General features: G+C 67.4%; 41 protein-coding genes (1 of these 41 cut by a window edge). 20 read left to right on the top strand and 21 right to left on the bottom strand.

The genetic code is table 11. The features are described from left to right. Positions 1 to 557: tripartite tricarboxylate transporter substrate-binding protein (locus AC5RW2_RS22960; RefSeq protein ID WP_494074680.1), on the bottom strand; the 557-nt coding region annotated here is incomplete at its 3' end. A 160-nt stretch (positions 558 to 717) separates the two neighbouring features. On the opposite strand from AC5RW2_RS22960, the gene AC5RW2_RS22955 reads away from it, so the two are divergent. The 5 genes from AC5RW2_RS22955 to AC5RW2_RS22935 all read left to right on the top strand — a co-directional run bounded on the left by AC5RW2_RS22955 (position 718) and on the right by AC5RW2_RS22935 (position 6,817). Further along, positions 718 to 1,602 carry a LysR family transcriptional regulator gene (locus AC5RW2_RS22955; RefSeq protein ID WP_494000868.1) on the top strand — a complete coding sequence of 295 codons (885 nt, stop codon included), beginning with the start codon at positions 718 to 720 and terminating at the stop codon, positions 1,600 to 1,602. A 155-nt stretch (positions 1,603 to 1,757) separates the two neighbouring features. Next, a complete protein-coding gene (kdgD, locus tag AC5RW2_RS22950; protein WP_494000869.1) occupies positions 1,758 to 2,702 on the top strand; it encodes a 5-dehydro-4-deoxyglucarate dehydratase in 945 nt (314 codons plus the stop codon). Between the two features lie 93 nt (positions 2,703 to 2,795). After that, complete coding sequence (locus tag AC5RW2_RS22945) at positions 2,796 to 4,403, top strand: aldehyde dehydrogenase (NADP(+)) (protein WP_494074679.1); 1,608 nt, start codon at positions 2,796 to 2,798, stop codon at positions 4,401 to 4,403. After that, positions 4,400 to 5,728, top strand: coding sequence for an enolase C-terminal domain-like protein (locus AC5RW2_RS22940; protein WP_494074678.1), 1,329 nt, complete (start codon positions 4,400 to 4,402; stop codon positions 5,726 to 5,728). The genes AC5RW2_RS22945 and AC5RW2_RS22940 overlap by 4 nt, the downstream gene beginning before the upstream one ends. A 120-nt stretch (positions 5,729 to 5,848) precedes the next feature. Further along, a complete protein-coding gene (locus AC5RW2_RS22935) occupies positions 5,849 to 6,817 on the top strand; it encodes an AEC family transporter (RefSeq protein WP_494074677.1) in 969 nt (322 codons plus the stop codon). Between the two features lie 50 nt (positions 6,818 to 6,867). On the opposite strand, the gene AC5RW2_RS22930 is transcribed toward AC5RW2_RS22935, so the two are convergent. Both AC5RW2_RS22930 and AC5RW2_RS22925 read right to left on the bottom strand, forming a co-directional pair. Continuing rightward, positions 6,868 to 7,188, bottom strand: a complete 321-nt coding sequence (locus AC5RW2_RS22930; protein WP_494074685.1) for a dienelactone hydrolase family protein — start codon at positions 7,186 to 7,188, stop codon at positions 6,868 to 6,870. Positions 7,189 to 7,504: 316 nt separating this feature from the next. Then, complete coding sequence (locus tag AC5RW2_RS22925) at positions 7,505 to 9,007, bottom strand: CitMHS family transporter (protein WP_494074676.1); 1,503 nt, start codon at positions 9,005 to 9,007, stop codon at positions 7,505 to 7,507. A gap of 160 nt (positions 9,008 to 9,167) precedes the next feature. Here AC5RW2_RS22925 and AC5RW2_RS22920 point away from each other — a divergent pair, with 160 nt between their 5' ends. The 3 genes from AC5RW2_RS22920 to AC5RW2_RS22910 all read left to right on the top strand — a co-directional run bounded on the left by AC5RW2_RS22920 (position 9,168) and on the right by AC5RW2_RS22910 (position 12,436). Then, positions 9,168 to 11,045 (top strand): sensor histidine kinase, encoded by a 1,878-nt coding sequence (locus tag AC5RW2_RS22920; RefSeq protein ID WP_494074675.1) that lies wholly within the window; start codon positions 9,168 to 9,170, stop codon positions 11,043 to 11,045. After that, entirely contained in the window at positions 11,038 to 11,694 is a 657-nt protein-coding gene (locus AC5RW2_RS22915; protein ID WP_494000877.1) for a response regulator, read from the top strand. The genes AC5RW2_RS22920 and AC5RW2_RS22915 overlap by 8 nt, the downstream gene beginning before the upstream one ends. 109 nt (positions 11,695 to 11,803) lie before the next feature. Further along, positions 11,804 to 12,436 carry a trimeric intracellular cation channel family protein gene (locus AC5RW2_RS22910; RefSeq protein ID WP_494000878.1) on the top strand — a complete coding sequence of 211 codons (633 nt, stop codon included), beginning with the start codon at positions 11,804 to 11,806 and terminating at the stop codon, positions 12,434 to 12,436. A 174-nt stretch (positions 12,437 to 12,610) separates the two neighbouring features. On the opposite strand, the gene AC5RW2_RS22905 is transcribed toward AC5RW2_RS22910, so the two are convergent. Both AC5RW2_RS22905 and AC5RW2_RS22900 read right to left on the bottom strand, forming a co-directional pair. Further along, a complete protein-coding gene (locus AC5RW2_RS22905) occupies positions 12,611 to 13,657 on the bottom strand; it encodes a Gfo/Idh/MocA family protein (protein WP_494074674.1) in 1,047 nt (348 codons plus the stop codon). Positions 13,658 to 13,710: 53 nt separating this feature from the next. Then, positions 13,711 to 14,472, bottom strand: coding sequence for an IclR family transcriptional regulator (locus AC5RW2_RS22900; protein WP_494013716.1), 762 nt, complete (start codon positions 14,470 to 14,472; stop codon positions 13,711 to 13,713). 264 nt (positions 14,473 to 14,736) lie between these two features. On the opposite strand from AC5RW2_RS22900, the gene AC5RW2_RS22895 reads away from it, so the two are divergent. From AC5RW2_RS22895 to AC5RW2_RS22885, 3 genes are read left to right on the top strand one after another with little or no spacing between them, the layout of a single operon-like run. Next, positions 14,737 to 15,453: a CoA transferase subunit A gene (locus AC5RW2_RS22895; RefSeq protein WP_494074673.1), complete on the top strand. Its 717-nt coding sequence runs from the start codon at positions 14,737 to 14,739 to the stop codon at positions 15,451 to 15,453. 25 nt (positions 15,454 to 15,478) lie between these two features. Continuing rightward, complete coding sequence (locus AC5RW2_RS22890) at positions 15,479 to 16,189, top strand: CoA transferase subunit B (RefSeq protein WP_493978990.1); 711 nt, start codon at positions 15,479 to 15,481, stop codon at positions 16,187 to 16,189. Beyond that, a complete protein-coding gene (locus AC5RW2_RS22885; protein WP_494074672.1) occupies positions 16,189 to 17,379 on the top strand; it encodes an acetyl-CoA acetyltransferase in 1,191 nt (396 codons plus the stop codon). The genes AC5RW2_RS22890 and AC5RW2_RS22885 overlap by 1 nt, the downstream gene beginning before the upstream one ends. A gap of 184 nt (positions 17,380 to 17,563) precedes the next feature. Here the strand turns inward: AC5RW2_RS22885 and AC5RW2_RS22880 are convergent, their stop codons facing one another. Together AC5RW2_RS22880 and AC5RW2_RS22875 are read right to left on the bottom strand one after the other, a co-directional pair. Beyond that, entirely contained in the window at positions 17,564 to 18,226 is a 663-nt protein-coding gene (locus tag AC5RW2_RS22880) for a uracil-DNA glycosylase (RefSeq protein WP_494000883.1), read from the bottom strand. 269 nt (positions 18,227 to 18,495) lie between these two features. Further along, positions 18,496 to 19,098 (bottom strand): biotin transporter BioY, encoded by a 603-nt coding sequence (locus AC5RW2_RS22875; protein ID WP_494000884.1) that lies wholly within the window; start codon positions 19,096 to 19,098, stop codon positions 18,496 to 18,498. A gap of 153 nt (positions 19,099 to 19,251) precedes the next feature. Here AC5RW2_RS22875 and AC5RW2_RS22870 point away from each other — a divergent pair, with 153 nt between their 5' ends. Beyond that, entirely contained in the window at positions 19,252 to 20,886 is a 1,635-nt protein-coding gene (locus tag AC5RW2_RS22870) for a LuxR C-terminal-related transcriptional regulator (protein WP_494074671.1), read from the top strand. Between the two features lie 182 nt (positions 20,887 to 21,068). Further along, on the top strand, positions 21,069 to 22,157 hold the full coding sequence (locus AC5RW2_RS22865; RefSeq protein WP_494074670.1) for a class I SAM-dependent methyltransferase: 1,089 nt from the start codon (positions 21,069 to 21,071) through the stop codon (positions 22,155 to 22,157). Positions 22,158 to 22,172: 15 nt separating this feature from the next. Here AC5RW2_RS22865 and AC5RW2_RS22860 read toward each other — a convergent pair whose 3' ends face one another. After that, positions 22,173 to 23,159: an LLM class flavin-dependent oxidoreductase gene (locus tag AC5RW2_RS22860; protein WP_494024201.1), complete on the bottom strand. Its 987-nt coding sequence runs from the start codon at positions 23,157 to 23,159 to the stop codon at positions 22,173 to 22,175. Between the two features lie 161 nt (positions 23,160 to 23,320). Between AC5RW2_RS22860 and AC5RW2_RS22855 the strand changes: the two genes are divergently transcribed. Then, positions 23,321 to 23,965, top strand: coding sequence for an SAM-dependent methyltransferase (locus AC5RW2_RS22855; protein WP_494074669.1), 645 nt, complete (start codon positions 23,321 to 23,323; stop codon positions 23,963 to 23,965). Between the two features lie 84 nt (positions 23,966 to 24,049). Here the strand turns inward: AC5RW2_RS22855 and AC5RW2_RS22850 are convergent, their stop codons facing one another. The 3 genes from AC5RW2_RS22850 to AC5RW2_RS22840 form a co-directional block, all read right to left on the bottom strand. Next, positions 24,050 to 24,238 carry a DUF1918 domain-containing protein gene (locus AC5RW2_RS22850; RefSeq protein WP_494074668.1) on the bottom strand — a complete coding sequence of 63 codons (189 nt, stop codon included), beginning with the start codon at positions 24,236 to 24,238 and terminating at the stop codon, positions 24,050 to 24,052. 54 nt (positions 24,239 to 24,292) lie between these two features. Continuing rightward, positions 24,293 to 24,844, bottom strand: a complete 552-nt coding sequence (locus AC5RW2_RS22845) for an acyl-CoA thioesterase (RefSeq protein ID WP_494000890.1) — start codon at positions 24,842 to 24,844, stop codon at positions 24,293 to 24,295. An 84-nt stretch (positions 24,845 to 24,928) separates the two neighbouring features. Beyond that, entirely contained in the window at positions 24,929 to 26,692 is a 1,764-nt protein-coding gene (locus AC5RW2_RS22840; RefSeq protein ID WP_494000891.1) for a BCCT family transporter, read from the bottom strand. Positions 26,693 to 26,789: 97 nt separating this feature from the next. On the opposite strand from AC5RW2_RS22840, the gene AC5RW2_RS22835 reads away from it, so the two are divergent. Both AC5RW2_RS22835 and AC5RW2_RS22830 read left to right on the top strand, forming a co-directional pair. Beyond that, the gene (locus AC5RW2_RS22835) at positions 26,790 to 27,416 is read left to right on the top strand and encodes a cob(I)yrinic acid a,c-diamide adenosyltransferase (protein ID WP_494074667.1); all 627 of its coding nucleotides are present in this window, start codon (positions 26,790 to 26,792) and stop codon (positions 27,414 to 27,416) included. A 57-nt stretch (positions 27,417 to 27,473) separates the two neighbouring features. Continuing rightward, complete coding sequence (locus tag AC5RW2_RS22830) at positions 27,474 to 28,262, top strand: IclR family transcriptional regulator domain-containing protein (RefSeq protein WP_494074666.1); 789 nt, start codon at positions 27,474 to 27,476, stop codon at positions 28,260 to 28,262. Positions 28,263 to 28,446: 184 nt separating this feature from the next. Here the strand turns inward: AC5RW2_RS22830 and AC5RW2_RS22825 are convergent, their stop codons facing one another. Together AC5RW2_RS22825 and AC5RW2_RS22820 are read right to left on the bottom strand one after the other, a co-directional pair. Next, on the bottom strand, positions 28,447 to 30,486 hold the full coding sequence (locus tag AC5RW2_RS22825; RefSeq protein ID WP_494025177.1) for an ABC transporter ATP-binding protein: 2,040 nt from the start codon (positions 30,484 to 30,486) through the stop codon (positions 28,447 to 28,449). Continuing rightward, positions 30,483 to 32,216, bottom strand: coding sequence for an ABC transporter ATP-binding protein (locus AC5RW2_RS22820; protein ID WP_494074665.1), 1,734 nt, complete (start codon positions 32,214 to 32,216; stop codon positions 30,483 to 30,485). The genes AC5RW2_RS22825 and AC5RW2_RS22820 overlap by 4 nt, the downstream gene beginning before the upstream one ends. Before the next feature lie 233 nt (positions 32,217 to 32,449). Here AC5RW2_RS22820 and putP point away from each other — a divergent pair, with 233 nt between their 5' ends. Continuing rightward, positions 32,450 to 33,961, top strand: coding sequence for a sodium/proline symporter PutP (gene putP, locus AC5RW2_RS22815; protein WP_494074664.1), 1,512 nt, complete (start codon positions 32,450 to 32,452; stop codon positions 33,959 to 33,961). 283 nt (positions 33,962 to 34,244) lie between these two features. Next, positions 34,245 to 35,651, top strand: a complete 1,407-nt coding sequence (ligM, locus tag AC5RW2_RS22810; RefSeq protein WP_494074663.1) for a vanillate/3-O-methylgallate O-demethylase — start codon at positions 34,245 to 34,247, stop codon at positions 35,649 to 35,651. Between the two features lie 204 nt (positions 35,652 to 35,855). Here the strand turns inward: ligM and AC5RW2_RS22805 are convergent, their stop codons facing one another. Then, the gene (locus AC5RW2_RS22805) at positions 35,856 to 36,158 is read right to left on the bottom strand and encodes a hypothetical protein (protein WP_494074662.1); all 303 of its coding nucleotides are present in this window, start codon (positions 36,156 to 36,158) and stop codon (positions 35,856 to 35,858) included. 346 nt (positions 36,159 to 36,504) lie between these two features. Next, positions 36,505 to 37,371 carry a methylenetetrahydrofolate reductase gene (locus AC5RW2_RS22800; protein WP_494074661.1) on the bottom strand — a complete coding sequence of 289 codons (867 nt, stop codon included), beginning with the start codon at positions 37,369 to 37,371 and terminating at the stop codon, positions 36,505 to 36,507. Between the two features lie 160 nt (positions 37,372 to 37,531). Between AC5RW2_RS22800 and AC5RW2_RS22795 the strand changes: the two genes are divergently transcribed. Both AC5RW2_RS22795 and AC5RW2_RS22790 read left to right on the top strand, forming a co-directional pair. After that, the gene (locus AC5RW2_RS22795) at positions 37,532 to 38,839 is read left to right on the top strand and encodes an MFS transporter (protein WP_494074660.1); all 1,308 of its coding nucleotides are present in this window, start codon (positions 37,532 to 37,534) and stop codon (positions 38,837 to 38,839) included. Between the two features lie 133 nt (positions 38,840 to 38,972). Beyond that, the gene (locus AC5RW2_RS22790; protein WP_494000901.1) at positions 38,973 to 39,605 is read left to right on the top strand and encodes a PadR family transcriptional regulator; all 633 of its coding nucleotides are present in this window, start codon (positions 38,973 to 38,975) and stop codon (positions 39,603 to 39,605) included. Between the two features lie 112 nt (positions 39,606 to 39,717). Here the strand turns inward: AC5RW2_RS22790 and AC5RW2_RS22785 are convergent, their stop codons facing one another. From AC5RW2_RS22785 to AC5RW2_RS22760, 6 genes are all read right to left on the bottom strand, one after another. Beyond that, a complete protein-coding gene (locus AC5RW2_RS22785) occupies positions 39,718 to 41,271 on the bottom strand; it encodes an acyl-CoA synthetase (RefSeq protein ID WP_494074659.1) in 1,554 nt (517 codons plus the stop codon). Between the two features lie 361 nt (positions 41,272 to 41,632). Continuing rightward, complete coding sequence (locus tag AC5RW2_RS22780; protein WP_494025169.1) at positions 41,633 to 42,622, bottom strand: ABC transporter substrate-binding protein; 990 nt, start codon at positions 42,620 to 42,622, stop codon at positions 41,633 to 41,635. 164 nt (positions 42,623 to 42,786) lie between these two features. Beyond that, positions 42,787 to 43,782, bottom strand: coding sequence for an ABC transporter substrate-binding protein (locus AC5RW2_RS22775; RefSeq protein ID WP_494074658.1), 996 nt, complete (start codon positions 43,780 to 43,782; stop codon positions 42,787 to 42,789). Positions 43,783 to 43,944: 162 nt separating this feature from the next. Further along, positions 43,945 to 44,400, bottom strand: a complete 456-nt coding sequence (locus AC5RW2_RS22770; RefSeq protein WP_494074657.1) for a MaoC family dehydratase — start codon at positions 44,398 to 44,400, stop codon at positions 43,945 to 43,947. 28 nt (positions 44,401 to 44,428) lie between these two features. After that, positions 44,429 to 45,640: an acyl-CoA dehydrogenase family protein gene (locus AC5RW2_RS22765; RefSeq protein ID WP_494074656.1), complete on the bottom strand. Its 1,212-nt coding sequence runs from the start codon at positions 45,638 to 45,640 to the stop codon at positions 44,429 to 44,431. Beyond that, positions 45,637 to 45,887: the final stretch of an amidohydrolase family protein gene (locus AC5RW2_RS22760; RefSeq protein WP_494074655.1), read on the bottom strand. Its footprint extends 652 nt past the window's final position; only the last 251 of its 903 coding nucleotides appear in the window; the start codon falls outside the window, past its right edge; its stop codon occupies positions 45,637 to 45,639. The genes AC5RW2_RS22765 and AC5RW2_RS22760 overlap by 4 nt, the downstream gene beginning before the upstream one ends.

Raw genomic sequence — 45,887 nt, 5'->3', positions numbered from 1 at the left:
TCGGCCTGGGCGAACAGGATGGCCTGGGACAGCTGCGAGCCGGTGCCCACGCCGGTGGTGCCGAAGGTCAGCTTCTTGGAGCTGTTCTTGATATCGTCCAGGTTTTCAAAACCGGATTCGGCGCTGGCAACCAACACGTAGTCGTCCTGAGAGAGGCCCTTGATGACATCCAGGTCGTCAAGGCTGACGGCTTCGTCTTCAGATACTGCCAGCGGAGTGATAGTGATCAGCGAGGCATTCAGCAGGACGAGGTTCTGTCCGTCGGGCTCCATTGCCGCGACTTCCTGCGTTGCCAGGGCGCCGTTGGCACCGGGCTTGTTCACCACCGGAACAGCGACGCCGAGCTCGTCGGCCATACCTTCGGCCGCGGTGCGCGCGATCAGGTCGGTCGACCCGCCCGGAGCCTGGCCGACGGTCAGAGTAATGGGGCCGTTGGGGAAGCTGTCCCCCTCGGCGGCAGTGCCGCCCCCAACGTTGCCGCCGCAAGCGGTCAACGCCAGCGCAGCAGAGGCAGCGGTCAGACCTAGAACGGTCCGGCGGATGGAGAGTGCTTTCACTTCGGGCTCCTTGCTCGATGAACAGCGATGTTCGAACGGGTCTCGGCCGTGACCCGACTCATATGAGACAGGTCACTAGTGGCTCGGACATCGAGCTTAGAAAGAGACTATGATGCATGTCCAAGCCCATTAGTGCATTGAATGATACTTGAAAGGCATCATGTTCACCCTGGACCAGGCCCGAAGTTTCATCGCTGTCGCCGAAGAGTTGCATTTCGGCCGCGCCGCCGAACGGCTGAGCATGACCCAGCCCCCGCTCAGCAGGCAGATCCAGAAACTGGAGCGCAGCATCGGCGTCGAACTCTTGGAGCGGGACAACCGCAAGGTGGCATTGACCGCCGCCGGACACGCCTTTCTCTCCGAGGCGCGGAAGCTGGTGGTGTCGGCAGACCGGGCGCCCCGAACGGCACGCCGCATCGCCGCCGGCCGGGCGGGTGAGATCCGGATCGGCTTCACTGCCGCCACCGCCTTCAGCGTACTCGGACCCCTGCTCGCCGAGATTGCACTGGAACTGCCCGATGTCGACGTCGAACTCGAGGAACTGGTGACCGGGGAGCAGGTTCAAGCCATTATGGACGGCGACCTTGACCTGGGGCTGGCCCGCCCGCCCTTCGACACAGACCTCTTCGAATCGCACCTGATGCTGTCGGAAAACCTGATGCTCGCAGTTCCCAGCGGGCACCCGCTGGATCAACTGGCACGTCCGCTGGCCGTGGCCGACCTCAAAGACGTGCCGCTCATCATGCATTCACCGATCAAGGCGCGCTATTTCTACGATCTGGTGGTGCGCCAAATCCCGATCGAGCACGGCAACGTCGTGCACACCGTCAGCCAGATCCTGACCATGGTGGCGCTGGTGGCGGCCGGCCGAGGTGTGGCCTTCGTGCCCGAATCGGCACAACTGCTGGGAGTCGATGGCGTCAGCTACTTGCATCTGCCCGAACTCGCGCCGGACTCGGTGGAACTGCATGCCATTTGGAACCGGAACTCGCACAACCCCGCGCTACGCAGGATGCTGGAGAGCGTGTGGGCCAAAGCCTCCTAGCTGCCAGCCGACCACCACCGCGTCTCCGAACGTCAATACTCTTAGTGCATCAATCCATACAAAAGAGGGCTTGGACAGGCATCACGTTGTCTTCCTAGGGTGGAGCCAACGCATTCAACCCGCCGCCCGCGGCACCATCGCAAAGGAAGATGCACGTGGCCCAGTACACGCCCCATGAACTCGCAGACAAGCTCAAGGACGGGCTGTTGTCATTCCCAGTGACGGCGTTTGATGCGGAGTTGAACATCGACGAAGCCGCCTACCGCAACCACCTGGACTGGCAGTCCAGCTTCGATGTCGCAGGCCTGTTTGCCGCCGGCGGCACCGGCGAAGGCTTCAGCCTGACTCCGGCCGAGTCCGCCCGCGTGGTCCGGATGGCCGTTGAGGAGGCCGGCAGCCGGGTTCCGGTGCTTGCTTCGGCCGGCGGCTCCACCGCCCAAGCCATCCAGAACGCCAAGGACGCGGAGGCCGCGGGAGCCGAGGGCCTGCTGCTGCTGCCGCCATACCTGACCGAATGCGACCAGGCCGGCCTGCTGGCGCACGTTTCGGCCGTATGCGCCGCCACCAACATCGGCGTCATCGTCTACAACAGGGCGAACGCCATCTACGCCGCGGACACCGTGGCGGCCCTGGCCGACCGGCACGCGAACTTCATCGGCTTCAAGGACGCCCTGGGCGACATCGAGCACCTTACCAAGGTCTACGCCAAGAACGGCGACCGGTTGTTCTACCTGGGCGGGCTGCCGACGGCGGAGACCTTTGCCCTGCCGCTGCTGCAGCTGGGCATGAGCACCTACTCCTCCGCCATGTACAACTTCGTGCCGGAGTTCGCCCTGGATTTCTACCGCGACGTCCGCAACCAAGACCGCGATGCCGTGACCGAGAAGCTCAACCGCTTCGTGCTCCCCTACCTGGACATCCGCGACCGGGTTAAGGGATACGGTGTTTCCATCGTCAAGGGCGGCCTGAAGGCCGTCGGCCGCGACGCAGGCTTCGTCCGCCCGCCGCTGCAGGACCTAACCGAGAAGGACATCGCCGACCTGTCGGCCCTGATTGAGGCCGCCGGCATCCGCCCGGCAGACGTCCGGCAGAACGCCTAGGTTCCGCGCCCGGGAAGCGGCCGCCCTGCACGGGGCGGCCGCTTTCCGCCCAGCAGCCACCGCAGACCATCCCCAGTCCAGAAGGAGCATCCGATGCCCAGCACGCAGACAACTCTGACAGGCCATTCGATCATCGCCGGCGAAGCCGTGACCGGTACCGGCGGCACTGTCAACGGCTTCGACCCTGCCACCAACGAAGTCCTCGAACCGGCCTACAGCCTGATCGACGCTGCCCAGCTGGCGACCGCCACGGCCGCGGCCGAGGAAGCTTTCGCCTCCTTCAGCACACTGGATCCGGAAACGCATGCCGCCTTCCTGGAGAAGATCGCCGAGAACATCGAAGCCGTCGGTGACGAGCTGGTCGAACGCGCGATGGCCGAAACCGGTCTCCCCGCCGCCCGGCTGAACGGCGAACGCGGCCGCACCACCGGCCAGCTGCGCCTGTTCGCCGCGGTAGTGCGCCAGGGCGACCACCGCGGCGTGCGCATCGATCCGGCCCAGCCGGACCGCCGGCCGATGCCCCGGGCCGACATCCGCCAGCGCAAGGTCCCGCTGGGCCCGGTCGCCGTGTTCGGTGCCAGCAACTTCCCGCTGGCCTTCTCCACCGCCGGCGGCGACACCGCCTCCGCCCTGGCCGCGGGCTGCCCGGTGGTGTTCAAGGCCCACAACGCCCACCCCGGCACCAGCGAAATCGTCGGCCACGCCATCGCCGCCGCGGTGGCCGAGGCCGGTCTGCACCCGGGCGTGTTCTCCCTGGTCTACGGCCCCGGCGCCAGCATCGGGCAGGCGCTGGTCGCCGATCCGGTCATCAAGGCCGTCGGGTTCACCGGGTCCCGCTCCGGCGGCACCGCCCTGGTGGCCACGGCCGCGGCACGGCCGGAACCGATCCCGGTCTACGCGGAGATGAGCTCGATTAACCCGGTGTTCTTCTTCGACGGCGCGCTCCAGGGCGACCTGGATGCGCTGGCCGCGGCCTACGTCGGCTCGGTCACCGGTTCCAGCGGCCAGCTGTGCACCGCTCCCGGGCTTGCCTTCGTGCCCGCCGGGGAGGCCGGGGACGCGTTCGCGGCCGCGGTGGGCCGGGCCCTGGCCCCGGCCGCCGGCCAGACCATGCTGACCCGCGGCATCGCCGACTCCTGGATCGCCGGCGTCGACTCCCTCGGGAAGCAGGACGGGGTGGACCTGGTGGCCCGCGGCCAGGACGGCGCCACGCAGAACGCCCCCGCCCCGGCCGTGTTCGGCACCGACGTCCGCACCTTCCTGACCAATGAAGTGCTGCACGAGGAAATCTTCGGCGCCGCCTCGCTGATGGTCCGCTACACCTCCAGCCAGGACCTGCTGGCTGCGGCCAAGCGGCTCGAAGGGCAGCTGACCGCCACCCTGCACATGACCGACGAGGACCACGCCACGGTGGCCCCGCTGCTGCCGGTGCTCGAGCGCAAGGCCGGCCGCATCCTGGCCAACGGCTGGCCGACCGGCGTCGAAGTCGGGCACGCGATGGTCCACGGCGGCCCCTTCCCGGCCACCTCCGACACCCGCACCACCTCGGTGGGCACCCTGGCGATCGAACGGTTCCTGCGCCCGGTGGCCTACCAGAACATTCCCGATGCCCTGCTGCCGGCACCGGTGCAGCAGGAGAACCCCTGGAAGCTGAACCGCCGGATCGACGGCGCGCTGGAACTGGCCGGAGAGCAGGCATGAGCAACCAACCCACCATTGCCGCCGTCGAGGTGGTCCCGGTCGCCGGGCACGACTCGATGCTGCTGAACCTCTCCGGCGCGCACGGGCCGTTCTTCACCCGCAACGTGGTCATCGTGACCGACTCCGACGGCCGCACCGGCCTGGGCGAAGTCCCCGGCGGGGAGAAAATCCGCACCACCATCGAAGACGCCGGCGCCCTGATCACCGGCCGCCCGGTGGCCCGCTTCCGCAGCCTGCTGCGGGAAATCGCCGCGGCCTTCGCCGACCGCGACGCCGGCGGCCGCGGGCTGCAGACCTTCGACCTGCGCACCACCGTGCATGCCGTGACCGCGATCGAATCCGCGCTGCTTGACCTGCACGGCCAGTTCCTGGGCGTGCCCGTGGCCGAACTGCTCGGCGACGGCCAACAGCGTGACGCGGTGCCGATGCTCGGCTACCTCTTCTACGTGGGCAACCCGGACGCCACCGACCTGCCGTACCTGCGCGAACCCCACGGCGCGGACGACTGGGAACGGGTGCGCCGCGAAGAAGCCATGACCCCGCAGGCCGTGGTCCGCCTGGCCGAAGCCGCGCAGGCCCGCTACGGCTTCCAGGACTTCAAGCTCAAGGGCGGCGTCCAGGCCGGGGACCTGGAAGTCGACGCGGTCACCGCCCTCAAACAGCGGTTCCCCGACGCCCGGATCACGCTGGATCCGAACGGCGGCTGGCTGCTGCAGGACGCCATCCGGCTGGGCCAGCGCATGCAGGCCGTGGTGGCGTACGCCGAGGACCCCTGCGGCGCCGAAGGCAAGTTCTCCGGCCGCGAGGTCATGGCCGAGTTCCGCCGCGCCACCGGCCTGCAGACCGCCACGAACATGATCGCCACCGACTGGCGCGAAATGGCCCACGCAGTGCGCACCAACGCCGTCGACATTCCGCTGGCCGATCCGCACTTCTGGACCATGGCCGGCTCCGTCCGCGTCGCACAACTGTGCCACGAGTTCGGGCTGACCTGGGGCTCGCACTCGAACAACCACTTCGACATCTCACTGGCCATGTTCACCCAGGTCGGCGCCGCCGCCCCGGGCGAAATCACCGCGCTGGACACGCACTGGATCTGGCAGGACGGCCAAGGCCTGACCAAGGAACCGCTGCCGATCCGCGACGGCCAGATCAAGGTCCCGCAAGCCCCCGGCCTCGGGATCGAACTGGACCGCGAACGCCTCGCCGAAGCCAACGCCCTCTACCTGGAACACGGCCTCGGCGCCCGCGACGACGCCGCCGCCATGCAATACCTGGTACCCGGCTGGGAATTCGACCCCAAACGCCCCTGCCTGGTCCGCTAGTACCCGCCGCCCGCTCCGCACCCTGCGGGGCGGGCGGTCTTCTTGTGTCCCGCCGTTTGACCTCTGCCCGGCCGCGCGTTTTGCGCCGGCCCGGGCAGAGCCGTGACTTCAGGAGGTTCCGTGGAAGGAGTGCTGCTCGGCTTCGGCGTAGTGCTGGTGATCGTTGCCGTCGGCTTTGCCGCCGCAGCCATCGTCCCGCAGAAGGCGCCGGAGATGCAGCGCGGACTGACGCCGGTGATTTACTACATCACCAATCCGGCGCTGATGCTGGTGCTGCTGTCCGAGACGGATCTCGCGTCGGTCGTCGGCGTCTACACGCCGATCGCGCTGATGACCGCCGCCCTCGCGGGAGCGGTCTATGCGCTGTTCAGCCGCTTCGTGCTGCGCCGCCCGGCAGCGCAGACGGCCGGTGGCGCCATGGCCTCCACCTACGTCAACGCGGGAAACATCGGGGTGCCGATCGCCCTCTACGCCGTGGGCAGCGCCGACCCGGTCGTTTCGGTGCTGCTGGCGCAGCTGCTGGTCATCGCGCCCGTGTACCTGACCGTCTTCGCCTGGTGCCAGCGGAAGGCGGCTGCGGGAAAGCTTTCACCGGACGACGGCGGTGCTGCCGCGGCTGTCCCGCTCTGGCGCACCGTGATCAAGTCCATCCTCAATCCGGTCACCGTCGCCACCGCCGTCGGGGCGCTCATCTCCGTGACCGGGCTGCGCCTGGCGGAAGTGCTCTGGACGCCGGTGGAAATGCTCGGCAACGCGTCCATTCCGTTGCTGCTGATGCTGTTCGGCATGAGCCTGCGCGGGCAAAAGCCGCTGACCCAGCGCGCCCTGCGGGCCGACGTCGCGCTGGGCTCCGTGGTCAAGCTGGCCCTGATGCCGGCCATCGCGTGGGCGCTGGCGCACTTCGTGTTCGATGTCGGCGGCGTCCCGCTGCTGGGCGTGGTCGTCATGGCGGCCTTGCCGACGGCGCAGAACGTCTTCCTGTTCACCAGCCAGTTCCGCATGCAGTCCACGCTGGTGCGGGACATCATCTTCCTGAGCTCCCTGCTCTCGCTGCCCGCCGTCCTGCTGGTCGCCCTGCTGCTGGGCTGAGCCCTCCGGCGGAACTCGGACGCTCGTGGACTCGGCGAGGCGTTGGAGGTTCAAGACCTGACGGGTCTGCATGACCCAAGGGGAGCCGGCGTGGCCGCACAACTGACGTGTAGCCGGCGGTGAAACCGGCTGCAGCCCGCGCTGCCCGTAGCGCTCCCTTCAGGCTGCGGTATGTCATCGCGCTTCCCCCCCCTCAGGCCAGGGTGCAGGCGTTCCTGGAAAAAGGCGAGGATGCGCCTGCGCGCGTCCTCGGCAGACGGCTCGTGATAGCCAGCGGCAACCAGCTTGGCGAGCACCTTGTCCCCGAATGTCAGCTCCGACGGGCCATGGTTGTTGAGGAAGCCGTGGCCGGCGCCGGGATAGACCTTGATGTCATGGTCTGGTCTATCCCGGCGTCGGCGAGCAGCGGCTCAAGACGGGCCGGAACCTTAGGCACTCCAGGCCAGCGGTCCCTACCTCAGCTGCGTCTGGTCTTTGCTCGCCAACGCCCGTGTAGCCTTCACCGTGGTCACAGCGGCCCACTTCTCGGCTTTCTCCTTTTCATGGTTGGGGGCCTCCTTCATTGCGGCCGCGGAACCGGTTTTCCGGACAATTATCGGGACCGGTTTTCTGCAAGGTTGAGCGGTGGCGCCCACTGTCCGGTGGTCGAAACCAGACGGCGGCGCCGCGTCGTATTTGGCTAGCGGCTCAGCCCCAGGGGATGGCGCCCAGCAGGACACCGACGGCCAGCATCACCAGCGAAACGACGGTGGCACGCCACAGCACCTTCTTGTGGTGGTCGCCCAGTTCCACGCTGGCCAGCGACACCAGCAGCAGGATCGCAGGGACGAGCGGGCTCTGCATGTGTACGGGCTGGCCTGTGATGGAGGCCCGTGCCATCTCGGCGGGGGCGATGCCGAAGTGGGCGGCAGTTTCGCTCAGCACCGGCAGCACACCGAAGTAGAACGCGTCGTTGCTCATGAAGAAGGTCATGGGGATGCTGAGCACCCCGGTGATCACGGCCATGAACGGCCCCATCGAGTCCGGAATGATGTCCACCAGCCAGGCTGCCATGGCGTCGACCATGCCGGTGCCGTTCAGCACGCCGGTCAGGACCCCGGCTGCCATCACCATGGAGACGACGGCGACGATGCTCTTGCTGTGCGCGACCAACTGGTTGGCCTGTTCCTTGACGTTCGGGAAGTTGACCACCAAGGCAATGGCGGCCCCGACCATGAAGACGTAGGCCAGCGGAACGACGTCCAGCACCAGGATCACCATGACGGCCACGGTCAGGGCCAGATTGAACCAGAACAGATGCGGACGCAGGGTGGCCCGGTTGGGGTCCAGGGCGGAGTCGGTCAGGGATCCGCCCACCGGGCCTTCCTCTGCAGCCTCCAGAACAGCGACAGAGCCACCGGCCGGAGCGCCGACCGGCGAGGTACCCGGGACGGGCTTCCCGGACCCGGCTCCGCGCCTGCCGCGGCCCCTGCCAACGCCGGAGTTTCCAGCGGAGCTGCCGGCACCGCCGTCGTCGTCCCGGGCAGCATCCGCCCACAGATCGGGCTTGCCCTTGGCGGTGGCCTTGGGATTGCCGCCCGCCAACCGCTTGCGCTCGCTCAAACCGAGCGTCCAGGCGAAGACCATCACGACAAGGATGCCTGCCAGCAGGGATGGAATCATCGGCACAAACACGTCGGTCGGGGAGACATCCAGGGCGGCAGCAGCGCGTGCCGTCGGACCCCCCCATGGAACAATGTTCATGGTGCCGTTGGCTAGGCCGGCGACGCAGGTGAGCACCACCGGGCTCATGCCCAGCCGCAGGTAGATCGGCAGCATGGCCGCCGTCGTCAGAATGAAGGTGGTGGAACCATCGCCGTCCAGCGAGACGACGGCGGCCAGCACCGCGGTGCCGAGCACAACCTTGGCCGGGTCGTTGCCCAACGTGCGCAGGATGAAGCGCACCAGTGGGTCGAACAGTCCGACATCGATCATCAGGCCGAAGAAGATGATGGCGAACATCAGCAGCGCCGCTGTGGATGTCAACGACTTCATCGACTCGAGGATCATGTCGCCCAGGCCGAGGCCGGCCCCTGCGAAGAGGCCGAAAACAGTCGGCACAATGATCAGGGCTAAAACAGGCGTCAGTTTCTTGGTCATGATCAGCGCCATAAAGACCGCGATCATTGCGAAGCCGAGGAAAACCAGCACAGCAACTCCTTTGTCTAATGCAGCCGGTGTGACCGGCTTTACAGACATTAGGGTGGTCCGGGTCACGAATGGCGGTTAAACGCCCTTCAGGTGCATACTGCTTATTGAGCACGTTTTGCTCATTTAGCTCACAGGCCGAGGGCCGCACCCGGGAGGCACCATGGAGAACGGGGGCAGGCGACCGCCCCGGATGGGCTTTTCGGCCCGCATGCTGTTTCTCCAACTGGCCGTCGTGGCCGTGGTGCTCCTTCTCTCCGCCGCCGTTCTGGGCTGGCTGACCTACCAGCGGCTGGGCGAAGACGCCGAAGGCCAGGCCCTCGCCGCGGCACGGGCCGTCGCGGCGTCCGGCGACGTCCGCGCCGAGACCGCCGCGCTGGTCGATGCCGGGCCCGATCAGCTGTCCGCAAGGGCGCTGGAGAACGGACCGCTCCAAGCACTGGCCGAGGACGTCCGGCTCCGGACCGGAGCCCTGTTCGTTGTGATCACCGACGACACAGGCCTGCGGCTGGCCCACCCCAATCCGGCCGAGCTGGGCCGCATGGTCAGCACCGACCCATCGGAAGCACTGGCCGGCCGCGAGGTCACCGAACAGGAACAGGGCACGCTGGGGCATTCCGCGCGGGCCAAGGTTCCCGTGTACGCTCCCGGGTCCGCATCCGTGGTGGGCGAAGTCAGTGTGGGATTCTCCAGCCAGGACGTGCTGCAGTCCCTGGCCCGGAGCATCCTGCCCATCGCGCTTACGACTGCCGGGGCTCTGGCGCTGGGGATGACCGCTTCCCTGCTGCTGGGCCGCAGGCTCAAGCGCCTGACTCTCGGACTCGAACCGGAGGAGATCGCGGCGCTGGCCCAGGACCAGGAGGCGGTGCTTCGCGGCGTGGACGAGGGCGTCATCGGTGTTTCCGCGGACCGCAGGATCACCGTGTTCAACCGCGAGGCCAAACGGCTGCTGGGCTTTCCCATCGACGCGGACCTCGTCGGCCGGCCGCTGGCCGAGCTGGAGATCCCCGGCGCCGGGGCATCTGTGCTGCCCGATGCCTTGGCCGGGCTGCTGGACGCCGCCGATCCGCAATCGCCCACCGTGGAGCTGGTGGTTGGTTCCCGGGTGCTGATCCTATCCGCGCGCGAAGTCCAGGCCAGCCGCACCCCGGGCAGGCGCGGCTACCGTCCCGGAACGGGCACCGGCGCCGTAGTTCCGCGTGCACCCGAACTGGGCTGGGTGATCATGCTGCGCGACCGCACGGCCGTCCAGTCGCTGACCCGCCAGCTGGACGCCGTAGGCGCGTTGAGCACCGCGCTGCGGGCACAGCGGCACGAATTCGCCAACCGGCTGCACACCATTTCCGGCCTGCTCGCCACGGGGCACCCGGACCGCGCCCAGGAATACCTCACGTCCATCATGCAGACCGGACCGCTGAACTACCCGGCCGAACAGGCCGACCTGCTGCGGGACGCCTACCTGCAGGCTTTCATCGGAGCGAAGAGCATGGAGGCGGCCGAGCGCGGCGTGGTGCTCCGGGTCGGTCCCGAGACGCTGGTGCGCGGCCGGGTCACCGACCCGCAGGATGTCACCACGGTGATCGGGAACCTGGTGGACAACGCCGTCCGGGCCGCTGTGCTCGGGAGCAACCCGGACCGCTGGGTGGAAGTCGAGGTCATGGACGAGTTAACGGAAGACGGTGGAACGCTGCACCTGGTGGTGGCAGATTCAGGAGACGGGCTGTCCGGCCTCGCCGCCGACCACCCGGCCGCCGGAGAAGCGGCCGCCGGCATTGACCAGATCTTCGCCGAGGGCTACTCGACGGCAGACCCTTCGAGAGACCACCCATCGATCAAGACCGCGCCGCCGGACGACGTGTCGGGCCTGCCCGACATCCACGGCCAAGGCTTCGGGCTGTCGTTGAGCCGCCGGCTGGCTCGGCGCCGCGGCGGGGACGTCTGGGTGGCAGATCCAGGGCGCACGTTCGGGCCGGGAGCCGTATTCTGCGCGAGGCTGCCGGGCACGGTCGAACCTGTACCACCAGGAGGAAACCATGACTGATCTACAGGTGCTGATTGTCGACGACGATTTTCACGTGGGGCGCCTGCATGCCGGATACGTTGATTCCGTCCCCGGGTTCAGCGCGCTGGCGCCTGTCGGAAGCGCCGAGCAGGCGCTGCGCTCGGCTCACGGCCAGGCACCGGACCTGATGCTGCTGGATGTGTACCTTCCCGATGCGTTGGGACTGGACCTGCTGCGGAAAGTCGACGTGGACACGATCATGCTGACCGCCGCTGCTGACGCAGCGTCCATCCGCAAAGCACTGCGCCGCGGCGCGCTCGGCTACCTGATCAAGCCGTTCACGTCGGAGCAGCTGGCGAGAAAACTGCGTGCCTACGCGCGCTACCGCCGCCTCTTGGCTGAGCAGCCGGCCGTGGACCAAGATACGGTGGACCGCGCGCTGCACGCCCTGCACCCGGCCGAGGCCGCCGTGGCGGCCCGGACCCGGTCGGCCACGGAGGCCGCCGTACTGGAGTCGTTGGCACCCGGGCTGCAGCGGTCCGCGGCGGAAGTAGCGCAGACGGTTGGCATCTCCCGGGCCACTGCCCAGCGGTACCTGTCTGCTTTGGCGGACGACGGCGCCGTCGAAATCCATTTGCGCTATGGCAGCACCGGGCGCCCAGAGCACCGTTACGGCCGGGCCGGGTGACTCAGGGCGGGGCCGTCGGCCGGTCCGGGGCACCACCGGACTGGTTTTTGTGGCCGCGCAACGGCGGGCAAAGGCAGGAACAGGGGCGGGCAATGATTGGATGGCAGGCATGACCGTTGGCTTGGTACTGGATCTTTTCGGCACCTTCTTTTTTGCCATGTCCGGTTGCCTGTTGGCGGCCCGCCGGAAATTCGACATCATCGGTTCCGTGTTCCTTGGCTCCCTGGCCGGTCTGGGCGGCGGCATCATCAGGGACGTAATTCTGGATACCGTCCCCAGTGCCTTCAACAATCCGCTGTACTTCGTCCCGCCGGTGGTGGCAGCGCTGGTGGTCTTCTTCCTGTTCCGCAGCGTGGAACGCATGCAGCGTCCATTGCTGATCTTCGACGCCGGCGGGCTGGCACTGTTCTGCATCACCGGGACGGTCAAGGCCCTGAGCCTGGGCATGAACCCTGTCGCCTCGGCGCTGCTGGGCCTGACCACTGCCGTGGGCGGCGGCATACTGCGTGACGTCGTGGCCAACCGGGTGCCCCAACTGTTCAGCCCGGACGATCTGTATGCCGTGCCCGCCATGTTGGGTTCGGCCTTGGTGGTGGTGCTGTGGTTTGCCGGGGTCTACGGAACGCTGGCCGCCGTGGGCGTGGCCGCGGTGGTGTTCGGGCTCCGTGTGGTCTCCCTGCACTATGGCTGGCACATTCCGCACGCGGCCCCGGTATCGCGCCTGCCGCAGGACGACGGCTGATCAGGGAACACCCGCGGCTGGGCGGAAGCCGCGGCTGGGCGGAAGCCGCGGCGGGACGGCTGCGGCGGCTGGACGGAAGCGGCGGCCCTGGCCCCACGCGGCGGCCGGACGGAAGCCGCGGCTGGGGGCCCACGGCCGCTCTGGGGCATCTTGTGTCGGCGCCGCTGCCCGCCCTTATGTCCGGTTTTGCCGGTGGATCTCCTCGATGATGCGGATGGCTGCCACGGCGTCCGCGGGCTCGACGGGAACCGGGGCGCCCTCGTGGATGGCCGCGGCCAGCTGCCGGTAGTACTCCGGGTAGGCGCCGGCGACGGAGCGAACCCTGCGGGTGTGGCCTGGCGTGCCGAGGGTTCCCCAGCGCTCTTCGGGCTCCTCGCCGTATCCGGCTGCCCCGGGAACCGCGCCCGCCGCCAGCGCGGCCTCCTGGCTGTCCAGCCCCCAGGAGGTGAAGGCGGCGGCCGAGCCGAGCACATGGAACCGCGGCGCGGGCAGCGCTGAGATGAGGTTCATCGACAACCGCGAGCGCACCCCAGATTCGTGCAGCAGGGAGACGAAGGCATCCTCGTCGGCGGCGGATGCTGCGGGGGCGGTGTGGCGGGCGATTTCGCCGTAGACCGTGGCGGCCGGCCCGAAGAGCGTGAGCGCCTGGTCAATCAGGTGGACGCCAAGGTCGAAGAGGATGCCGCCGCCACCGGCGACGCCGGCCGTTGCCTTCCAGGCCCGCAGACCCTCCGGCTTCCAGCGCTCAAAGCGGGACTCGAAGGTGTGGACCCGGCCGAGTTCGCCGTCGCCGATCAGCTGTTTCAGGGTCAGGAAATCCGAATCCCAGCGGCGGTTGTGGAAGACGGAGAGCACCACGCCGGCCCGTCCGGCCTTGGCCAGCAGGGCGTCGCCCTGGGCGGATGCGGGGACGAAGGGCTTGTCCACCACCACGTGCAGGCCGCGGTCCATCGCGGCGTCGGCGAGCGCGTAGTGGCTGGCCGGCGGGGTGGCCACCACCACGACGTCGAGCGGCTCCGGCGCCGCGAAGAGTTCTTCCGCCGTTGCCACGATCCGGGCGCGCGGGTGCCCGGCCGCCGCCTGTGCGGCCCGCTCGGGGTTGGCCGTGACGATCGCGTCCAGCGAGTACCCGCCCGCGGCCTCCAGCAACGGCGCGTGGAAGACCCTCCCGGAGAGTCCGTAGCCGATCACGGCGGTGCGCAGCGGGTGGTGCCCGGCCATCGTTGCTCCTAGGGTGTTCTGGTGCCGGCCGAAAGTGCCCGGCTGCCTCGAGCCTAACGGCGGACCTGCGGCTGTTCACGCAACTGCTGCGTGAGGATGTGCGCCTCCTCCAGGAGCAGCTTGCCGAGGAACTCCTGCCGGTCGGACCGGAACCGTTGTTCGATGCCGGTCAGCGACAGCGCCCAGGCCGGCTGGCCGTGCCGGTCGAAGACGGCCGCGCCCATCCCCCAACTGCCCTCCAGGATCAGCCCCGGGTTGACGGTATAGCCCCGCTGCCGGGTTTCGGCCAGGTTCGCGCGGATCTTGTCCGGCGCATGCGCCGGGCCGAAGCGCTCAACCCGGGCACCGCCGTCGTCGAGCAGCCGGTCGATTTCCCCGTCCTCCAGAAAGGCCATGATGGCCAGCCCGGCCGAAGCGATGCCCAGCGGGAAGCGGACGCCTTCGTGCAGCACAAAGGAGCGGACCGGAAAGCTGCCTTCCACCCGGACCAGGCAGACGGTTTCGTCGCCCCGCCGGATGGACAGAAAGGCGCTCTCGCCCGTTTCGTCCGCCAACCGCTGCAGGCGCGGCCGGGCCAGGTCCTCGATCGCAAAGCGGCCAGCGGCCACCGACCCGAGCACATAAAGCTCCGGGCCCAGATGCCAGGTGCCGGTCTCCGCATGATGGTCCAGCAGGCCCTCGGCGGCGAGGGAGTTCAGTAGCCGGTAGACCGTGGGCCGGGTCAGGCCCGAGGCCCGGACGATGTCCGCCAGGGCCGCGCCGGTCTCCGGGGCGCGTCCGACGATCCGCAGCAGCCGGGCTACCCGGCCGACCACTTGGGCTCCTTGTACCTGCTTGTCCGGCAATTGTCCTCCTGGCGGTCTGGCGGCCGGGCCGGGTCGGTTATGCCGCCCCGCCGATCCACAATGTGGACAGTCTACCCGCCGCTGTCCACACTGTGAATGCAGTTCTTGGCCGCCCGTTGACGGTTGCGCGGCGGCCACACTAGTCTGCCGGATAACAGCTGTCCACAAGATGGACAAGTTCCGCGCCAGGTCAGGACGAGTGGCTGCGGACGGCACTCAACGAGGAGGAAGCATATGTCCAAACTGACCGCAGGACCCGCCGCCGCTCTGGCAGGCGTGCTGCATGACGGCATGACCATTGCGGTGGGAGGATTCGGGCTCTCCGGCATCCCCGCGGACCTGATCGACGCGGTGCGCGATTCCGGCGTCAAGGACCTGACGGTGGTCTCCAACAACATGGGCGTCGACGGCAAGGGTCTGGGCGTGCTGATCGAGGCCGGGCAGGTCCGCAAGGTGCTGGCCTCCTACGTGGGCGAGAACAAGCTGTTCGCCCAGCAGTTCCTGGCCGGCACGCTGGAGGTCGAGTTCAACCCGCAGGGCACGCTCGCCGAGCGCCTCCGCGCCGGCGGCGCGGGCATCGCGGCCTTCTACACCAAGACCGGGGTGGGCACGGTGATCGCCGAAGGCAAGCCGCACGAGGAGTTCGACGGCGAGCTTTACGTGCAGGAGCGCGGGATCGTAGCTGACCTGTCCCTCGTCCACGCCCACACCGCCGACACGGACGGCAACCTGGTCTACCGCTACACCGCCCGCAACTTCAACCCGGTGGTGGCCACGGCCGGCCGCGTCACCATCGCCGAGGCCGAGGTGATCGTGGAGCCGGGTGCGCTGGACCCGAACCACATCGTCACCCCGGGCGTGTATGTCCAGCGCCTCGTGCAGGCCTCGGACCGCGCCAAGGACATCGAGCAGCGTACCGTCCGCCCCCGCCCCGCCGCCGTCGGCGCCTGAAATTTAAGACCAGAAGGAGCACATCATGGCTTGGACACGAGACGAGATGGCGGCCATCGCGGCCGCCGAACTGAACGACGGAGACTACGTCAACCTGGGCATCGGCATCCCCACGCTGGTGGCCAACAACCTGCCGGACGGCGTGCGGGTGGTGTTGCAGAGCGAAAACGGCCTGCTGGGGATGGGCCCGTTCCCGTACGAGGGCGACGAGGACGCGGATCTGATCAACGCCGGCAAGCAGACCGTGACGGTGCTGCCCGGCGGTTCCATCTTCGATTCGGCCACCAGTTTCGGCATGATCCGCGGCGGCCACGTGAAGACAGCCGTCCTGGGCGCCATGCAGGTCTCCGCCGCGGGCGACCTGGCCAACTGGACCATCCCCGGGAAGATGGTCAAGGGCATGGGCGGCGCCATGGACCTGGTCGCCGGTACCCCGCGCGTGGTGGTGCTGACCGAGCATGTGGCCAAGGACGGCACGCCCAAGATCGTCAACGAATGCTCGCTGCCGCTGACCGGAGTGAAGGTGGTCAACCGGATCATCACGGACCTCGCCGTCTTCGACATTGACGACGACGGCGGTGCCCTCCCGCTGCGGCTGGTCCGCCTGGCGCCGGGGGTCACCGTGGCCGAGGTGCGGGAGAAGACCGAGCCGGACTTCGCCGTCGCCCCTGAACTGGACGAAGCCGCCGCCGAACCGGCCGGCGCACGGGAAACAGCGCTGGAAGGAACTCACTGATGAGCCTGAAGCAACATTTCGGCCGGGACATCCTGCTGACCGGATGGGGGCACTCCCCCTTCGGCAAGCTGGCCGACGAGACGCTGGAATCGCTGATTGTCGGGGTGGCCCGGGAGGCCATCGCCAACGCCGGGTTGGAGCCGGGGCAGATCGACGAGATCTACCTGGGCCAGTTCAACTCCGGCATGGTGCCGCTGGGCTTTGCGTCCTCGCTGGCCCTGCAGGTCTCCGACGACCTGGCGAACGTGCCGGCCACGCGGGTGGAGAACGCCTGCGCGTCCGGTTCGGCGGCCGTTCAGCAGGGTGCCAAGTCGCTGCTGGCCGGCACGGCGCACAACGTGCTGGTGATCGGCGCCGAGAAGATGACCCATGCCGGCGCCGACGTGGTGGGCGCTGCCCTGCTGGGCGCCGACTACGAGGCCGCCGGCAAGCCGAGCTCCACCGGGTTTGCCGGCCTGTTTGCCGAGACCGCCAAGCACTACCAGAAGCGCTACGGCGAGGTGGGCGACGTCCTCGGCTCGATTGCCGCGAAGAACCACCGCAACGGTGTGGCCAACCCCTACGCGCAGCTGCGCAAGGATCTGGGTGAGGAGTTTTGCCGGACGGTCTCGGACAAGAACCCGGTAGTTGCCGAGCCGCTGCGCCGCACGGACTGCTCTCCGGTCTCCGACGGTGCCGCCGCCGTGGTGCTCAGCACGGAAGCGCCGCGTTCCGGAGCCGCAGCTGCTGCCGTGCGGCTGGCCGGCTTCGGCCATGCCAACGACTTCATGCCGGCAGAGAAGCGCGATCCAACCGCCTTCGCCGGCAGCCGCGCCGCCTGGCAGCGCGCCCTGGAAATGGCCGGGGTGGGGCTGGATGACCTTGACCTGGCGGAGGTGCACGACTGCTTCACCATCGCCGAGCTGATCATGTACGAAGTCATGGGGCTGACCCCGGCCGGCGAGGGCCGCCGCGCCATCGAGGAAGGCTGGGTGTACCGGGACGGCAAGCTGCCGGTGAACCTGTCCGGCGGGCTGAAAGCCAAGGGCCACCCGGTCGGCGCCACCGGCGTCTCGCAGCACGTGGTGGCCGCCATGCAGCTGTCCGGCACTGCCGGCGACATGCAGCGCCCGGGTGCCCGGCGGGCGGCAGTGCACAATATGGGCGGCCTGGCGATCGCCAACTACGTCAGCGTGCTCGAAGCGGTGTAGTCCCTCTCTGGGTTGGCGGCAACGGGCGCCCGGCGACCGGCCGGGTGCCCGTTCGCGTCCCTGGCTGGTTTGCTTTCCGGCCCCCGTGGCTCCCGGTGCCGGAGACCGCGTTCGGAAAGCGGCCGTGCAGCCTTGCCGCCGGGCCGACCTGACGTCGGGCAGGCCCCCGGATGATCATAGTGACCTACGTCGCCGCGCCGTGGTTGATGCCGGCCTCCAGCAACTCCTGCAGCCCCCGGCGGAACAGCTCCCTGCCGCCGTGGGCCGGGTGGCGGACCTTCGGCACGTTGAGCCCGGCCGCCGCGACGCTGCGGTGCCCTATGTTCCCCACGGCAACGACCGTGTCGATGCCGAAAATGCGGGCCAATTCCTGCCAGAGCGGCAAGCCGGCCCGGATTTCGGCGCTCGAGGGCGTCCGGTTGGAGTGCGGCCGTCCGGGCTGGTGCGGGTGGAACGGGTACGCGCTCCAGAGCAATGGCAGGAAGTCCAGATCGGCCAGCACGTTCCACATCACCGTTGCCGTCGGCTCCGCCGGCACGGTCAGGACCTCCGGCGGAACCACGTAACCGTTGCCCGGGCCGAACATGCCGAACGGGTCACGGCCTGAAATCAGCGCCTTGTTGGTGAAGGGGACTCCGGTCACCGTCATGCCGCGGTACCCGGGCGCCTCCCCGACCAGCAGGACCTTGGGCCGGCGTTCCAGCATCTGTTCCAGGTACCTGGCGATGTTGTGCCGGCGCGCTGCGTTCGCCGGCACGGATGACGAGAAGAAGTTGCGGCTCGCCGGGCCCGTCTCGAACTCCCCCAGCCGCACCACAAAGTCCCTGATTTCCTGCTGCGCCGTCACCATCCCAACCTAAGCGATCAGCGCGGCGACGGTGGAACCTGAACCTGCGAACCCGGATCGCTCACCATCCAGTGGCGGGAAGATGCAGCGAAACGGCCCTGTTCGCTGCATCTTCTCACCACTCGAATGCGCAGGGAGATAGCAACGACGCCGGTGCCCGGGCGAGGAAGAATCCCCACCCGGGCACCGGCGTCGCGCTGTGAAGTTGTCAGGCTGCAGCGAGCGCGAAAGCCCGCAGCCCGCCACCCAGCCGCTTGGCCACCCAGCCGCTAGGCGCGGGCGGAGTCCTTGGGCAGTCGGGCCGCCAGCTTCCACGCGGCCGGCATGGCGGCTGCCGCGATCAGCGACTTCACGATGCCGCCGATGATGAACGGGTACAGGCCCCACTCGAGCGTCTGCTGCAGGTCGGCGCCCAGGGAAATGGCCAGCCAGGCCATGCCGAAGACGAAGGTGATCACGGTGCCCGCCAAGAATGAAACGGTGGCGCCCAGGAACTTTTTGTCCCAGTTGCGCTTGGCCAGCCAGCCGGTCAGCCCCGCGGCGGCGATGAAGCCCACCAGGTAGCCGCCGGTCGGGCCAACGGCGGCGGCCAGGCCGGAGGATGCGTCGCTGAACACCGGCATGCCGGCCACGCCGGCCACCCAGTACAGTGCCATCGACAGCATGCCGCGGACCGGGCCCAGCGTGCTGCCGACCAGCAGGACGGCCAGGGTCTGGCCAGTGATCGGGACCGGCCACAGCGGCACGGCCAGCTGCGCCATGACGGCGGTCAGGCCTGCCCCGCCGACAACCAGCGCGGTGTTGGCCAAGGCGGTGCTGGGGACCAGGGCGTCGGCCAGGACACCCTGTCGCGCAACGGCGGCTGAACTCATGTTTGCTCCTTCTCGGGGACATTTCCTTGCGGAAACTGTGGTCCGGTTTCGGCACCACTGTACCGGCAGCACTCCGCTGCAAAGCCGATTATGGCGATGATTACGCAGTTCCCTGCCGGCTGCGGGAGGACTACCCTGAAATGCAGGAGCGCTATGGAGCCAATCGAAACACTGCTGGCTACTGCACGCGATGCCTACGCGCGCGGGGAATGGCGCCCAGCCTATGACGGATTCGAGCAGGCCCGCAGCCTCTCGCCACTGGACGTGGAGGATCTGGCCCGGCTGGGCGACGCCGCCTGGTGGGTGGGGGATGTCCGCGAATCGGTAATGGACTCCGAGGAAGTCTTCCACCGCTACGAGAACGACGGCGAAAAACTCGCTGCCGCCATGAAGGCCCTGGATCTGGGACTGCTGTGGACGCTGCGCGGGGACCTGATGATCGCCTCCGGCTGGATCAACCGCGCCAGGCGCATGCTGCTGGATGCCCCGCAGAGCCCGGTCCACGGTTTCCTGCTGTATCTGGACACCGTCAACGCGCTGCTGTTTGCCGAAGACCCGGAGCCGGCCTTGGCCGCCGCCGAGGAGCTGCAACAGATGGGGCGGAGGTTCAACGCGCCCGTGCTGCATTCCTTCAGCCTCACCCTGACAGGTTTGGCCGATCTGCGGGCCGGGCGGACGGCCTCGGGCTTCGCGGCCTTGGACGAGGCGATGCTCCCGGTCCTCGCCGGGCAGGTGCCCCCAACCTGGTCGGGAGACATCTATTGCACGGTACTCCACGCCTGCTACCAGCTGGCTGACCTGCCGCGGATGCGGGCATGGACCGAAGCCACCGAGCGCTGGTGCGAGCAATTGGCGGGCGGCATGGTCTTTTCCGGCGTGTGCCACATCCACCGGCTCCAAATCCGCAGCATAGAAGGCAATTGGGACGGAGTGGAACGCGAGATCGCCCAAAGCAGCTCGGAACTGGCAGACCGAAACGTGTGGGCCGCCGGTGAAGGGTACTACCAACTCGGCGAGCTGCGCCGGCTGCGCGGCGACCTGCAGGGCGCCACCGACTCCTACGCCAGGGCGCGGGACTTAGGTGTTGAGCCACAGCCCGGCGAGGCCAAACTCCTGGCCGCGCGCGGACATCTCGACGCCGCGTGGGCCGGCCTGTCGGCAGCACTCGAGTCCAACGATCGGCTGACCCGGGCACAAATGCTGCTCCCCGCGGTAGAACTCGCCGTGCAGCTGAAGTTGACGGCGGAAGCCGAGGAATACTGCCGCGAACTGGAGCAATCTGCCGGTGACTTCAGCAGCCCCGGTTTCCTGGCCTGGGCACGGCATGCCCGCGGGGTACTGCTGTTTTCCGGCGGCCAGGCCGCGCAGGCCCTCTCCGTGCTGAGGTCCGCGCTGCAGGGGTATCGTTCCCTGCACCACCGGCACGACACCGCGCGGGTGTACGAACTGCTCGCGGCCGTGCACCGCGAGCTGGGCCAGCCGGAGACCGCGGCGTCGGAAGAGGCGACGGCCCTGGCCATCTACCGGGAGCTCGGGGCGGTGCCGGATGTGCGCCGCCTGGACGGCCAAAGGTCCCCGGGCGGCCTGACGGATCGGGAAGCGGAGGTACTTGCCTGCATCGCCCGCGGCGCCACGAACAAGGAAACGGCAGCGGCACTGTTCATCAGTCAGAAGACGGTCGGCAGGCATCTGGCCAATATTTTCCTCAAGATCGGTGTCTCGTCCCGCACCGCGGCCGCCGCGTGGGCCCACGAGCACGGCGTTACCGCTCCCTTGACCCGGCGCTGACGCCTGCATCGTTGGCTAGACCCTTACGCCTGCATCGTTGGCTAGACCCTTACGCCTGCATCTTTTGCCCCATCCGACCCGCCCGATCCCACAGAACTTGCCCGATGTTCCCGGTGCCGCCGGCTCCCTACCGTGGGATTCAGCAGGCAACAGGTGCCTGCTTCCAGACCACGGGAGAAGCCATGACCACCATCCAGGAAGCTGCCGGACAGTTCGACACCGAAACCGCCGAAGCCTTCGCCCAGCGCTGCCTGACCATCCTGAACGACGGCGCCCTGGCCATGCTGGCCAGCATCGGTCACCAGACGGGGCTGTTCGACACCCTGGCGGCGTTGCCGCCGGCCACCAGCCAGCAGATCGCGGACGCCGCGGAGCTGGACGAGCGCTACGTGCGCGAATGGCTCAACGGCCTGGCCGCGTCGCAAGTGGTGGTGTACGACCCGGTTGCGCGCACTTACCGGCTGCCGGCCGAACACGCCGCCTCGCTGACCAGGGCCGCCGGCCCGGACAACCTGGCGCGGCTGCTTCAGTACATCCCGCTGCTCGGCGGCGTGGAGGAGGGGGTCGTCGCCGCATTCCGCCAGGGCGGCGGGCTGTCCTATGCCGACTATCCGCGCTTCCACCAGCTGATGTCGGAGGAAAGCTCGGCGGTTTTCGACGCCGGACTGATCGAGGAGATCCTGCCGCTGGCCGACGGGTTGGTCGAACGCCTGCGCCGGGGCATCGACGTGGCCGACATCGGCTGCGGCAGCGGGCATGCCATCGACCTGATGGCGCGGGCGTTTCCCGCCAGCCGGTTCACCGGCTACGACTTCTCGCCGGAGGGAATCGCCCGGGCACGGCAGGAAGCGGCGCGCATGGGCCTGCACAATGCCTCGTTCGAGGTCCGGGACGTCGCCGAGCTGAAGGAACCGGGACGGTTCGACCTGGTCACCGCCTTCGACGCCATCCACGACCAGGCCCAGCCGGCGCGCGTGCTCGGCGAAGTCCACGCGGCCCTGCGGCCCGGCGGAACCTTCCTCATGGTGGACATGAAGGCCTCCAGCAATGTGGAGGACAACGTGTCGCTGCCCTGGGCGGGCTTCCTCTACACCATTTCGGTGATGCACTGCATGAGTGTTTCGCTGGGCCAGGGTGGCGCGGGACTCGGCACCGCATGGGGCCGGCAGCTTGCCCTGTCCATGCTGGCGGATGCGGGCTTTTCCGGGACGGTCGTCAAGGACGTCGAGCAGGACCCGTTCAACGCCTACTACATCGCGGCCAAACGGTAACCCGACGACGGCGGCTCAGGCCGCCAGTCCGGCGGCCTGGGCCGTCAGCTCCAGCGCGCGCAGCCGCTGCGCGACGGTCGGCGCCTGGAACGCCACGATCAGCTCGTCGGCACCGGCATGCTTGGCGAAGCCTTCCAGGTACTCCGCCACCGCCTCGCGCGTCCCGACGGCCGAGTACTTGACCATCTGCTCCACGTGCTGGCCCTGCGGCGAGTCCAGGATGAGGTCCGCTTCCTCGTCGGTAAAGGTCCGGTCGCGGCCGAACAGCAGCGAGACGCGGCTGCGCCGGACAACCTGGAACTGCTCCTGCGCTTCCTCGTTGCTGTCCGCGGCGATGGCGTTCACACCGGCGATCACGTACGGTTCGGCGAGTTGCTCCGACGGCTGGAACTCGCGGCGGTAGACGGACACGGCGTCCTGCAGCGCATTGGGCGCGAAGTGCGAGGCAAACGAGTACGGCAGCCCCAGCGCCGCGGCCAGCTTCGCGCCGAACAGCGAGGAGCCCAGGATGTACAGCGGCACGTTGGTGCCCTTGCCCGGTGTCGCATCCACGCCCTTGATGCGCGACTGTCCGGTCAGGTAGCCCTGCAGCTCCAGCACGTCCTGCGGGAAGGATTCGGCGCTCATCGGATCGCGGCGCAGCGCCCGCAAGGTGTTCTGGTCGCTGCCCGGCGCGCGGCCCAGGCCAAGATCGATCCGTCCCGGATGGAGCGCCTCCAGCGTGCCGAACTGCTCGGCGATGGTCAGCGGGGCATGGTTCGGAAGCATGATGCCGCCGGCGCCCAGGCGGATGCTGTTGGTGTGCGCCGCCACGTGGGCAATCAGCACGCTGGTGGCCGAGGACGCGATCGACGCCATGTTGTGGTGTTCGGCGTACCACACCCGCCGGTAGCCCAGTTCCTCCGCCCGCTGCGCCAGGGACACACTGCCGGCCAGGCTTTCACCCACGGTTTCGTTCGTGCCGATGGTTGCCAGGTCAAGGATGGACAGAGGTACGTTCACGTCGGCGGGGCCTTTCGTCGCGGGACGCCCGGGGTGGTTGCCGCGGGCACACATCCTGCACAACGACGGCGGTGCCCGTCTTTATTTCTTCCCTCCCCGCCCGTGGGGGCCGGCTGCCGGGCCGTCGCCGCCGTCACCTCGCGGGCGTAGAGTCTGCAGGCATGGAGCATCATCACGACCGCCGGGAAGAGCCCGACCAGTTCTGGGAGTCCTTTTACAGCCAACGGGACCAGGTGTGGAGCGGCCGGCCGAACGCCATGCTGGTCCGCGAGGTCTCCGGCCTGCCGCCCGGCACCGCCCTGGAGCTGGGTTGCGGCGAGGGCGCAGACGCCATCTGGCTCGCCGGCAAGGGGTGGACGGTCACCGGCCTCGACATGTCCGGGCTCGCGCTGCAACGGGCGGCCAAACATGCCGACGAAGCCGGTGTTGCGGACCGCATCCGGTGGCTCCGACAGGACCTGGCCCGCTGGGAACCGCGGGAAAGCTACGATCTGGTCTGCGCCCAATTCCTGCACTCGCCGGTCGAGCTGCCGCGGAACGCCATTCTCACCACCGCGGCCCGCGCGGTAGCACCCGGCGGCACGTTGCTGGTTGTCGGCCACGAATCGTTTCCGCCCTGGTCGGGACATCCGGAACCCGAGGAACCGCTGCCCACGGCCGGGGAGCTGGCCGATGCACTCGGACTAGGTTCCCCGGACTGGGCCCTCGACACGCTCGACTCCGTCCCCCGCAAGGTCACGGGCCCGGACGGGCAGACCGCCACGATCACGGACAGCGTCCTGCGCGCCCGCCGGCTGGCCGTTTAGCCGGCATCGGCCCTGGCCTGCATCCGGCTTCTGAGCCGGCATCGGGCGTGGCCTGCAGCGGACTTCTGACCCGGCAGCGGCTTCTTACCCGGCAGCGTGCTCGATGCTGCAGTCCGTGCCGGGGAAGACGACGCTCTCATGGCCGTCGTCGAACCTCACGAAGTAGGGCGGGGCTCCGCCGTCGCCCCTGACCTCGATGACTTCGCCGTGCCGGTCAGCCGCGTCCACCGTCCTGCCCCTGATGACGATGCGGTCTCCGGGTGCTGCGATCATGACCGCTCACCTCCTTTCCCATAGCCTAGGGGAACGGGCTGCGGCCGACCAGAGTCAGCGCACCCAGCGGTGCGGGGCGGGCCGGCGGGTGCTGGGCAGGGCGTTGTTCTCCCGCCACTCGTGCAGCCATTCGGGCAAAACCAGGTCCGCCGGCGGCCGCTGGCCGACGGCGGCGAAGATCTCCTCATTGGAAACCGGGCCCTGCTTCGAAACCAGCCGGGTGGCGATGTAGGCGCGGGCATGGATTTCGCCGTCGGCCACCATGCGCTGCTCGAAGAAGATGGCGCGGTCGTCAAATCCGATGATCCGGGTTTCGATGCTGTATTGCTGGCCGAGTGTGAGCGATTTACGGAAGGAAATGGTCTCCGCGCCGACCACCGGCGACCAGCCCTTGCGGCGGAAGGTGTCCCACACGCCCGCACGCACCATCAGCTCGAAGCGGCCGAGGTCCATCAGCGAGAAATACATCCCGTTGTTGACGTGCATGGCGATGTCGATGTCGGTGGGCAGCACGCGCAGGGACAGCGTGGACGAATCCCATATGTCCAGGGCAGGGCGGCGGCGGGCCGTCAGCAGCAGCAGGAGGGTGCGGAAGATCAGGTGCATGCCGCCATGTTACCCGGAGGTAACTTGCCGGGCGGGCGGGACCGGCTAAGCCGCGCCGGTCCCGCCACTTTCCAGCTAGTCCTGCTACGCGTGGTGTCCGTGTTTTTTGCCGTCCCCGAGGTCCTCCGGCAGTCCCCCCGCGGGATGGTCGGGGCCGCCGGAGCCGTTGATGCGCCCGGCTTGGCCAGGCTGGACGACCGGCGTCTCGGACGTCACCGGCACCGCGAACGGCACGGTGCTGGGGACGCTGACGGCTCCGCGCACCGGGCCCATGCGCCGCTGCCGCAGCGGATCCCGGCGCAAGTCCACGTACAGCGAGAGGCAGAGTCCCACCATGATCAGCACGAAGGGCGTTGACGCCAGGATGGTGAACGTCTGCAGCGCGTCGAGCCCGCCGACGAACAGCAGCACGGCCGCGACGGTACCGGTGAGAACGCCCCAGAGGATGACCAGCGGCTTCCACGGCTCCTTTCGGCCGCGGGAGGAAAGCGTTCCCAGCACGACGGCGCCGGCGTCGGCGCCGCTGACGAAAAACACCGCCGTCAGCACCATCACCACGATGGCCGCGCCGAAAAAGAACGGATAGTTCTGCAGGGTTGCGAAGAAACCGGCCGCCTCGTCTCCGGTCCCGGCAATATCTTCACCGCCCAGTTGGAGGTGGATGCCCGCACCGCCGAACACCGAGAACCAGACCACGCTCACGGCGGTGGGGACCAGCAGCACGCCCAGGACGAATTCCTTGATGGTCCGCCCGCGGGAGATCTTGGCGATGAACGTGCCCACGAAGGGGGTCCAGGAGATCCACCACGCCCAGTAGAAGATGGTCCAGTTGGCCAGCCACTCGGTGCCGCCGAAGACGGCCGAGTGGAAGCTCATGGGGACGATGTTGGCCAGGTAGTCGCCGATCGCGGCGGGGACCAGATCCAGGATGAAGACGGTGGGACCCACCACGAAGACGAACACCAGCAGCACCGCGGCCAGCACCATGTTCGTGTTGCTCAGCCACTTGATGCCGCGGGCAACGCCGCTGGCCGCCGAAATCACCACACCCACGGTCAGCACGCAGATGATCAGGATCGGAGCCACGACGCCGGGGTTCTCCTCGAACCGGCCGGTCCGCAGCAGCGCCAATCCGGCGGCAATCTGCAGCGCCCCCAGGCCCAGCGAGGTCGCTGACCCGAATTTCGTACAGATGATCGCCAGGATGTCGATCGGCTTGCCCCAGCCCTTTTCCTCAATCCGCTCCTTGCCGAAGATCGCCTGGAAGGGCGAACTCATCAGGTTGCCGCGGCCCATCCGGTACGTCGAATAGGCCAGGGCCAGGCCAACCACCGAGTAGATGGCCCACGGGTGCAGACCCCAGTGGAAGAGCGTGTAGGCCATCGCGCTGTTCGCGGCCTCGGGGGATCCCGGAGCGGCATCCACGAAGGGCGGCGGCGAGGCCAGATGAGTGACCGGTTCGTAGACGCCGAAGAACATCAGGCCGATGCCCATGCCGGCGCTGAACATCATGGCAATCCACGACAACGTGGAGAATTCGGTGGTTTCGCCCTCCTGCGCGAGCGGAATGTTGCCATACCGGCCGAAGGCCAGCACCAGCGAAAAGATTACGAAGCCGGTGGCGCCGAGGATGAACAACCAGCCGAAGGAGTTGGTCACCCAGCCGAGAATTGATCCGGTTACTTCGGTCACCTGCTGGGTAAAGAAAACTCCCAGCAGGCAGATGGCAACAATAATGCTGCCTGAAACGAAGAAAACCGTCTTGTCGACGGTATTCCAGCCCCGCTGCCCGTCATCACCCGTATCCCGGGAGACCGTCGGCAAGGGGCCGGTAAATTCGCTGCTCATCACTGATCCTCACTGTTGTCACCGGCTGTGCGCGTGCGGCGCTCCGGGCTTGCTGCGGCTCTTCGATGTCAAACGTCCCGTCAGTATGATGGCAGGCATGAGTGGAGATGGCGACTTTCAGAGCGATGATCAGACCCGGATGGACCACTATGGCGACACCGGGTACACCGCCTTCGGCAGCCACGGCGAGGTGTCCAAGAACGACCCGAGGGTGGTCGCGCATGCCGAAGTGGATGCCGCCAACGCCGCTGTGGCCGTGGCCATGGCGAGCGGGGGTGTGTCCCCGGAGGTCAGCGCCATGCTGGTCAGCGTCCAAAACGACTTGTTCGACCTGATGGCCGACCTGCTGGTGCCGTATCGCGGCAATCAGGCGGCGGACGCCCGCATCATCCCCGAGCATGTGGAGCGGCTGGAACGCGCCATCGAACACTTCAGGCAGGAAGCCAAGGACCTCAGCGGCATGCTGCTGCCGGGCGGAACCCTCTCCGCTGCGCTGCTGTACCAGGCCCGCACGGCGGTGCGTCGCGCCGAACGCGCGGTCTGGGCGGCACTGGATGAGTACGGCGACGTGGTGAATTCCGAGACCGGCCGCTACCTCAACCGGCTCTCCGGGCTGCTCTTCGTGATGGCCCGGGTGGCCAACGCCGAGCACGGGGACGTGATGTGGGTTCCCGAGTCCTCCGTCCGCGGCGTCCTCGAGGACCAGTCCGGCGCCACCGAGTAGCGCTGAGCAGGTAACCGCCGTCACGATCCGGCGGCCTGCCGGGTATCCTCGACGGTGATGAGCATCACCTCCGACGCGCCCGTGGCCAGGGCCTTGACAGAGCCGTCCGCGCGCACTCTGGCGCGCGGCCTGTCGGTGTTAAGCGTCTTCGATGATGGTCATCCGCAGATGCGGGCGGCCGAGGTTGCCGCCCGCGCCGGCCTGAACCGTGCGGCTACCGCGCGGGTGCTCCGGACGCTGGTCAGCCTTGGCTATGTGCGCTGCCGGGATGACCTGTTCTCGCTGGCCCATCAGGCCCTGGAGCTGGGCCACGGCTACGTCGCGGGCTCTCCGCTCGTCCGGGCCTCCCGCGCGGCGGTCCAGTGGCTGACCGGGGAATTCAACGAACCGTGCACGGCGGGCGTGCTGGCCGGCGGCGACGTCATCTGCATCGCGGCGACCCGCGTACCGCGCATGATCCGCGCCGGGCTGACCGTCGGCGCCAAGATTCCGGCGCACGCATCGTCGATGGGCAAGGTGCTGGTGGCCGGGCTGTCCGAGGACGGCCTCCGGTCCGCCGTCGACGGTGGCCTCAGCAGGCTGACCGAGCAGACCATCGACAGCACCTGGCGTTTCCGCCAGGAGATCGAGCAGGTCCGGCGGCAGGGCTACGCGGTCAACAACAGCGAACTGCAGCAGGGCCACCGCACGCTGTCCGTGCCCGTGAGGGACAGTGGCGGCACGGTGCTCGCCGCCGTCGGCGTCAATATGCTGGCCACCCCCGACACGTTGGAGACGGCCATCGCCAGCCACCTCCCGCTGCTGCGCCGCGCGGCGGAGCTGATCGCCGAAAGCGCCACCCGCTAAGAGCCCGACGGCGGTGCCGGCGCGCGGAGCCTGCGGGCGGCGCTGGACGGCGCTGCCTGCGCGCGCGGAGCCTGTGGGCGGCGGTGCCTGCGCGCGGAACCTGTGGGCGCCTGCGGGCGGGCCCGCGCGCGGCGCGGAACCCGCCGAAGCGGGCGCCGCCGTCGTCGTCCTCCCGTTCAGGGGATCAGGACACCGGATCCGCGGCCGCCGCGAACTGCGACATGTAGAGCCGGTAGTACGGGCCTTCGGCCGCCAGCAGCTCCGTGTGGTTGCCCTGCTCCACGATCTTGCCGTCCTCCATCACCAGGATCACGTCGGCGTCCCGGATGGTGGAGAGCCGGTGCGCAATGACAAAGCTGGTGCGGTCCGTGCGCAGCGCGGCCATGGCGTGCTGGACGAGCAGTTCCGTGCGGGTGTCCACCGAGCTGGTCGCCTCATCCAGGATCAGCAGCGACGGGTTCGCCAGGAACGCGCGCGCGATGGTGATCAGCTGCTTCTCACCGGCGGAGACGTTGTTGCCCTCTTCGTCGATCACCGTGTCATAGCCGTCCGGAAGCGCCCGCACGAAGCGGTCCACGTAGGTGGCCTTGGCGGCCGCCATCACTTCTTCCTCGGTGGCGTCCAGGTTGCCGTAGCGGATGTTCTCGTAGATGGAGCCGCCGAACAACCAGGCGTCCTGCAGCACCATGCCCACCTTGGACCGCAGTTCGGCCCGGCTGAGGGCGGTGATGTCCACCCCGTCGAGGGTGATGCGGCCGGCATCCAGTTCGTAAAAGCGCATTACCAGATTCACCAGGGTGGTCTTGCCCGCGCCCGTCGGCCCCACGATCGCCACCGTCTCGCCGGGCCGCGCCGCGAAGGAGAGGTCCTCGATCAGCGGCTTGTCGGGGCTGTAGCTGAAGCTGACGTTGTGGAACCGGACCTGCCCTTCGGTTTGGGCGGGCAGCGATTCGGTGGCGGTGTCCGGGGCCTGCTCGTCGGCGTCGAGCAGTTCGAAGACGCGCTCGGCCGAGGCGACGCCGGACTGCAGCATGTTGGCCATGCCCGCCATCTGGCCCAGCGGCTGGTTGAATTCACGCGAGTACTGGATGAACGCGGTGGCATCGCCCAGGGTCATGGAGCCGGATGCCACGCGCAGGCCGCCCACCACGGCGATTCCGACGTAGCTCAGGTAGGAGATGAACTGCATGACCGGCATGATCATGCCGGAGACGAACTGCGCGCCGAACGAGGCCTTGTAGAGTTCCTCGTTCTTTTCGTCGAACTGTTCCACCGACTGCTGCTCGCGGCCGAAGGCGCGGACCAGATCATGGCCGCTGAACGATTCCTCGATGTGCCCGTTGAGCGCTCCGGTGTTCTTCCATTGCGCGGTGAACAGCTTCTGGCTGCGGGTGCCGATGAGGCCGGCGCCCACCGCGGAAAGCGGCAGGGCGATCAAGGCGATCAGGGCCAGCTGCCAGGAGACGATGAACATCATGATGGTGATGCCCAGCAGGCTCAGCGCGGACATGATCAGCTGCGCGAACGCCTGCTGCAGCGCCTGCTGGATGTTGTCGACGTCGTTGGTCACCCGGGAGAGCATGTCGCCGCGCTGGCGGGTGTCGAAGTAGTTCAACGGCAGCCGGTTCAGCTTGGCTTCCACGTCGCGGCGCAGCCCGAAGACCACCCGCATGACGATTTGGTTCAGCAGCCAACCCTGCAGCCACATGAACAGCGACGCGACCACGTACATCCCCAGCACCAGCAGGATCAGGTTGCCCAGCAGTTGGAAGTCGATGCCGACCCCGGGAACCAGTTCCATGCCGCTGAGCATGTCGGCAAACTGGTCCTGGCCCTGGGCGCGGAGCCCGGCGATGACTTCTTCCTGGCTGGCGCCGGCGGGCAGGTTCGCGCCGATCGCGCCGCTGAAGATGACGTCCATCGCGTTGCCCAGCACCTTGGGCGCAATCACATTAAGCACGACTGCCACCAGCACCATGGCCAGCACCAGGATGATCCCGGCCTTCTCCGGCTTCAGCAGCCCGAACAGGCGCTTGGCGGACGGCCAGAAGTGCTGGGCCTTGCGGACCGGCGTCCCGGTCATGAAGTCCTGGTCGGCCTCGCCCGGCTGGAACTGTTCTTCCAGCACCTCGGCCTCGGCTTCAGCGGCGGCTCCCGGCGTTGGCGCCGTCACGGGGTCCGGCCCGGTGGCCACCTCGGCCGGGGCTTCCTTGTCCGGTGTCATGCCGCTTCCTCCACCGCAGTCTGGGATTGAACAATTTCCTGGTAGGTCTCCGAGCTCTCCAGCAGCTGCCCGTGGGTGCCGCGGGCCACGATCTGTCCGTGCTCCATCACCAGGATCTGGTCCGCGTCGATGATGGTGGCGACGCGCTGGGCGACGATGATGACTGTCGCGTCGCCGGTGGTCCCCTTGAGGGCGGCCCGCAGCCTGGCGTCGGTTGCCACGTCCAGCGCGGAGAACGAGTCGTCGAACAGGAAGACCTTGGGCTTGGCCACCAGGGCGCGGGCGATGCACAGCCGCTGGCGCTGGCCGCCCGACACGTTGGTGCCGCCCTGCGAGAGCGCCGAATGAAGCCCCTTGTCCTTGGCAAGGACGAAGTCCTCGCCCTGGGCCACGCGCAGCGCCTCCCAGAGTTCTTCATCCGTGGCGTCCGGATCGCCGAACCGCAGGTTGTGTGCCACCGTGCCGGAGAACAGGTACGGCCGCTGCGGCACCAGCGCCACGCGGTCCGTGATGTCGGTGCGCTCCATCCGGGTGACCGGAACGCCGTCGATGAGCACCTCACCGCTGTCGGCGTCGAACAGCCGCGGGAGCATGCTGATCAGGGTGGTCTTGCCCGCGCCGGTGCTGCCGATGATCGCCGTCGTCTGCCCCGGCCGGGCCGTGAAACTGACGTTGCGCAGCACGGGTTCCTCGGCGCCGGGATAGGAGTAGGTGACGTCGCGGAACTCAACGACGCCGGCCGGTTCCCGGGCTTGCTGCGGCTCGGCGGGTTCATGCACGGAGGGCTCGACGTCGAGCACCTCGCCGATGCGTTCGGCACAGACCGAGGCCCGGGGAATCATCATCGCCATGAAGGTGCCCATCATCACCGCCATGAGGATCTGCAGCAGGTACTGCAGGAACGCCGTCAGGGCACCGACCTGCATCTCGCCCGCGTCCACGCGAAGTCCGCCAAACCACAGCACCGCCGCCGTGGCCAGGTGAAGGATCATGCCGATCGAGGGGAACATCAAAACGAACAGGTTGCCGACCGAGACCGAGACATCGGTCAGTTCGCGGTTGGCCTTCTCGAAGCGCTTGGCCTCGTAGGGCTCGCGGACAAACGCCCGGACCACGCGGATGCCGGTAATCTGCTCACGGAGCACCCCGTTGATGTTGTCGATCTTCGTCTGCATCATGCGGAAGAGCGGCATCAGCTTCCAGACCAGCAAACCGACGACGACGAACAGCAGCGGCACCGATGCCCACACCAACCACGACAGTTGCAGGTCCTCGCGCAGTGCCATGATGATGCCGCCGACGCACATGATGGGTGCCATCACCATGAAGTTCAGGCCCATCAGCACGAGCATCTGCACCTGCTGGACGTCGTTGGTGCCGCGGGTGATGAGGCTCGGCGCGCCGAATCGTCCTACCTCCCGGGCGGAGAACCCGGTGACCTTGTGGAAAATGCCGCGGCGGAGGTCGCGGCCCAGGGCCATCGCTGCCTTCGAGCCGAAATAAACCCCGGCGATCGCGGCCGCCACCTGGATAAAGCTGACCACCAGCATGAGGCCGCCGGTGCCCCAGATGTAGTCGGTGTCGCCCCGGGCCACGCCCTCGTCGATGATCTGGGCGTTCAGGCTGGGCAGGTACAGCGCGGCGATGGTCGCAATCAGCTGCAGCACCACCACGGCGAACACGTAGGGAAGGTAGGGGCGGCCGTAATGGCGGATGAGGCGGAGCAGCATCGGGACGTGACGCAACTTTCGGCGAAAGGGTGGATTGAGGCCAGATAGAGGCTACACCTTGGCCAGAGCCGCTGTAACCCACGGCAGATGAACTTCTGCCCTGGCCTTCAGCGGACCGCCGGTTACCCCGCGGTTCTTCGTCCCGTGCGACACAAAGCGGCGGCGATTGGCCACGCCTGTAGCCCGCTGGAAGACTGAGGCGCACCAAACCGAGACACGGCGGAGGAAACCTCGTGAACGACCAGATGTTCCAAATCATCGCCATGCTGATTTACATGGCAGGCATGCTGGTCATCGGATGGTGGGCCTACCGGCGCACGAGCGATTTGGACGACTACATGCTTGCCGGCCGCGGCCTCAAGCCCGGCGTCGCGGCACTGAGCGCCGGCGCCTCGGACATGTCGGGCTGGCTGCTGATGGGCCTCCCCGGGGCGCTCTACGTCGGCGGGTTGTTCGAAGCCTGGATTGCCATCGGCCTAACGATTGGCGCCTGGCTCAATTGGAAGTTCGTGGCCCCGCGGCTGCGCTCCTACACGGAGGTATCCAATAACTCCATCACCGTCCCCAGCTTTTTGGAGAACCGGCTCAAGGACCGCTCGCGGCTGCTGCGGATAGTCTCCGGCGTGATCATCCTGGTATTTTTCACCTTCTACGTCTCCTCCGGCATGGTGGCCGGAGGCGTCTTCTTCGAATCCTCCTTCGGCTCCACCTATGGGGTCGGCATGCTCGTGGTCGGCGGCGTCACCGTCCTGTACACGTTGTTCGGCGGCTTCCTCGGCGCCAGCTATACCGACGTCGCCCAGGGGCTGTTGATGTTCGCGGCCCTGCTGCTGGTTCCGATCGTCGGTGTGTTCGCCACCGGCGGCCTGGCTGCCACCATCGACTCCATCCGTGAGGTGAATCCGAGCCACCTCAGCCTGTTCACCGGTGGTGCAGTCGCCGGCATTTCGGCTGCGGCCTGGGGACTGGGCTACTTCGGGCAGCCGCACATCATCGTCCGCTTCATGGCCTTGCGCACGCCCGGCGAGGCCACGGCGGCCCGCCGGATCGGCATCGGCTGGATGCTCATGACGGTATTCGGCGCCGTTGCCACCGCGCTGGTGGGCGTGGCCTACTTCCAGCAGAACCCGGGCGCCACCCTCACGGACGCCAAGTCCGCCGAATCGGTGTTCCTGGACCTCGCGCAGATCCTGTTCCACCCGTTCATCGCCGGCTTCGTGCTGGCCGCGGTGCTGGCGGCGATCATGAGTACGATCTCCTCCCAGTTGATCGTGTGCTCGTCTGCCCTGGTGGAGGACCTGTACAAGATCTTCGCCCGCAAGGACGCCCCGGCGAAGACCCAGGTGATGCTCGGCCGCCTGGGCGTGCTGGTCGTCGCCCTCGTGGCGGGCCTCCTGGCCTGGAGCCGCAACGACACCATCTTGGGGCTCGTAGCCTTCGCCTGGGCCGGGTTCGGTGCATCGTTCGGGCCGACCATCATCCTGTCGCTGTTCTGGCGCAAGCTCACCGTCGCCGGCGCGCTCTCCGGCATGCTGGCCGGCGCGGTCACGGTGTTCATCTGGGGCACCTCGGCGCTCTCGGCCACCATGTACGAGATCGTTCCGGGCTTCATCCTCAACGTCGCCGTCGCCGTCGTCGTCAGCCTCTTCACGCACAAGCCGCAGCCGGACATCGAGACGGAGTTCGCCGAAGCGGTCAGCCGCGCAACCGCGGGGAAGCCGTTCGTGGCTGCCGGAGAGCGCTGACCCACCCGGTCAACGGACCGCAAAGGGTGCCCTTTCCGACGTCGGGAAGGGCACCCTTTCGCGTTGCACACCATGCGCTGCCCGGCAGGCTAAGCGCTCCGCCGCCCGCCCTCGTGATTTACAGCGCCGGCGAGAACCAGCGGCCGGCCGGCAGCCGTCGAAGCTCCGCAAAAATCCCGCGTTAAACCGTCGACATAACTATCTCCATAGGTATAGAGTCGGAGTATCTTGGAAATGTGCAATGCGTCACACTCCGGCCCGCCATCGAGGAGGACAAGAACCCATGAGCGCCAAGAATCTTCAGGAAGTTTTGGACCAGTCCGGCAACGCCGTCGAGATGCTGCGCAACTCGCAGATCGGCGCCTATATTTACCCCGTCGTCGCCCCGGAATTCACGAACTGGCGCAGCGAGCAGCGCGCCTGGCGCGAGTCCGCGGTCCTGTTCGACCAGTCGCACCACATGGACAACCTGTTCATCAGGGGCAAGGACGCCCTGAAGCTGATTTCGGACACCGCCATCAACTCGGTAGCCAACTTCCCCGTGAACAAGGCCAAGCAGTACGTACCCACCACGCCGGCCGGGCACGTCATCGGCGACGGCATCCTGTTCCACGAAACGGAGGACCAGTACGTCTACGTGGGCCGCTCCCCCGCCGCCAACTGGCTGATCTATCACGGTGAGACCGGCGGCTACGACGTGGACATCGAGGTGGACCGGCGCTCCCCGTCGCGGCCCATGGGACAGCCGGTGAAGCGCAAGTACTGGCGCTTCCAGATCCAGGGCCCGAACGCCTGGAAGATCATCGAAAAGGTCAACGGCGGCCAGGTTGAACAGTTGAAGTTTTTCAACATGGACCAGATGCAGGTCGCCGGCCGGCAGGTCCAGACCCTGCGCCACGGCATGGCCGGCGCACCGGGGCTGGAGATTTGGGGACCATACGAGACGTACGACCAGGTACGCGACACCATCCTGGAGGCCGGCCAGGAGTTCGGCCTCTTGGCCGTCGGTTCGCGCGCCTACCCGTCCAACACCCTGGAATCGGGCTGGATCCCCTCCCCGCTGCCCGCCATCTACACCGGCGAGGAACTGCGCCCCTACCGCGAATGGCTCGGCGCCGACAGTTACGAGGCGGTCAACGCGGTCGCCGGCAGCTTCGTTTCGGACAAGATCGAGGACTACTACCTCAACCCGTGGGAGCTTGGGTACGGCCACATGGTGAAGTTCGACCACGACTTCATTGGCCGCGAGGCATTGGAGAAGATCGACCCGGCCGACCAGCGCAAGAAGGTCACGCTCGAATGGAATCCCGAGGACATGGCGAAGATCTTCGCCTCGCTCTTCGACACCGAGGGCACGCCGTACAAGTACTTTGACCTGCCGCTGGCCAACTACGGTTCGTCCAATTACGACGCGGTGCTCGATGCCGCCGGCGAGACGATCGGCCTGTCCATGTTCACCGGCTACTCCGCCAACGAGAACCGGGGGCTGTCCCTGGCCACGGTGGACGCCGACGTGCCGGAGGGCACCGAGGTCACGGTGCTCTGGGGCGAGCCCGACGGCGGTACCCGCAAGACCACCGTGGAGCCGCACCGGCAGCTGAACGTGCGGGCCATCGTCAGCCCGGTGCCGTACTCCCAGGCGGTCCGCCAGGACTACCCCGGCGGCTGGCGCTCCGGCCGGAAGGCCTGAGCCAGGCTGCGGTAGGCCGCGACAGCGGACGGCGGGGAAGGTGCCTGTGGCACTTTCCCCGCCGTTTTGCGCTGCTGAGCCGACATCGGCTGGACGCCGGCCTACGAACCCGCCCGGAGGGCAACCCGCTTCACGCGCCGCTCTGCCTCAGGCAGGGACCGACGACGGCCGCCGTTTTCCGCTGCTTCCCAGGCGGGACCGTCGTCAGCTGCTGTTTTCCTGGCTGCCGGTTTCTTCGACGTACCGCTCGCCCGACTCGGTCTCGCCGACGCGGAAATGCTGCTCCATGTGCTCGATCGCCGCGGCGTCTTCGGGGCCGGGCGCGCTGACTGGATCGTCAATAGCCGTCCGGTCGGCATCGCCGTAGACGTTGGCCAGGCCCTTCTTGGCATCCGCAGGCAACTCACCGGGCGGGAGCAATTCCTCGTCCCGGGAGGTTTCGCGGCCCTGGTTCTCTTCGCGCCCCGTACGGTCGTAGCGGTCCGGGTTGTTGATTTCCTCGCTCATGAATCTCCTTCCCTCAAGCGCTGGTGCGCCCTGCCTTCACCTAACCACAGAGCGGCGGCGCGCAACAGGGCCGGGAACTGCGCACCGCGCCCCCAGGAGTTCCATCAGCCAACCTCGGCGGGGCCACGCCGGTGGCCCGATCCGGCCCTGACTCCGGCGAGCGCCGCTCAGGAGCGGCGTTGTCCAGGTATTAAAACCTGCTCAAGCATCGCCCCTTGTCAGGGCGCCATGGCGCGCCAAAAAATGGACAATTCCGTCTGAACGTGGACAGCGCAGCCCCCGGAAGCCGGCTGCCATCGCCGCGGCGCGGAGTCACCGTCTCCGATGAGCTTCCGTTCGCGCAGCGCTACCGTCCGGCGCGGAAGTCTTTGACCCAGTCGGCCGTGGCCTTCATTCCGCCGAACGTGTAGAAGTGAAGCTTCACCGTGCCGTGCACCGATGGGTCATAACGGCCGGCGAATTCCTCCAGGAACTTGTCCGGCCCGGCGGTCCCCAGCAGGTTGGTCAGGGAAAAGCCGTACTTGTGCACGATCCCGGCCGACGAGGCCACTCCGAACCGCTTGGCATAGTTCAGCAGCCTCTTGACCCCGGCCGGCCCGGGGATGCCGATGCGCACCGGCGCGTGGATTCCGCGGCGGCGGGCCTCGGCCAGCCAGTCGAAGACGGGATCCGTGTCGAAGCCGAACTGCGTGATGATGACCGCTTCGAGGTCTTGCCGCTGCAGTTCGGCATGCTTGTCTTCCAGCGCCTTCCACAACACCTCGCCGGAAATGTCCGGATGCCCCTCCGGGTAGCCGCTGATGCCCACGCGGCGGATTCCGAACCGGGGCAGGAGCCCGCTGCGGATGACCTCGAGCGAGTCCGGATAAGGCCCCATTGGCTCGGCCGGGTCGCCGCCGACCACGAAGACGTCCTCCGGTGCCGCATCGGCGGACAACGCCTGCAGGAAGTCTTCCAACTCGGCCCGCGACGCCAACCGCCGGGCAGAGACATGGGGTACCGGCAAGAAGCCGTGCCGCTTGACGGCGGCCGCCGCCGCAACCCGCGTCGGCAGGTCCTCGTTCCCCAGGAAGGTGACGTTGATCCGCGTTCCCGCCGGAATCGTGCCGGCGGCATCTTCCAGCGCGGGAACATCCTTGCCGGTCATCTCGAGCGAGAAGTCGTCGAGCAATGTCCGGGCCGCCTGGGACGGCGCGTGCTTGGGGTCGGCCATAGTCGGAATTCCTTCCTCGTGTGGTGCCGGTCACCCTTGACCGACCTGCAGCGAGTCTAGCCGGAAAGCCACTACCAACATAGGGGGTGATAAGTGGTTTGCATTTCTCAATCACTGGTGGATACTATGTGAGCCTTTCCTTCTAATCCCAGGAACAACCATGTCCACGCCCCGCGCGCTGCGGCCCTTCGCCCATCGCAACTACCGCATCCTCATTTCGGCCCTGGCCATCTCGGTCTTCGGCGCCGGCATGTGGGCCGTGGCCATGGTGTATCAGGTCATCGCCCTAGGCGGCGGACCCATTCAGCTCTCGCTCGTCGCCACCTGCGCCAGCGTCGGCTTGTTGGCGTTCGTGCTGCTCGGCGGCATCGCTGCGGACCGTCTTCCGCGCCGCCGCCTGATTATCAGCGTGGAGGCGGCTAACCTGGTGGCCATCGGCGCGGTGGCCCTGCTGGCCATGACCGGGCTGCTGCAACTGTGGCACCTGGCCGCAGCCGCCTTCCTGCTGGGAGTCGGTGCCGCGTTCTTTTTTCCCGCCTACTCGGCCATCCTGCCGAGGATTCTGCCGGCCGAGGACCTGCTGGCGGCCAACGGCATGGAGGGCACCATGCGGCCTTTGCTGCAGCAGGCCGCCGGACCGGCTGCGGCTGGCATGATCGTCGCCTCCTTCTCCCCCGGTGCGGCCATCGGGTGGATCACGCTGTGCCACCTGTCCGCGTTGATCATCCTGAACTTCCTCGGACAGGAACTGGCTCCGGATGCAGGGACGACGGCGTCGGTCGCCGCTGCAGACGAGCCCCCGGGCAAGCGCGGCTCCGTGCTGGCGGATCTGCGCGAGGGCGTGGCCTACACGCTAAAGACTCCCTGGCTGCTCTGGACGCTGCTGTGGGCCGTCGTGAGCGTGCTCATCTTCATTGGCCCCATTGAGGTACTGCTGCCGTTTGCGGTTGCAGACCAACTGGGCGGGGACTCGCGCACGTTTGGCTTCCTGCTTGGCATCTTCGGCATCGGCGGCGCCACCGGGGCGATGGTGACTGCCTCGCTGCGGCTGCCCCGGCGCTACCTGACCATGATGCTGCTGTTCTGGGGCGCCGGCGCCCTGCCGATCGCCGTCATCGGCTTCACCGGCAGTTTTTGGTTGATGGCCGCGGCACTGTTCGTAGTCGGCGCGACCGGAAGCGCGGGCCAGGTCATCTGGGGCACGCTGCTGCAGCGCCGCGTGCCGCCGCACCTGCTCGGTCGGATCTCCAGCCTGGACTTCTTCGTCTCGCTGGCGTTGATGCCGGTCTCCATGGCGCTCGCCGGGCCGTTGGGCGAAGTCGTGCCTGTCTGGCTGATTTTCCTGCTGATCGGCCTCGCCCTGCCGCTCCTGGCTGTGCTGGCGCTTATTTTCGGCGGAATGCTGAAGGACGAGCTTGAGCACCCGCTGGACCGGACTTTGGAACCGGTTGGGCCGGCGCGCACTTAGCGCGGCCGGCCCGGCATCCCGTAAACGACGGCTTCGAGACCACGATCGACGATCAACATCGATTTTCGCGTGGCCATCCGACTACCGATGGATATAGTGATTGGCAACACAACACTGAAAAGGAAGTTGATCAGTGAGTCTCCGCTACGCCTTGCTGGCGCTGCTCAGCGTCGAACCCATGACCGGTTACGACCTCTATAAGGAATTCGAGTCGTCCGTCGGGAATGTGTGGCACGCGCCCGACTCCCAGATCTATCCGGAGCTGCGGCGGATGGAGCAGGAAGGGCTACTCGACGGGGAGGAGGTCATCTGGGGCCAGCGCGGGAGGAAGCGCCGTTACCACATCACCGCCGCCGGGCTGCAGGCTTTCCGGGAGTGGATGAACACCACGCTCGACTACACCCGCGTGCGGGATCCAGCCCACCTGAAGGCGGCCTACCTGGAGTGGGCCGAACCGGACGCTGCGCGCGAACAGATGCGCGCGCACATTGAGCACCACACCGCGCTCCGGCAGCAGTGGGAGCAGCGGATCCGAGAGATCGACGACGACAGCAGCGAGATGCTCAATCGCCGATTGGCCGGCACCCCGGCGAGCGAACGGACGCGGGTCAAGGCCTTCAAGCGCTTCACCTATGAAGGGCTGGTGGCCCGCGCGGAACAGGAGATCACCTGGGCTCGCCGCGGCCTCGCGCTCATCGACCGGCTTTCCGACCAGCCGGGCGTCCAGCAGCCGCAGTCGCCGCAGCCGGCCGGCGCCCGCAAGTAGCCCGGGCCCGCAGGCAGTTCGGCGTCCGCAGGCAATTCGGCGCCCGGAAGTTGGCCGGCGCTCGCAGGCAGTTCGGCGCCCGCAAGTAGCCCGCGCCCGGGGGCAGCCCCGTCTAGTTCGAGTATTCCTTCCGCAGGTCCGCCTTGCGGATCTTTCCGCTGGCCGTCCGCGGCAGGTCCTCCACGAACACCACGGACTTGGGGATCTTGTAGCGGGCCAACCGCCCGTCCAGGTGCTGCTGGATCTCCTCGGCGGACACGGAGAAGCCCTCGCGGAGCGTGACCACCGCGCGCGGCACCTCCCCCCATTTCTCGTCCGGGACGCCGATGACCGCGGCGCTGCTGACGGCCTCCAGCTCCAAAATGACCTGCTCCACCTCGGCCGGGTAGATGTTCTCGCCGCCGGAGATGATCATGTCCTTGAGCCGGTCGGAGATAAAGAGGAAGCCTTCGTCGTCCACGTAGCCCATGTCGCCGGACTTGAACCATACGCCGTCGGCATAGCTCTCGGCCGTAGCATCGGGCCGGTTCCAGTACTCGCGGATGACGTTGGGACCCGAAATCTGGATTTCACCGACCTCCCGCGGGGGCAGGACCTCGCCCATCGGATCGGCGATCCGGATGTCCGTGAAGAAGTGCGGGAGCCCGGCGGATCCGGCCTTCGGGCGGGACTTCTCCGCCGCCAGCGTGGTGGCTCCGGGGGCCGTTTCGGTCATCCCGTAGCCGTTGGTGAAGGACAGCCCGCGGGCCTCGTAGGCCTCCAGCACCCGCATGGGCACGGCCGATCCGCCGCAGGTCAGCTTGTTCAGGGAGCTGATGTCCGTCTTGTCCCAGTCCGGGTGCTCGCACAGCAGCTGGTAGGTGGTCGGCACGCCGCTGATGCTGGTGGCCTTGTACTTCTCGATCAGCATCAGGGTCCGCCCCGGATCGAACTTGGGCTCCAGCACCACGGTGGCCCCCTTGAGCAGGGCCGGCAGCACGCCCATGCCCAGGGATGCCACGTGGAACATCGGGGCGATCATCAGGGCGACGTCGGTGCTGGCCATGTCGAAGTCCACGAGCACATTGATGCTGTTCCAGGTCATGTTGCCGTGCGTGAGCAGCGCCCCCTTGGGCCGGCCCGTGGTGCCGGATGTGTAGAGGATCATGGCCGGGTCATCCAGCGTCACTGCCTCATCGCGGCGTTCTGTGCTGCCGGAGGCAATGACTTCCTCCAAAAGTTCGACGACGGTGCCCGGCTCGGCTGCCTCGGCAACGGTTCCCGCCGGGGTATCTTCCACCACGATCAGCCGGTTTAGCCCCAGCAGCGCACTGCCGCGGTCAGCCAGCGCCTGCAGGCTGCGGGCGTGGACCAGGATGCGGCTGCCGGAGTCCTGCAGGGCGAACTGGACCTCGGGCGGGGCCAGCCGGGTGTTCAGCGGAACAAAGATGGCGCCCAGGGTCCCGCACGCAAAAAAGGTTTCCAGGAACGCCGGGTGGTTCTCCCCCAGGTAGGCCACCCGGTCACCGCGGCCGACGCCGCGGTCCGCCAAGGCGTTGGCCAGGCGGTCCACCCGCCCGGCGAACTCCCCGTAGCTCAGTTCACCCGCGCTGCTGATGACGGCGGTTTTCGCGGCGGACTTCATGCGGCGCTTGTGGATCCAGGCCCCAAGACCTTGATTGTGCATGGTGACATACCTTCCGACGTACCCGGCGAGCGGGTCTGGACAGCCCCTCGAGCGGCCCCCAACCCTCAAGCCCGCGGGCGGGGGCCGGACCCACGGCTCAGCGGTGAACCAGATCACACTAAACATCTCCAACCTAGGGCCATTTAGTTGAGAAAGTCAATAGTTGAAGATGCGGGTGTACCATCGGCCTTCGCCGCACCACAACCGGCGGTGCCCCGCCACAGAAGGCAGCCGTTCGACCCGCCCGGGAACAGGAAAACGCCCCTCCGCGAGCGCGGAGAGGCGTTTCCGCCGACGGCCCGCCCCTAGCCGCACCGCCAGACCCTCAGCAACACGTCGGCCAACGCAGGTCGGTGGACGCCTATTGCCGCGGCAGGAGCGCCTCCATATCAGGGATCTCCTCGATCAGGCCGTTCTTCAGGGAGATGTCGGCGATCTCCTGGATGGACTCGGCATTGACCTCCTGCGGGAATTTCGGCAGGGTCAGCTTTTCGATGACCGCGGGGTCAAGCTGCGTGTACTCGGGCAGGATCTCGCGCACCCGGTCCGGATTTTCGTCGGCGAACGCCAACGACTTTTTCATCGCCCGAACAAAGGCCTGGGTGACGTCCGGTTTCTCCTCGGCAATGTCGTCCGAGGTGAAGTAGGTCGCCACCGTGAGGTTTTCCACCGGATAGGCATAGTTGGAGAACACGGGCACCGCACCATCGCCTTCGACGATGGTCACGAACGGCTCGACGGCGGCGATCGCGTCCACATTGCCGTTGGCCAGCGCCGCGGGCATGTCCGGGAAGGGCATCTCGACGAAATTCAGGTCCGACGAGTCCGCGCCGGCCTGCTCCACCGCCTCACGGATCGTCGAGTCGCTGATGTTGTTCAGGGTATTCACGCCGATGCGCTTGCCGGTCAGGTCCGCAATCTCCTTGATCCCGCTGTCCGGCTTGACCATCACGGCCGCGAAATCCTCATCCTGGTTGCCGGTGGTTGAAGCGCCGTTGGCCACCATCTGCATGTTCAGCCCCTTGGAGCGGGCAATCACCAGCGACGTGACATTGCTGAAGCCGAAATCCATCTGACCGCTCGTGATGGCCGGGATGATGGCCGCGCCGCCCTGTGCCGGGACGAGTTCGAGATCCAGCCCCTCTTCTTCGAAGAATCCCTCCTGATCACCCAGATAGATGGGAGCCACGTCGACGATCGGGATGACCCCAACCTTGATGGGAGTCATTCCGCCGGCGGCTTCGGTGCCGCCGGTCGGGGCCGCATCACCGCCACCGGACGGGCTGCCCCCACCGCAGCCTGTTACCGCCAGCACTGCCGCCAGCGCAACCGCCGTTCCAATTCTCTTCACGGGTCCCTCTCCCACTCCACCGCCCCATGCAGCAAGAGTGTGCCTTAGGTCACAGTATCTACGGACATAGTGGAGGCCGTCAACGACGGGAACCCCTGCAACAGGCCGCAGGGCGGCTCCCGCATCCCGGGAACCGCCCCGCCGCCAGAGGCCAAGAACGAAGGCTACTGGGCGGCCATGGCCGGCACGTCCGGAGCCTTGTCCACGTACCCGTACTTGACCATCAGCTCGCCCATGTCGCTGAGAACATCCACCGGGAGCTCGGCGTCGAACGTTTCCATCTTCAGGCCCTTCGCCACTTCTTCGGGCATGCCCATGAAGTCCGGCAGGACGGCACGGACGCCGGCCGGATCCGCTTCCGCGGCCGTCAGGGTTTCCGAAACGGCTGCCTTGAAGTCGGCCACGATCTCCGCGTTCTGGTCGGCGTAGCTGCCGCTGGTGAAGGTCACCATGGTGGGCAGGCCCGGCAAGGCCTTCTGGTTCGGGTAGCCCAGCAGCTTGTAGTCCTTGTTGGCCAACGCCTTCGACTGGAAGGGTTCAGGCACCCAAATGGCATCAACGTTTCCGCGCTCCAGCTGGGCTTCCATGTCCGGGAACGGCATTTCGCTGAACTTCAGCTTGGACGGGTCGCCCCCGTCGATCGCCGCCGATTCCATGATGGTGAGGTCGCCCTGGGTCTTGAGTGTGTTGACCGCGGTGGTCTTGCCCTCCAGATCGGCGAAGTCCTCGATCCCGGAATCAGCCTTGACGATCACGGCGTTGATATCCTCGCCCTCGGCCTTGGAGTTGCTGTAGCCCGTGACGATATTCATATCCAGGCCCTTGTCCACCGCCGTCATCACCGACAGCGGATTGCCGACGGCGAAGTTCAGGGTGCCGGTGGAAACGGCGGGCAGCATGGCAGCGCCGCCCTGCCCGGCCTGCAACTCCAGTTCCAGGCCGTGCTTCTCGAAGATGCCCTCATCGATGCCGTACTGCATGGCTCCCGACGGGGCGATCGGCAGCACGCCTACGGTGAGCTTGGTGAGCCCGGAGCCGGCGGCGCCGGACTGTTCCGCCGGCGCTTCGTTCGACCCGGAGGGGGAACCGGAGCCGCAGCCGGTCAATGCCATCGCGGCAATCGCGCCACCGGCCAACAACTTCGCCAAGTGCTTCTTCATGAAATGCTCCTCGCGGTCCTAGGCGCCGCCGCCCCCGCCGTCGGGAGACTGACTGTGATCGACGCCACACCTAATTACAATGTAGATACAATAGTTGAATAAATCAACAGTTAGGTTGGATTTGTGCAGCCGGCTGTCAGCAGGACAAGGAGGGCGCCGGCGTCAGGCGTAAAAGCGGGCCAAGAACTCCGCGATGACCGCGGGGCGCTCCTCGCCTTCGATCTCGATGGTGTTGTTGGTCTTGATCTGGACCCCGCCCTTCACCTCGGTGACCTCGGAAATCACCGAATGCAGGCGCACCTTGGAGCCGACCTTCACCGGGCTGGTGAACCGCACACGGTCCAGGCCGTAGTTGACCTTGGTCGTGACGCCTTCCACATCGAATAATTCGCTCCACAGCGGAATGACCAGCGACAGGGTCAGGAAGCCGTGGGCGATCGGCGCGCCGAACGGTCCTTCCTTGGCCTTTTCCGGGTCGGTGTGGATCCACTGGTGGTCATCGGTGGCATCGGCAAAGGTGTTGACCTGGTCCTGGGTAATTTCACGGTAGTCGGTGTAGCCCAGGTCCTTGCCGACCAGGCTGGGCAGTTCTTCGAGACTGACGACGGTGTTGCTCATAGAGGGCTCCTTGGAAAGATGGATGGTTCTAGCGGAATGCGCCCGTGCCGGTGATTGCCCGGCCGACTATCAGGGCGTTGATCTCGTGCGTGCCTTCATAGGAATAGACGGCCTCGGCGTCGGCATGGAACCGCGCGACGTCGGTGTCCAGGGTGATGCCGTTGCCGCCCACGACTTCCCGGGCCAGGGCAACGGTCTCGCGCATGCGGGCGCTGCAGAACATCTTGGCCAACGCCGAGTTCTCGTCCTTGTAGATGCCGTCCTCCTGCTGCTGGGTCAGCCGCACCGCCATGCCGAGCGAGGCCGTGAGGTTGCCGAGCATGGTGGCCAGCTTCTCCTGAACCAGCTGGAATCCGGCCAGTGGCTTGCCGAACTGCCGCCGCTCCTTGACGTAGCGCAGCGCGGCCTCGTAGGCGCCGGCCTGGACGCCCGCGGCGATCCAGGCGACGTCGGAGCGCATGTTGCGCAGCAGCGAGGCCACGTCCGCGAACGAGTTGACGTTCTGCAGCCGCGCGGAGTCCGGTACGCGGACTCCGGCCAGGGCGATGTCGGCGTTCTGCATCATGCGCAGCGAGGTCTTTCGCAAGATCTTGGCGATGCCGACCCCGGGGGCATCGGTCGGGACGAGGAAGCACTTGACCTGTCCGTCCGCCTGGTCGCGGGCGAAGACGGCGAGCACGTCGGCAGCGGCGGCCCCGCCGATCCAGCGCTTGGCGCCGTCGATCACCCATTCGCCTCCCTCGCGGCGGGCGCTGGTCTCAAGCCCGCCGGCGATGTCCGATCCGTGTTCCGGTTCGGTCAGCGCAAAGACGCCCTTCAACTCGAAGCTGCGGATCTTCGGGTCCAGCTCAGCAGCCTGCCCGGCGCTGCCGCCCAGAGTCACGGCCGTGCGGAACAGTCCTGACTGGGCGTTGTAGAAGGTGGCGACGGAGGCGTCTGTTCGGGCGAGCTCGAAGTTGCGGAAGCCCTCGTAGAGTCCGGAGGGCTTCGCGCCGCCGTCGGTCAGTTCGGCCGGCGCCATCAGGTTCAGGTCATACAGCGGCTGGGCAATCTGATACGGAAACTCACCCTGTTCCCAGTAGTCCGCCAGCAGCGGCTGAACCTGCTCCTCGAGCACGCCGCGCAGCCGGCCGAGCACGGTGCGTTCGGCGTCGGTCAGCAGCGCGGCGTAGCCGTACTGGTCGGAGGGATAGAAGGGTCCGGCCGCGGTGCCGGCCTTCTCGTGGGCCACCGTGCTCATGCCTGCCCACCGCCCAGCCCGAGCAGGCGCACCGCGTTGTCCTTGAGGATCTTCGGCCGGACCTCGTCCTTCAGCGGCAGGTCCGCGAAGGCGCCCAGCCACTTCTGCGGGGTGATCAGCGGGTAGTCGGTGCCGAACAGCACCTTGTCCTGCAGGACGGAGTTGGAGAGTTTCACCAGGGATTCCGGGAAGTACTTTGGCGACCAGCCGGACAGGTCGATGAACACGTTCGACTTGTGCGTCGCAA

This window comes from Arthrobacter sp. B0316-1-20, assembly GCF_059091865.1.
This window is presented reverse-complemented; position numbering and strand designations above follow the sequence as displayed.

Bases quoted from the DNA above. Each gene is read 5' to 3' on its own strand.
- AC5RW2_RS22955 (WP_494000868.1), top strand. From the start codon at position 718: ATGTTCACCCTGGACCAGGCCCGAAGTTTCATCGCTGTCGCCGAAGAG.
- AC5RW2_RS22945 (WP_494074679.1), top strand. From the start codon at position 2,796: ATGCCCAGCACGCAGACAACTCTGACAGGCCATTCGATCATCGCCGGC.
- AC5RW2_RS22940 (WP_494074678.1), top strand. From the start codon at position 4,400: ATGAGCAACCAACCCACCATTGCCGCCGTCGAGGTGGTCCCGGTCGCC.
- AC5RW2_RS22920 (WP_494074675.1), top strand. From the start codon at position 9,168: ATGGAGAACGGGGGCAGGCGACCGCCCCGGATGGGCTTTTCGGCCCGC.
- AC5RW2_RS22915 (WP_494000877.1), top strand. From the start codon at position 11,038: ATGACTGATCTACAGGTGCTGATTGTCGACGACGATTTTCACGTGGGG.
- AC5RW2_RS22910 (WP_494000878.1), top strand. From the start codon at position 11,804: ATGACCGTTGGCTTGGTACTGGATCTTTTCGGCACCTTCTTTTTTGCC.
- AC5RW2_RS22905 (WP_494074674.1), bottom strand. From the start codon at position 13,657: ATGGCCGGGCACCACCCGCTGCGCACCGCCGTGATCGGCTACGGACTC.
- AC5RW2_RS22895 (WP_494074673.1), top strand. From the start codon at position 14,737: ATGTCCAAACTGACCGCAGGACCCGCCGCCGCTCTGGCAGGCGTGCTG.
- AC5RW2_RS22890 (WP_493978990.1), top strand. From the start codon at position 15,479: ATGGCTTGGACACGAGACGAGATGGCGGCCATCGCGGCCGCCGAACTG.
- AC5RW2_RS22885 (WP_494074672.1), top strand. From the start codon at position 16,189: ATGAGCCTGAAGCAACATTTCGGCCGGGACATCCTGCTGACCGGATGG.
- AC5RW2_RS22875 (WP_494000884.1), bottom strand. From the start codon at position 19,098: ATGAGTTCAGCCGCCGTTGCGCGACAGGGTGTCCTGGCCGACGCCCTG.
- AC5RW2_RS22870 (WP_494074671.1), top strand. From the start codon at position 19,252: ATGGAGCCAATCGAAACACTGCTGGCTACTGCACGCGATGCCTACGCG.
- AC5RW2_RS22865 (WP_494074670.1), top strand. From the start codon at position 21,069: ATGACCACCATCCAGGAAGCTGCCGGACAGTTCGACACCGAAACCGCC.
- AC5RW2_RS22855 (WP_494074669.1), top strand. From the start codon at position 23,321: ATGGAGCATCATCACGACCGCCGGGAAGAGCCCGACCAGTTCTGGGAG.
- AC5RW2_RS22850 (WP_494074668.1), bottom strand. From the start codon at position 24,238: ATGATCGCAGCACCCGGAGACCGCATCGTCATCAGGGGCAGGACGGTG.
- AC5RW2_RS22845 (WP_494000890.1), bottom strand. From the start codon at position 24,844: ATGCACCTGATCTTCCGCACCCTCCTGCTGCTGCTGACGGCCCGCCGC.
- AC5RW2_RS22840 (WP_494000891.1), bottom strand. From the start codon at position 26,692: ATGAGCAGCGAATTTACCGGCCCCTTGCCGACGGTCTCCCGGGATACG.
- AC5RW2_RS22835 (WP_494074667.1), top strand. From the start codon at position 26,790: ATGAGTGGAGATGGCGACTTTCAGAGCGATGATCAGACCCGGATGGAC.
- AC5RW2_RS22830 (WP_494074666.1), top strand. From the start codon at position 27,474: ATGAGCATCACCTCCGACGCGCCCGTGGCCAGGGCCTTGACAGAGCCG.
- AC5RW2_RS22825 (WP_494025177.1), bottom strand. From the start codon at position 30,486: ATGACACCGGACAAGGAAGCCCCGGCCGAGGTGGCCACCGGGCCGGAC.
- AC5RW2_RS22820 (WP_494074665.1), bottom strand. From the start codon at position 32,216: ATGCTGCTCCGCCTCATCCGCCATTACGGCCGCCCCTACCTTCCCTAC.
- ligM (WP_494074663.1), top strand. From the start codon at position 34,245: ATGAGCGCCAAGAATCTTCAGGAAGTTTTGGACCAGTCCGGCAACGCC.
- AC5RW2_RS22805 (WP_494074662.1), bottom strand. From the start codon at position 36,158: ATGAGCGAGGAAATCAACAACCCGGACCGCTACGACCGTACGGGGCGC.
- AC5RW2_RS22800 (WP_494074661.1), bottom strand. From the start codon at position 37,371: ATGGCCGACCCCAAGCACGCGCCGTCCCAGGCGGCCCGGACATTGCTC.
- AC5RW2_RS22795 (WP_494074660.1), top strand. From the start codon at position 37,532: ATGTCCACGCCCCGCGCGCTGCGGCCCTTCGCCCATCGCAACTACCGC.
- AC5RW2_RS22785 (WP_494074659.1), bottom strand. From the start codon at position 41,271: ATGCACAATCAAGGTCTTGGGGCCTGGATCCACAAGCGCCGCATGAAG.
- AC5RW2_RS22775 (WP_494074658.1), bottom strand. From the start codon at position 43,782: ATGAAGAAGCACTTGGCGAAGTTGTTGGCCGGTGGCGCGATTGCCGCG.
- AC5RW2_RS22770 (WP_494074657.1), bottom strand. From the start codon at position 44,400: ATGAGCAACACCGTCGTCAGTCTCGAAGAACTGCCCAGCCTGGTCGGC.
- AC5RW2_RS22765 (WP_494074656.1), bottom strand. From the start codon at position 45,640: ATGAGCACGGTGGCCCACGAGAAGGCCGGCACCGCGGCCGGACCCTTC.